This window comes from Microbacterium sp. ANT_H45B, from assembly GCF_008369345.1.
Lineage (GTDB): Bacteria > Actinomycetota > Actinomycetes > Actinomycetales > Microbacteriaceae > Microbacterium.
Map to the genome: position 1 here is coordinate 965670 of NZ_VOBK01000001.1, position 55249 is coordinate 1020918.

General features: G+C 69.9%; 54 protein-coding genes (2 of these 54 only partly in view). 25 read left to right on the forward strand and 29 right to left on the reverse strand.

Annotated features, from left to right (window positions below; genetic code table 11):
- The 3 genes in view from FQ142_RS04615 to FQ142_RS04625 are tightly spaced (at most 1 nt apart) and all read right to left on the reverse strand, a layout consistent with a single transcriptional unit that may run on beyond the window.
- Positions 1 to 964, reverse strand: the 5' portion of a protein-coding gene (locus FQ142_RS04615; protein ID WP_149422417.1) for a kynureninase. Its footprint begins 290 nt before the window's first position; 964 of the gene's 1254 nt are visible here — the first part of the coding sequence; its start codon is at positions 962 to 964; the stop codon falls past the left edge of the window.
- Position 965: 1 nt separating this feature from the next.
- On the reverse strand, positions 966 to 2021 hold the full coding sequence (locus FQ142_RS04620) for an amidohydrolase family protein (protein ID WP_149422418.1): 1056 nt from the start codon (positions 2019 to 2021) through the stop codon (positions 966 to 968).
- Entirely contained in the window at positions 2021 to 2875 is an 855-nt protein-coding gene (locus FQ142_RS04625; RefSeq protein WP_149422419.1) for a tryptophan 2,3-dioxygenase, read from the reverse strand. The genes FQ142_RS04620 and FQ142_RS04625 overlap by 1 nt, the downstream gene beginning before the upstream one ends.
- 118 nt (positions 2876 to 2993) lie before the next feature.
- Here FQ142_RS04625 and FQ142_RS04630 point away from each other — a divergent pair, with 118 nt between their 5' ends.
- Complete coding sequence (locus FQ142_RS04630; RefSeq protein WP_149422420.1) at positions 2994 to 4499, forward strand: glutamate-cysteine ligase family protein; 1506 nt, start codon at positions 2994 to 2996, stop codon at positions 4497 to 4499.
- A gap of 58 nt (positions 4500 to 4557) precedes the next feature.
- Here the strand turns inward: FQ142_RS04630 and FQ142_RS04635 are convergent, their stop codons facing one another.
- The 3 genes from FQ142_RS04635 to FQ142_RS04645 are packed head-to-tail and all read right to left on the reverse strand — an operon-like array spanning position 4558 to position 7532.
- On the reverse strand, positions 4558 to 4749 hold the full coding sequence (locus FQ142_RS04635) for a hypothetical protein (RefSeq protein ID WP_149422421.1): 192 nt from the start codon (positions 4747 to 4749) through the stop codon (positions 4558 to 4560).
- A 30-nt stretch (positions 4750 to 4779) separates the two neighbouring features.
- Complete coding sequence (locus FQ142_RS04640; RefSeq protein WP_149422422.1) at positions 4780 to 6495, reverse strand: amidase; 1716 nt, start codon at positions 6493 to 6495, stop codon at positions 4780 to 4782.
- A complete protein-coding gene (locus tag FQ142_RS04645; RefSeq protein ID WP_056415791.1) occupies positions 6492 to 7532 on the reverse strand; it encodes an agmatine/peptidylarginine deiminase in 1041 nt (346 codons plus the stop codon). Before FQ142_RS04645 ends, FQ142_RS04640 begins: the two co-directional genes overlap by 4 nt.
- A gap of 93 nt (positions 7533 to 7625) precedes the next feature.
- Between FQ142_RS04645 and FQ142_RS04650 the strand changes: the two genes are divergently transcribed.
- Complete coding sequence (locus tag FQ142_RS04650) at positions 7626 to 8315, forward strand: TetR/AcrR family transcriptional regulator (RefSeq protein WP_149422423.1); 690 nt, start codon at positions 7626 to 7628, stop codon at positions 8313 to 8315.
- A gap of 9 nt (positions 8316 to 8324) precedes the next feature.
- A complete protein-coding gene (locus FQ142_RS04655; protein ID WP_149422424.1) occupies positions 8325 to 9698 on the forward strand; it encodes a pyridoxal phosphate-dependent decarboxylase family protein in 1374 nt (457 codons plus the stop codon).
- A gap of 27 nt (positions 9699 to 9725) precedes the next feature.
- On the opposite strand, the gene FQ142_RS04660 is transcribed toward FQ142_RS04655, so the two are convergent.
- Together FQ142_RS04660 and FQ142_RS04665 are read right to left on the reverse strand one after the other, a co-directional pair.
- A complete protein-coding gene (locus FQ142_RS04660; protein ID WP_188042307.1) occupies positions 9726 to 10781 on the reverse strand; it encodes an alpha/beta hydrolase in 1056 nt (351 codons plus the stop codon).
- Between the two features lie 97 nt (positions 10782 to 10878).
- Complete coding sequence (locus tag FQ142_RS04665; RefSeq protein ID WP_149422425.1) at positions 10879 to 11418, reverse strand: TetR/AcrR family transcriptional regulator; 540 nt, start codon at positions 11416 to 11418, stop codon at positions 10879 to 10881.
- 80 nt (positions 11419 to 11498) lie between these two features.
- Between FQ142_RS04665 and FQ142_RS04670 the strand changes: the two genes are divergently transcribed.
- Positions 11499 to 12209: an MBL fold metallo-hydrolase gene (locus FQ142_RS04670; protein ID WP_149422426.1), complete on the forward strand. Its 711-nt coding sequence runs from the start codon at positions 11499 to 11501 to the stop codon at positions 12207 to 12209.
- Between the two features lie 35 nt (positions 12210 to 12244).
- Here FQ142_RS04670 and FQ142_RS04675 read toward each other — a convergent pair whose 3' ends face one another.
- The 3 genes from FQ142_RS04675 to FQ142_RS04685 are packed head-to-tail and all read right to left on the reverse strand — an operon-like array spanning position 12245 to position 15584.
- Positions 12245 to 12820 (reverse strand): cysteine hydrolase family protein, encoded by a 576-nt coding sequence (locus FQ142_RS04675; protein WP_149422427.1) that lies wholly within the window; start codon positions 12818 to 12820, stop codon positions 12245 to 12247.
- Entirely contained in the window at positions 12817 to 14262 is a 1446-nt protein-coding gene (locus FQ142_RS04680; protein WP_149422428.1) for a purine-cytosine permease family protein, read from the reverse strand. The genes FQ142_RS04675 and FQ142_RS04680 overlap by 4 nt, the downstream gene beginning before the upstream one ends.
- Before the next feature lie 35 nt (positions 14263 to 14297).
- Positions 14298 to 15584, reverse strand: coding sequence for a M18 family aminopeptidase (locus tag FQ142_RS04685; RefSeq protein WP_149422429.1), 1287 nt, complete (start codon positions 15582 to 15584; stop codon positions 14298 to 14300).
- Between the two features lie 290 nt (positions 15585 to 15874).
- On the opposite strand from FQ142_RS04685, the gene FQ142_RS04690 reads away from it, so the two are divergent.
- From FQ142_RS04690 to FQ142_RS04700, 3 genes are all read left to right on the forward strand, one after another.
- Complete coding sequence (locus FQ142_RS04690; protein ID WP_149422430.1) at positions 15875 to 16741, forward strand: EamA family transporter; 867 nt, start codon at positions 15875 to 15877, stop codon at positions 16739 to 16741.
- Positions 16742 to 16873: 132 nt separating this feature from the next.
- Positions 16874 to 17269: a GNAT family N-acetyltransferase gene (locus FQ142_RS04695; protein ID WP_262492056.1), complete on the forward strand. Its 396-nt coding sequence runs from the start codon at positions 16874 to 16876 to the stop codon at positions 17267 to 17269.
- 458 nt (positions 17270 to 17727) lie between these two features.
- Positions 17728 to 19410, forward strand: coding sequence for an HNH endonuclease signature motif containing protein (locus FQ142_RS04700; RefSeq protein ID WP_149422431.1), 1683 nt, complete (start codon positions 17728 to 17730; stop codon positions 19408 to 19410).
- Here FQ142_RS04700 and FQ142_RS04705 read toward each other — a convergent pair.
- Positions 19331 to 19984, reverse strand: coding sequence for a response regulator (locus FQ142_RS04705; protein ID WP_045254095.1), 654 nt, complete (start codon positions 19982 to 19984; stop codon positions 19331 to 19333). The two genes, FQ142_RS04700 and FQ142_RS04705, sit on opposite strands and share 80 nt — an antisense overlap.
- A 226-nt stretch (positions 19985 to 20210) precedes the next feature.
- On the opposite strand from FQ142_RS04705, the gene FQ142_RS04710 reads away from it, so the two are divergent.
- The gene (locus FQ142_RS04710; protein WP_149422432.1) at positions 20211 to 21371 is read left to right on the forward strand and encodes a sensor histidine kinase; all 1161 of its coding nucleotides are present in this window, start codon (positions 20211 to 20213) and stop codon (positions 21369 to 21371) included.
- Positions 21372 to 21690: 319 nt separating this feature from the next.
- On the opposite strand, the gene FQ142_RS04715 is transcribed toward FQ142_RS04710, so the two are convergent.
- The gene (locus tag FQ142_RS04715) at positions 21691 to 22434 is read right to left on the reverse strand and encodes a GntR family transcriptional regulator (RefSeq protein ID WP_149422433.1); all 744 of its coding nucleotides are present in this window, start codon (positions 22432 to 22434) and stop codon (positions 21691 to 21693) included.
- A gap of 167 nt (positions 22435 to 22601) precedes the next feature.
- Between FQ142_RS04715 and FQ142_RS04720 the strand changes: the two genes are divergently transcribed.
- The 6 genes from FQ142_RS04720 (at position 22602) to FQ142_RS04745 (ending at position 29518) form a co-directional block, all read left to right on the forward strand.
- Positions 22602 to 23531: a phosphate/phosphite/phosphonate ABC transporter substrate-binding protein gene (locus FQ142_RS04720; RefSeq protein WP_149422434.1), complete on the forward strand. Its 930-nt coding sequence runs from the start codon at positions 22602 to 22604 to the stop codon at positions 23529 to 23531.
- Between the two features lie 399 nt (positions 23532 to 23930).
- On the forward strand, positions 23931 to 24779 hold the full coding sequence (phnC, locus tag FQ142_RS04725) for a phosphonate ABC transporter ATP-binding protein (RefSeq protein ID WP_149422435.1): 849 nt from the start codon (positions 23931 to 23933) through the stop codon (positions 24777 to 24779).
- The gene (gene phnE, locus FQ142_RS04730; RefSeq protein ID WP_149422436.1) at positions 24776 to 26512 is read left to right on the forward strand and encodes a phosphonate ABC transporter, permease protein PhnE; all 1737 of its coding nucleotides are present in this window, start codon (positions 24776 to 24778) and stop codon (positions 26510 to 26512) included. Before phnC ends, phnE begins: the two co-directional genes overlap by 4 nt.
- A complete protein-coding gene (locus tag FQ142_RS04735) occupies positions 26509 to 27654 on the forward strand; it encodes a TIGR03364 family FAD-dependent oxidoreductase (RefSeq protein WP_149422437.1) in 1146 nt (381 codons plus the stop codon). Before phnE ends, FQ142_RS04735 begins: the two co-directional genes overlap by 4 nt.
- The gene (locus FQ142_RS04740; RefSeq protein WP_149422438.1) at positions 27651 to 28418 is read left to right on the forward strand and encodes an HAD family hydrolase; all 768 of its coding nucleotides are present in this window, start codon (positions 27651 to 27653) and stop codon (positions 28416 to 28418) included. The genes FQ142_RS04735 and FQ142_RS04740 overlap by 4 nt, the downstream gene beginning before the upstream one ends.
- 11 nt (positions 28419 to 28429) lie before the next feature.
- Positions 28430 to 29518 carry an alcohol dehydrogenase catalytic domain-containing protein gene (locus FQ142_RS04745; RefSeq protein ID WP_149422439.1) on the forward strand — a complete coding sequence of 363 codons (1089 nt, stop codon included), beginning with the start codon at positions 28430 to 28432 and terminating at the stop codon, positions 29516 to 29518.
- A gap of 145 nt (positions 29519 to 29663) precedes the next feature.
- Here the strand turns inward: FQ142_RS04745 and FQ142_RS04750 are convergent, their stop codons facing one another.
- Complete coding sequence (locus FQ142_RS04750) at positions 29664 to 30218, reverse strand: CinA family protein (RefSeq protein ID WP_149422440.1); 555 nt, start codon at positions 30216 to 30218, stop codon at positions 29664 to 29666.
- Positions 30215 to 30736: an FHA domain-containing protein gene (locus FQ142_RS04755; protein ID WP_056419746.1), complete on the reverse strand. Its 522-nt coding sequence runs from the start codon at positions 30734 to 30736 to the stop codon at positions 30215 to 30217. The genes FQ142_RS04750 and FQ142_RS04755 overlap by 4 nt, the downstream gene beginning before the upstream one ends.
- A gap of 124 nt (positions 30737 to 30860) precedes the next feature.
- Here FQ142_RS04755 and FQ142_RS04760 point away from each other — a divergent pair, with 124 nt between their 5' ends.
- From FQ142_RS04760 to FQ142_RS04770, 3 genes are all read left to right on the forward strand, one after another.
- Entirely contained in the window at positions 30861 to 31208 is a 348-nt protein-coding gene (locus tag FQ142_RS04760; protein WP_149422441.1) for an ATP-dependent DNA ligase, read from the forward strand.
- 118 nt (positions 31209 to 31326) lie between these two features.
- On the forward strand, positions 31327 to 32211 hold the full coding sequence (locus FQ142_RS04765; RefSeq protein WP_149422442.1) for an SDR family oxidoreductase: 885 nt from the start codon (positions 31327 to 31329) through the stop codon (positions 32209 to 32211).
- 28 nt (positions 32212 to 32239) lie between these two features.
- Complete coding sequence (locus FQ142_RS04770) at positions 32240 to 33226, forward strand: EamA family transporter (protein ID WP_149422443.1); 987 nt, start codon at positions 32240 to 32242, stop codon at positions 33224 to 33226.
- Positions 33227 to 33238: 12 nt separating this feature from the next.
- Here the strand turns inward: FQ142_RS04770 and FQ142_RS04775 are convergent, their stop codons facing one another.
- Entirely contained in the window at positions 33239 to 34000 is a 762-nt protein-coding gene (locus FQ142_RS04775; protein ID WP_149422444.1) for a YidC/Oxa1 family membrane protein insertase, read from the reverse strand.
- Positions 34001 to 34063: 63 nt separating this feature from the next.
- On the reverse strand, positions 34064 to 34336 hold the full coding sequence (locus tag FQ142_RS04780) for a DUF6412 domain-containing protein (protein ID WP_149422445.1): 273 nt from the start codon (positions 34334 to 34336) through the stop codon (positions 34064 to 34066).
- Positions 34337 to 34384: 48 nt separating this feature from the next.
- Here FQ142_RS04780 and FQ142_RS04785 point away from each other — a divergent pair, with 48 nt between their 5' ends.
- Entirely contained in the window at positions 34385 to 35431 is a 1047-nt protein-coding gene (locus tag FQ142_RS04785; protein WP_149422446.1) for an NAD(P)H-dependent flavin oxidoreductase, read from the forward strand.
- A 57-nt stretch (positions 35432 to 35488) separates the two neighbouring features.
- Here FQ142_RS04785 and purU read toward each other — a convergent pair whose 3' ends face one another.
- Positions 35489 to 36340, reverse strand: a complete 852-nt coding sequence (purU, locus tag FQ142_RS04790; RefSeq protein WP_056419764.1) for a formyltetrahydrofolate deformylase — start codon at positions 36338 to 36340, stop codon at positions 35489 to 35491.
- Positions 36341 to 36417: 77 nt separating this feature from the next.
- On the opposite strand from purU, the gene FQ142_RS04795 reads away from it, so the two are divergent.
- Positions 36418 to 36888, forward strand: coding sequence for a glutaminase (locus tag FQ142_RS04795; RefSeq protein ID WP_149422447.1), 471 nt, complete (start codon positions 36418 to 36420; stop codon positions 36886 to 36888).
- Positions 36889 to 36891: 3 nt separating this feature from the next.
- On the opposite strand, the gene FQ142_RS04800 is transcribed toward FQ142_RS04795, so the two are convergent.
- From FQ142_RS04800 to FQ142_RS04825, 6 genes are all read right to left on the reverse strand, one after another.
- Positions 36892 to 37608 (reverse strand): glutamine amidotransferase-related protein, encoded by a 717-nt coding sequence (locus tag FQ142_RS04800; protein WP_149422448.1) that lies wholly within the window; start codon positions 37606 to 37608, stop codon positions 36892 to 36894.
- A 69-nt stretch (positions 37609 to 37677) separates the two neighbouring features.
- The gene (locus FQ142_RS04805; protein WP_188042309.1) at positions 37678 to 38418 is read right to left on the reverse strand and encodes a LysR substrate-binding domain-containing protein; all 741 of its coding nucleotides are present in this window, start codon (positions 38416 to 38418) and stop codon (positions 37678 to 37680) included.
- A gap of 43 nt (positions 38419 to 38461) precedes the next feature.
- Positions 38462 to 38869: a DapH/DapD/GlmU-related protein gene (locus tag FQ142_RS04810; protein ID WP_045253907.1), complete on the reverse strand. Its 408-nt coding sequence runs from the start codon at positions 38867 to 38869 to the stop codon at positions 38462 to 38464.
- 82 nt (positions 38870 to 38951) lie between these two features.
- Complete coding sequence (locus tag FQ142_RS04815; protein ID WP_149422449.1) at positions 38952 to 39725, reverse strand: DNA-formamidopyrimidine glycosylase family protein; 774 nt, start codon at positions 39723 to 39725, stop codon at positions 38952 to 38954.
- Entirely contained in the window at positions 39725 to 40477 is a 753-nt protein-coding gene (locus FQ142_RS04820) for an EI24 domain-containing protein (RefSeq protein WP_149422450.1), read from the reverse strand. Before FQ142_RS04820 ends, FQ142_RS04815 begins: the two co-directional genes overlap by 1 nt.
- A gap of 34 nt (positions 40478 to 40511) precedes the next feature.
- Complete coding sequence (locus FQ142_RS04825) at positions 40512 to 45164, reverse strand: ATP-dependent helicase (RefSeq protein ID WP_149422451.1); 4653 nt, start codon at positions 45162 to 45164, stop codon at positions 40512 to 40514.
- A 69-nt stretch (positions 45165 to 45233) separates the two neighbouring features.
- Between FQ142_RS04825 and FQ142_RS04830 the strand changes: the two genes are divergently transcribed.
- Positions 45234 to 45644: a DUF6157 family protein gene (locus FQ142_RS04830; RefSeq protein ID WP_056419790.1), complete on the forward strand. Its 411-nt coding sequence runs from the start codon at positions 45234 to 45236 to the stop codon at positions 45642 to 45644.
- Positions 45645 to 45646: 2 nt separating this feature from the next.
- Here the strand turns inward: FQ142_RS04830 and FQ142_RS04835 are convergent, their stop codons facing one another.
- Together FQ142_RS04835 and FQ142_RS04840 are read right to left on the reverse strand one after the other, a co-directional pair.
- The gene (locus FQ142_RS04835) at positions 45647 to 47359 is read right to left on the reverse strand and encodes an ABC-F family ATP-binding cassette domain-containing protein (RefSeq protein WP_149422452.1); all 1713 of its coding nucleotides are present in this window, start codon (positions 47357 to 47359) and stop codon (positions 45647 to 45649) included.
- 305 nt (positions 47360 to 47664) lie between these two features.
- Positions 47665 to 48321, reverse strand: a complete 657-nt coding sequence (locus FQ142_RS04840) for an alpha/beta hydrolase (protein WP_262492057.1) — start codon at positions 48319 to 48321, stop codon at positions 47665 to 47667.
- 113 nt (positions 48322 to 48434) lie between these two features.
- Between FQ142_RS04840 and FQ142_RS04845 the strand changes: the two genes are divergently transcribed.
- Positions 48435 to 49037 (forward strand): DUF4916 domain-containing protein, encoded by a 603-nt coding sequence (locus FQ142_RS04845; protein ID WP_045253901.1) that lies wholly within the window; start codon positions 48435 to 48437, stop codon positions 49035 to 49037.
- Positions 49038 to 49094: 57 nt separating this feature from the next.
- On the opposite strand, the gene FQ142_RS04850 is transcribed toward FQ142_RS04845, so the two are convergent.
- Positions 49095 to 50162, reverse strand: a complete 1068-nt coding sequence (locus tag FQ142_RS04850) for a threonine aldolase family protein (protein ID WP_149422453.1) — start codon at positions 50160 to 50162, stop codon at positions 49095 to 49097.
- Positions 50163 to 50245: 83 nt separating this feature from the next.
- Between FQ142_RS04850 and FQ142_RS04855 the strand changes: the two genes are divergently transcribed.
- A complete protein-coding gene (locus tag FQ142_RS04855) occupies positions 50246 to 51661 on the forward strand; it encodes an MFS transporter (protein ID WP_149422454.1) in 1416 nt (471 codons plus the stop codon).
- Positions 51662 to 51679: 18 nt separating this feature from the next.
- Here the strand turns inward: FQ142_RS04855 and FQ142_RS04860 are convergent, their stop codons facing one another.
- Both FQ142_RS04860 and FQ142_RS04865 read right to left on the reverse strand, forming a co-directional pair.
- Positions 51680 to 52321, reverse strand: a complete 642-nt coding sequence (locus FQ142_RS04860) for an SDR family NAD(P)-dependent oxidoreductase (protein ID WP_149422455.1) — start codon at positions 52319 to 52321, stop codon at positions 51680 to 51682.
- Between the two features lie 129 nt (positions 52322 to 52450).
- Positions 52451 to 53890, reverse strand: a complete 1440-nt coding sequence (locus tag FQ142_RS04865) for a DUF6421 family protein (RefSeq protein ID WP_149422456.1) — start codon at positions 53888 to 53890, stop codon at positions 52451 to 52453.
- A 72-nt stretch (positions 53891 to 53962) separates the two neighbouring features.
- Between FQ142_RS04865 and FQ142_RS04870 the strand changes: the two genes are divergently transcribed.
- From FQ142_RS04870 to FQ142_RS04880, 3 genes are all read left to right on the forward strand, one after another.
- On the forward strand, positions 53963 to 54427 hold the full coding sequence (locus FQ142_RS04870) for an Lrp/AsnC family transcriptional regulator (RefSeq protein ID WP_056419812.1): 465 nt from the start codon (positions 53963 to 53965) through the stop codon (positions 54425 to 54427).
- A 66-nt stretch (positions 54428 to 54493) separates the two neighbouring features.
- Positions 54494 to 55183, forward strand: coding sequence for a hypothetical protein (locus tag FQ142_RS04875; RefSeq protein ID WP_149422457.1), 690 nt, complete (start codon positions 54494 to 54496; stop codon positions 55181 to 55183).
- 35 nt (positions 55184 to 55218) lie between these two features.
- Positions 55219 to 55249, forward strand: the start of a protein-coding gene (locus tag FQ142_RS04880; RefSeq protein ID WP_262492072.1) for a TetR/AcrR family transcriptional regulator. The gene runs 587 nt beyond the window's last position; only the first 31 of its 618 coding nucleotides appear in the window; its start codon is at positions 55219 to 55221; the stop codon falls past the right edge of the window.

Here is a 55249-nt window from a genome sequence, read left to right on the forward strand (position 1 = left end):
TCTCGCGGACGCCCTCGATCGTCGACAGCTCGAGGAGGTCGAGCATCCCCTGCATCGCGAGCATCGAGGTGATCGGGGGTGTGCCGCTGAGCAGCTGGCGGATGTCGCCGGCCGGCACATACTCAGGGCCCATCGCGAAGATGTCCGCCGCGCTCCACCAGCCCTGGATCGGCTGGCGCAGCACGCCCTGATGGTCGTGACGCAGGTAGGCGAACGCCGGGGAGCCGGGCCCGCCGTTCAGGTACTTGTACGTGCATCCGACCGCCATGTCGACGCCCCAGGCGTCGAGCTGCATCGGGATGACGCCGGCCGAGTGGCAGAGGTCCCACATCATCAGCGCGCCCGCCTCGTGCACAGCGGCGGTGATGCCGGGCATGTCGGCGAGCGCCCCGGAGCGATAGTCGACGTGGCTGAGCGATACGAGCGCCGTGCGCTCGGAGATCGTGTCGAGCACATCGGCGAGCTGCACTCCGTGCACGGGGTCGGGTTCGATCCACCGCACGGTCATCCCCGTCTCGGCTGCGACACCGGCGGCCAGGAAGCGGTCGGTGGGGAAGTTCCCGGCCTCGATCACCAGTTCGGTGCGGGTGGCGTCGGCGGTCGCGGCGGCCCGCATCAGTTTGTAGATCAGCACGCTGGTCGAGTCGGCGACGACCGTCTGACCGGCTGCGGCGCCGAGTGTCAGGGCGCCGATCCGGTCGCCGAGCTCCATCGGCAGCGCCATCCACTGCTCATCCCAGGAGCGGATCAACCGCGTGCCCCAGTCGTCGCGCACGAACGCGGCGAGCTTCTCGGGGATGTCGCGCAACGGGCGACCGAGAGAGTTCCCGTCGAGGTATGCGTCGACGCCCGGTGCGTCGGCGAACGCGTCGAGGTGCCTGCGCAGGGGGTCTGCGGCGTCGAGGGCGCGGGCTTCCTCGAGGAGTGCGGTCTCGAGACGGGCGGAATCGCGGGGGTCGGTCATGTCACACCTTCAGATCGGCGGGGGTGAGCGGGCGGGCGGAAGACGGGGTCGCGGTGACGTCGGCAAGGTGCAGCAGCACGGATGCGGGGTCGCGGGGGTCCTGTGGGGCGAGGGAGCGCAGCAGGTCGTCGCCGTCGATGCCCGCGTCACGGAGGGCGTCGAGCTCGGCGGGGTTCAGCCCGACCGGCGTCGGGCCGTTGCCCATATCGGTGCCGTAGAGCACGGTGCCGCCGGCGGCATGGAAGCGGCGGACGTTGTCGACCGCGACGGCTCGGGCGCTGTGCTCCATGCTGTGAATCGAGAGCGTCGAGACCCAGACGACGGATGCGGCCTGCGCCGCGATCTCGGAGTCGTCGAGTCGCTCGGTGAACGGGGCGTGGGCCAGATGGGTGGCGCCGAGGCGCGCGACGCGCTGGGCCTCTCCGGCGCCCTGGGCGTGGGCGACGACGGGGAGTCCGCGGGCCGAGGCGGCGTCGACGATCGCGCGGAACAGGTCGTCGGTGAAGACGGGTCCGGCGTCGGCGTTGCTCGCGACCTTGATGACGGATGCTCCGGCATCCGCCATCTCGGTGACCGCCGCGTGCGCCGTCTCGGCGTCCGCGATCTCGCGGAATGACCCTGCAGGCGCCCAGTCGCGGTCGCTCGGATACCCGCCGACCGGCGTGAGGAACGCGCCCGCGAAGTCGATCGCGACGCGGTGGGGGGCGCGTTTCGTCTCGCTCCGCTCGCTCAACGAGCGGGCGTCCGTGTCGTCAACACCCCGCTCGTTGAGCGAGGGAGCGCCAGCGACCGAGACGAAACGCGCTGCGGCCAGTGCGGCGATGACGGCCGGGTTCGCGCCCAGATCGACCACGCGTCCGAGCGTCGAGCGGCCGAGAAGGGTGTGGTCGACGAGCTGCAGGTGCACGTGGTGGTCGGTGAAGCCGCCGATGATCACGCCGTCGAGACGAGGCGTGCCGGGCGCGGGACGCTCGTCGTGCAGCAGCATCCGCCCGTCGATCAGCTCGACGATGCCCTCGCGCCATCCTTCGCCGTCGAAGAAGGTCGCGGCGTGCATCAGCTGCCGATCTCGGTGCGGACGGTGTAGAGCTCGGGGAAGAACGTCAGATCGAGGGCGCGCTGCAGGAACCCCACTCCGCTCGACCCCCCGGTGCCGACCTTCATGCCGATCGTGCGGGCGACGGTCTTGAGGTGGCGGAAGCGCCAGAACTGGAAGTTGTCCTCGAGGTCGACGAGGTCTTCGCAGGCCTCGTAGAGGTCCCAGTGCTGCTGGTGGTTCTTGTAGATCTCGCGGATCGCAGGCACGAGTTCGGGCGTCTCGCGGTAGGGGAGGCGCACGTCGCGATCGAGGATCTCGGATGGGATCGGCAGCCCGCGGCGTGAGGCGTAGCGCAGAAACTCGTCGTAGAGCGTGGGCTTGTTCCACTCGGCGGTGAGCAGCGCGAGGTTGGCGGGATGGTCGCTGAAGACGCTCAGCATCTTCTCGTTCTTGTTGCCGAGCGCGAACTCGACGGCGCGATACTGCACCGACTGGAAGCCCGAGGAGTTGCCGAGCGCGCCGCGGAACTGCGCGTACTCGGTGGGCGTGAGCGTCGCGAGGATCGCCCACTGCTGGGTCATCACGTCCTGGATGCGCTTGACGCGCGCGACGCGCTTCAGGGCCTCGCGCAGATCGTCGCTGGCGAGGAGCTCGCGGGCGGACGACAGCTCGTGCAGCAGCTGCTTGAGCCACAGCTCGGTGGTCTGATGCTGGATGATGAACAGCAGCTCGTCGTGGTGCTCGGGCACGCTGACCGGGTTCTGCGCGGTGAGCAGCTGGTCGAGCGACAGGTACGACCCGTAGGTCATCCGGCCGGACAGATCGGTGACGATGCCGGCCTCGAGCTCGCGCTCGTTGTTCTCGGTGCTCATGGGTCGCTTCCTGTCGTGACGGACAGGACGAACATATAACAATCATGGCGAGCGTCACAATAATGAAATATGGAGAGCCTTCCTCGACGGGGCGGCGCACGGTGGATACCGTCGGCGTATGGGCGACAGCATCGAGGCACGGACGTTCACACGCCAGGACCGCACGCAGTTCCGCGCCAAGGCCGAGCGGTGTCTCGAGGCCCTGGCATCCATGCTGGCGGACGGCCGATTCTCCGCCGTCGACGCCCCGGATTCGCAGCTCGGTCTGGAGATCGAGCTGAATCTGGTCGACGAGCAGGGCGCACCCGCCCGGGGGAACGACGCGGTGCTCGAGGCGATCTCCTCGCCGGCGTTCCAGACCGAGCTCGCGCGCTTCAACGTCGAGATCAATGTTGCCCCGCGGCCGATCGGAGACGGGCATCTGCAGGAGCTCGAGACCGTGCTGCGCGGCTCGCTCGATGTCGCCGATCGCCGGGCGCGGTCGGCCGGCAGCGGTCTGGTGATGATCGGGATGCTCCCGACGCTCGACGAGACGCACTTCACCGAGCGCTGGTTCTCGGCAGACCCTCGATACAGCCTGCTGGGTCAGCAGATCCTCTCGGCGCGGGGCGAGGACATCGAGCTGCAGCTCGACGGCGTCGCCCTGAACGATGACCGACCCGTCGAGCGGCTCGCGATGGTCTGCGACACGATCCTGCCCGAGGCCGCATGCACCTCCGTGCAGCTGCATCTGCAGGTCGCACCGGAGTCGTTCGCCGCGTACTGGAACGCGGCGCAGGCGATCGCCGGCGTGCAGGTGGCGCTCGCGGCGAACTCCCCGTTCTTCGCGGGCAAGGCGCTGTGGCACGAGACGCGGATCCCGATGTTCGAGCAGGCGACCGACACCAGGCCGCAGGAGCTGAAGAATCAGGGCGTGCGTCCGCGCGTCTGGTTCGGCGAGCGATGGGTGACGTCGATCTTCGACCTCTTCGAGGAGAATTCGCGGTACTTCCCTGCGCTGCTGCCGGTGTGCGCGGAGGAGGATCCCTTCGAGGCGCTGGCCGAGGGGCGTGCGCCGGAGCTCGCCGAGCTGCGCATGCACAACGGCACCGTCTATCGCTGGAACCGCCCGGTCTACGACGTCGAGGGCGGGACCGCACATCTGCGTCTCGAGAACAGGGTGCTGCCGGGGGGACCGAGCGTCGTCGACGTGGTGGCGGACGCCGCGTTCTACTACGGCCTCGTGCGCAGCATGGCCGAGGCGGATCGTCCGATCTGGACGCAGATGACCTTCGACGCCGCGGCCGAGAACCTTCAGGCCGCGGCCCGCGGCGGCATCGACTCGCGGCTGTATTGGCCGGAGGTCGGCGGGATCAGCCCGAGAGAGCTGGTGCTGCGACGACTGCTGCCCGCGGCGGCCGAGGGATTGGACGCGTACGGCGTCGACCCCGAGGTGCGTGATCGGTATCTGGGCATCATCGAGCAGCGATGCCTCACGGGACGCAACGGCGCCGTCTGGCAGCGGGAGAACGTCGCGGCTCGCGAGCGCGCCGGCGCGTCACGGCCCGAGGCGCTGCACGGCATGCTCGCGGACTACCTGGAGCGGATGCAGGCCGGCGAGCCCGTGCACACCTGGACGCACTGACACCCGCCCAGAACGGAAAGACGAACAGCACGAAAGGGATCGCTCCGTTGTCCCTGGGTCAGAGCAGACCGTGGGGCAGGGTGTCGCGCTGGTGCTTGCGCACATAGGTTCGCGCGCTGCGGCCCGTGTGGATAGCGGTCAGGCGGTCGACCATGACGCGGATCAGCAGGTTGATACCCGCCACGATGAACCAGGCGAGCGCGAACAGCGCGGGACCGAACAGGATGTAGAAGATCAGCCCGCTGTCCATGCGCTCAGAGTAGACCCACGCCCGAGCACGTCACAGCCTCGGCGTCCGCGGTGGCGGCGTGCGCCGCGCGCCGGGAGCGCCGATCGTCTCGAACGCCGCAGCGAGACGCAGCAACGCGGAGTCGTCGTAGGCGCGGCCGGCGAACGTCAGACCGATCGGCATGCCGATGTCGGACATGAGGCCCATGGGCACCGTGACGGTCGGGATGCCGAGGTGGCGCACGGTGAGGTTGCCGTTGGCGATCCACGTGCCGTTGCGCCAGCCGAGGTCGGCTGAGGCCTCGTTCACGTCCATGTCGGCGGGGCCCACGTCGGCGACGGCCGGGAAGACCACGGCCTCGAGCTCGTGCTCGTCCATCCACTCCTCGAGGTCGACGCGACGGGTCTCTTCGAGTCCGCGCAGTCCGTCAGGGAGCTCGGCCATGTCCTCGAATCCGACGCCCGGATTCGCACGCACCCAGCCCGGGTACTCGGCGATGTCGTCATCGAACCCGGTGTAGCGGTCGGGGAGTGCTCCGTCGGGATGCGGGAAGATCGATGCGCCGTCGACCTGCGCGAGCGTGCGCAGCCGCGGGTCGCCGTTCGCCTGCAGGAAGTCCTCCCAGCCCCACGCCGACAGGTCGACGATCTCGCGCTGCAGGTATGCCGGCGACACGAGTCCGCGCGTCGCGATGGTGGGGGCACCCGGACGGTCGCCCTCGTAGTTCGACACCACGGGGAAGTCGACTTCGACCACCGTCGCTCCGGCGGCCTCGAGGTCGCGGCGGGCCGCCTCCCAGCGCTCGATCACCGAGGCGCGGGTCTCGATGCGCTGCCCGGTGGGGCCGCCGATGCCGGGCGCGTCGGCGGTGCCGGCCTCCGGATCCGCGTTGATGTACATGCGCGGGATGCCGATGCGCACGCCGCGGAGAGCCGCCGTCGCATCGGCCGTCAGCGCCGGATACGACTCGGGCCGCACCTCGGAAGACACGGGCAGCGTCACCCACGGCTGGGCGCGCCAGAAGTCGCCGCGCACCTCGGCATCGTCGGCGACAATCACATCGAGGACCTCGAGCAGATCGGCCATGGTGCGGGCATGCGGCACGACGACGTCCATGGTCGGCACGAGAGGCCAGTTGCCGCGGGTCGAGATCACCCCGCGGGAGGGCGTATAGGCGCAGAGGGCGTTGTTCGTGGCGGGACCGCGGCCGCTCGACCAGGTCTCCTCGCCCAGGCCGAAGGCCCCGAAGCTCGCCGCCGTCGCCGTGCCCGACCCGTTCGACGACCCCGATGCGAAAGGTGCGGTGAGGAAGTCGGGGTTGTACGGACTCTCGGCGCGGCCGTAGACACCGCGCTGCATTCCGCCGTTCGCCATCGGGGGCATGTTGGTCAGCCCCAGGCAGATCGCCCCGCCCGCACGCAGCCGCTCGATCGTGAACGCGTCGCGCTGGGCGACCAGCTCGGCGAAGGCGGGGCTGCCGGCGGCGGCGGTGAGTCCGCGCACCAGGTAGCTGTTCTTCGCGGTGTAGGGGATGCCGTCGAGCGGTCCGCGCACGGCGCCGCGCGCACGCCGTGCATCCGACGCCTCGGCCTCGGCGCGCGCGTCGGGATTCGCGACGACCACCGCGTTCAGCGCCGTCGCGGTCTCGGGCCCGTCGTAGGCGGCGATGCGGGCGAGATACGCGTCGACGAGGTCGACGGCGGTGGCCGCACCTGTCTCGAGCGCTCGCCGCAGTTCGGCGATGGAGGCCTCGACGACGTCGATCATGAGACACCGCCGATGCGCGGCTGCTGCTGGGTGATGCAGTGGATGCCGCCGCCGCGGTCGAACAGAGGGCGCGCGTCGACGGTGACGACACGTCGTCCGGGGTAGGCGTCGGCGAGGATCTCCCTGGCAGCCGCATCGGCCGTCGCGTCGCCGAAGCCGCAGGCGACCACGCCGTCGTTCGTCACCAGGTGGTTGACGTAGCTCCAGTCGACCGGACCTTCGTCGTCGCGCAGGGTCGACGGCGCGGGGAGGTCGATGATCTCGAACGCGCGGCCCGCGGCATCCGTCTGCTGTGCGAGGTGCGCGCGCAGCTCGCGGGACACGGCGTGGTCGGGGTGGTCGGGGTTCTGCTGGTCGTGCAGCAGCAGTCGGCCGGGAGAGGCGATCGTGGCGACGATGTCGACGTGCCCGTTCGTGCCGAAGTCGTCGTAGTCGCGGGTGAGTCCGCGGGGCAGCCACACGGCCGTCGTCGCGCCGATCGTGCGGGCCATCTCGGCCTCGACGCGCTGCCGGTCGGCGAAGGGGTTGCGCCGCGGGTCGAGCTGCACCGTCTCGGTGAGCAGCACGGTGCCCTCGCCGTCGACATGGATGCCACCGCCCTCGTTGACCAGGGTCGAGCTCACCCGCTCGGCACCGACTGCCCCCGCGATGATGCGCGCGTGCTGCGCCGCCTTCTGCCAGCGCGCCCACGCGGGGGCGCCCCAGCCGTTGAAGATCCAGTCGACCGCGCCGAGCACGCCGGGGCGTTCGTCGTCGACCACGAAGGTGGGGCCGGAATCTCGCATCCAGAACTCGTCGACCGGCGCCTCGACGATGTCGATGGCGCGGCTCAGCATGCGCCGGGCGCGGGAGACCTCGGCCGGATCGACGATCATCGTGACCGGTTCGAACTCGGCGACCGCGTGCGCGACCTCGGTCCAGGTCGCGTAGCCCTCGTCGCGCTCTGACGCCGTCTCGCCCAGGGTCGGCCCCTCGGCGGGGAACGCCATCCAGGTGCGGTCGTGCGGTGCCGTCTCTGCGGGCATGTGCCAGGCCATGATTCGTCTCCCTCGCTGTCGATCCCTCTGTCGAGGCTGCGGAGCCGTGATCGCTATTGAACACGTGATCAACGAGTGATACGGTAGCCCGTGATGAAGACCACGTCAAGAGCCGCCGCGCCTCGCCGGCTGCCGCCCGAGGAGCGCGAACGCTCGATCCTCGACGGCGCCGTATCGCTCGCCGGCGAGAGCGGACTCGAGGCGCTCACGGTGCGCGCCGTCGCCGCCAGGGTCGGGGTCACGCCTGCGCTCGTGGCCCATTACCGCCCGGTCATGGAATCGTTCGTCGCCGAGGTCTTCACGACGATCGTCTCCGCCGAACGCGACGAAGTCATCGCCTCGTACGACGACGGGGTCGACCTGCGCACCAACCTGCTGCGGCTCATCGAGACGCTGCTCGACGACTCCCGCGACGACGTCGCCATGGTGTGGGTGCAGTCCTGGGCGCTCGGCGCCCGCAACGAAGCGCTCGGTGCGCGGGTGCGCGCCGAGATGGACCTCTGGCACAGTGCGCTCGAAGACCTCATCGCCCGTGCCGCCGCCGAGGCCGCCGACATCAGGGTCGACCCCGCGTCCTCCGCATGGATGTTGCTGGCCATGGTCGACGGCATGAGCGCGCACTCGCTCGTGCACTGGGCACCCCGCGACCGCACCGATCTCGCCCGCCGCACTCTCGCGGCCGTGCTCGACGCTCCGTCCACGGCCACGACCCCCACGACCTCGGCATCCACACCCACATCCACGACCTCCGCACCGACATCGCCCGCACGAACCCACAGTTAGGGACAGCTCATGGGAGCAGAACGCATGCACGCGGCCTCGGCCGAATCGACGGCGATCGTCGACGCCGTGCTCGACTACTCGCGACGACGGATGCTCGCGGCCGACGTGCCGCTCGACAAGCCGCAGTCCCCGGCCGAGCTCGACCGGCTCGTCGGCACCACCATCACCGACGGCGGTCTCGGATCGCAGCGGGCCCTCAGTGTGTTCGAGCACATCCTCGCGCCCGCGTGTCTGACGACGAGCCACCCGTCGTACCTGTCGTTCATCCCGACCGCGCCGACGATCGCCTCCATCGCCTTCGACCTCGTGGTCTCGGCATCCGGTCTCTACGGCGGGAGCTGGCTCGAGGGAGCCGGCGCCGTCCACGCCGAGAACGAGGTGCTGTCGTTCCTCGCCTCCGAGTTCGGGCTCCCCGACACGGCCGGCGGCGTCTTCGTGCAGGGCGGCACGATCGGCAACCTGTCGGCGCTGGTCGCGGCCCGCGAGGCCGCGAAGGTCGCACTGCTCGAGGCGGGCAGAGAGCTGCCGCGTCGGTGGAAGATCGTGTGCAGCGTCGAGGCGCACTCCTCGAACAAGTCGGCTGCGAAGGTCATGGACGCCGATGTGGTGCTCGTGCCCGCCGGCCCCGACGGCGTGCTGCGAGCGGATGCCGTGCGCGAGGCCCTGCGCGAGCACGGCGACGAGATCTGCGCGGTGGTGGCGACCGGCGGATCGACCAACTTCGGCATCGTCGACGACATCGCCGGCATCGCCGCACTCAAGGACGAGTTCGACTTCTGGCTGCACATCGATGGGGCCTACGGGCTCACCGCGATGCTGGCTCCCGAGGCTCGGGGCGTCTTCGCCGGTGTCGAGCGCGCCGACTCGGTGATCGTCGATCCGCACAAGTGGCTGTTCGCGCCGTTCGACTGCTGTGCGCTGATCTACCGCGATCCCGACGCCGGGCGCCGCGCGCACACGCAGCATGCCGAATACCTCGACACCCTCACGGATGCGGGGGACTTCAGCCCGTCCGACTACTCGATCCAGCTGACGCGCCGCCCGCGCGGACTGCCGCTCTGGTTCTCTCTCGCGACCTACGGCGTCACCGCCTACCGCGAGGCCGTGAGCGCGACGCTCGCTCTCACCCAGCGCATCGCCGCCGAGATCGCCGCGCGTCCCGAACTGCGTCTCGTGCGCGATCCGCAGCTGTCGGTCGTCGTGTTCGAGCGTGAGGGATGGGAGCGCGCCGACTACGACCGCTGGTCCGACGAGCTGCTCGACTCGCAGCGCGCGTTCGTGGTGCCGAGTTCGCACGGCGGACGTCCGAACACCCGCTTCGCGATCCTCAATCCGCTCACGACGTTCGACGACCTGGTGGGCATCCTCGACACGATGAAGTAGGCAGGGCGCTCCCGATCCGCCCAGACCTCAGCGGGTGGTGTGCGCGTTCAGGAAGTCGATGGTCTTCTGCAGGGCGGTCTGCGCATCCGGCAGGTCGAGATGGAACTGGTATTCGTGGGGCAGCTTCGGCTCGTGCGGGGCCGGCCAGAACAGGGTCGTCACGTCCACCCCGAGTTCCTCCAGGCGCTTCGCCATCGGGATCGACTGCAGCCAGGTGAGTCCGTCTCCGTTTCCTCCCGAGATATACGTCGTCGGGAAGTCGGCCGTGACCCAATCGACGGTCGACATGGTGGACCCCGTCGAATCTTCGGCCCAGGTCTTCGTGCCCGAGTACGCCCACATCGACGTCTTGAGCCCCCAGCCGGCGATGCCGTCGAGCTGGGCGAGCGCGGCGAGGTCGTAGACGCCGCAGTTCAGCACGGTCGCCACGACCTGATCGGGCTTCAGCGAGGGCGTGATGTCCAGGATCTCGGCGTAGTCGGTGCTGGTGATCAGCGTCGCCATCTGACTGGCGAGCTGTGCGCCCGCCGAATCGCCCGCGAGCACGATCCGGGTCGGGTCGACGCCCAGCTCCTCGGCGTTCTCGTCGATGTATGCGAGGGCATCGTTGAGCTGGTGGACGGCGAGCGGATACACGCCCTCCGGGCCGATCGTGTAGTTGACGGCGATGGTCGTGTACCCCTCGGCGGCGAGGATGCGCAGGTACGGATCGACGTTCTCCTTCGACCCGGAGATCCAGGCGCCGCCGTGGATCCATACGACGGTGGGCAGCGGGCCGCTGGCGGATGTCGGAGCGAAGACGTCCATCGTCGTGTCGGCACCCGCGTCGCCGTAGGCGACGTCGAGCTGCTCGGTGAGCTTCGTGTCGGGCACATGCCGGTCCATCTCGGCGGCGGTGTCGTCTCCGCCCTTCGTGAACACCGCGCGGATCAGCATGGCGGAGGGCCAGGGGGTGATCGCGCCGACGGTGGCGATCACCGCGGTGACGGCCACCACGAGTCCCACGGCGATCTTCGCCCGGTGCCACGGGCGCCGGGCCTTCTTCGGGTGCTCGGACTCTTCGGCGTGCGCGCTGCTGTTCACGGAAACCCCTCTCCGCGCAACATCCTGGCAGCACCGCGGTCGAGTTCGCCGGAGGCGGGCATCCGAGTGGCCGAGGAAGCGGTGGCCAGGCGCCGGATCAGTCGGGGGTCGGCCCGGCGCTGAGCCCGGCGATGAGTCGCCGCAGGCCGTAGTCGAACGCCCGGTCGACGTCGCCGCCGAGACGGAAGGCGCCCGACAGTTCCATCTGCAGGAATCCCGTCGCCCACGCGGTGACGAGGCGGGCTGCATCGAGCGCGTCGTCCTCGCCGACGAGTGTCGTGGTCGCGCGGATGAGCGGTGCGGCTGAGCGCTGCAGGGCGTCGTGCGGCGCGGCCGTGCTGAACATGAGGCGGAAGGCCTCCGGATGCTGCCGGGCGAAGCCGCGGTAGGCCTGCGCGATCTCGGCGATGTCGGCGTCGGTCGCGTCGAGGCGTGCGGTGAGCTCGTCGATCGCGGACGCGGCGATGGCGGAGAGGAGGGCCTCGCGGTCGCGCACCCGCTTGTAGAGCGATGGGGCGCGAACGCCCACCTTCGTGGCGACGGCCTGCATCGTCACGCTCGTGGGGCCGGTGGCGTCGAGGATCTCGCGGCCCGCGGCGATGATCGCCTCGAGCGAGGTCCGGTCGGGTGTCGGCATGGCATCTCCTTGATGGCTATTGACAATAGCCATCATAGCTACGTAACGTAGCCATCGCAATCATCCCGAAAGGATCCGCCATGAAGCTCGCACCGCACCTGCACCGACTCGGCAACGACATCGTCGCCTCCTACCTCATAGATCTGCCCGAGGGGATCACCCTCATCGACGCCGGTCTCCCCGGCCACTGGAAAGACCTGCAGCGTGAACTCGCCGAGCTGGGGCGCCCGATGTCCGACATCCGCGGACTCGTGCTGACCCACGGCGACGGCGACCACATCGGATTCGCCGAGCGCCTGCGCCGCGAGGCCGGGGTGCCGGTGTTCATCCACGCCGCCGACGCCCACCGGGTGCGCACCGGCGAGAAGCCGAAGACGCCGATGGGACCGGCTCGGATCGGGCCGATGCTCGGCTTCCTCGCCTACGGGCTCCGCAAGAACGCGATGCGCACCCCGCACGTCGCCGAGGTCACCGAGGTCGCGGACGGGGACGTCCTCGACCTCCCCGGCTCCCCGGTCGTGATCGGCATGCCAGGACACTCGCCCGGCAGCATCGCCGTGCACGTGCCGGCCGCGGATGCCGTGTTCGTCGGCGATGCGCTGACGACCCGTCACGTGCTCACCGGGCGCACCGGCGCACAACCGGCGCCGTTCACCGACGAGCCTGCCGCCGCGCTCGCATCGCTCGACCGCTTGGCCGCCGTCTCGGCATCCTGGGTGCTGCCGGGCCATGGCGCGCCGTGGCAGGGGTCGCCCGCCGACATCGCCGCGGACGTCCGCGCGGCGGGCTGAGCCGTGTCGGCGATCGGGACAGGCGTGTCGGCGGCTCACCGCCCGGCGAGCACCGCGGCGGTGTCGCTGACCGTGATCTGCGGCGGATACAAGCCCATGACCTGCAGTGCTGCGGCCTGATTCTCGGCGGTCGATCCCGCGCACGCGTCGGCGACGACGGTGATGTGGGCTCCGGCATCCGCGGCGGCCAGCGCCGTCGAGATCACGCAGCAGTCCGTCGCGACACCGGTCAGCACGATGTGTGCGCCGCGCCCCACGATCGTCTCGATCTCGTGGCCCCACTTGCCGAACGTCGGCAGATCGAGAGTCGCATGCGGCGAGAGGCCGACCGCATCGGGAACGAGGGCGAACAGCGGATCGTCCGGCGACTGATCGGCGAACGGCCAGGCGGCGAAGTACGCGCCCCACGAGGTGGTGCGATCCGCCGTCGGCATCCACCGCGTCACGATCACGCGGTCGCCGAAGTGGTCGGCGAGCGCGCGGATGCGGGGCATCGCGTCGGCGAAGAACGGCGACCCCCAGGCGGAGTCGGCAGACGCGAAGATCGCTTGCGGATCGATCACGACGAGCCAGGGGCCGTCGGCCGGGCGTCGCTCCGCGGCATCCCTCACGCGGTGTGCTCCTGACGGCGGATCTTCGCCGCCCGCGCGAAGTACGTGACGACGAACGACAGGACGAGGGCGAAGAACACGCCCAGATTGGCGTAGGCCCAGTCCCCATCGACACCGCCGACGAGGAAGAGCAGGTACCCCTGCCAGTTGTTCCAGGGCGCCGCGTCCGCGAAACCGTTGAGCACGAGGCCCCAGCCGATCACGCTGGTGACGACCATGGTGCCGATCGAGGTCCAGTCCCAGGCGCCATATCGTCCCCGGCTGTCGAACAGCGCGGACTCGTCGTAGTCCTTCTTACGGCGCAGGATGTCGGCGATCAGGATGCCGGCCCAGGAGGCCAGCGGAACGCCGAGGGTGATGAGGAAGCTCTGGAACGGTCCGAGGAAGCCTTCGGGACCGAACACGACGTAGATCGTGCCGATCGTGAGGATCACCCCGTCGATGGCCGCGGCCGACGGGCGGGGGATGCGGATGCCGAGGCTCAACAGCGTGAGGCCCGACGAGTAGATGCCGAGCACGGCGCCCGAGACGAGCGCGAGCACGGCGGTGAGCAGGAACGGCACGAGCACCCAGACCGGCAGGATCGTCGCGAGCGCGCCGATCGGGTCGGCCGCGATCGCGCTCATGAGCTCATCGTTCGACCCCGCGAGCAGCAGCCCGAAGATCACGAGGATCACGGGTGCGACCGAGCCGCCGATCGTGTTCCAGGCGACGATCGCTCCATCGGATGCGGTGCGCTTCTGATACCGCGACCAGTCGGCGGCGATGTTGATCCAGCCGAGGCCGAACCCGGTCATCACCATGACGAGGGCTCCGATCACCTGGCCGATGCCGCCATCCGGCCGGGACAGCACCGTCGCGATGTCGATCGTCGGCGCGGCGAGCACGATGTAGAGCACCGTCACGGCGCCGGTGACCCAGGTGAGCACCGACTGCATCCGCATGATCGTGTGATAGCCGAGCACGGACGCGGCGACGATCAGTGCCGCGACGATGAGGGCGGCCGTGATCTTCAGGGCGATGCTCTCGCCGTCGCCGCCGAGCTGCGTGATGATCGTCGCGGTCGCCAGCACGGCCGTGATCGCGAGGAACGTCTCCCAGCCGATCGAGGTCAGCCACGAGACGATGCCCGGCACCTTCTGACCCTGCACGCCGAAGGCGGCGCGCGAGAGGACCATGGTGGGGGCGGAGCCGCGTTTGCCGGCGATGGCGATGAGCCCGCACAGCAGGAACGACACGACGATGCCGATGACCGACACGAGCGTGGCCTGCCAGAACGAGATGCCGAAGCCGAGCACGAACGATCCGTACGACATCCCGAACACCGACACGTTGGCCGCGAACCACGGCCAGAACAGGTCGCGCGGCGTCGCCGTGCGCTCGGTCTCGGGGATGATCTCGATGCCCGCGCGCTCGATGAGAGCAGGCTTGATGTCCGTCATTCCCTCATCCTGGCACCGACGGGGCGGCAGAGGGCTCAGCCGGCGAAGAACGCCCCCGCGACGCGCATGAGGTCATGGAGGTCAGAGACGCCGGCGAGCTCGCGCGCGGAGTGCATCGAGAGGATCGGGATGCCCACATCGACGGTGCGGATGCCGAGACGCGTCGCCGTGATCGGGCCGATGGTCGACCCGCACGGCACGTTGTTGTTCGACACGAACTCCTGCGTGACGACATCGGCCGTGTCGCACCACTCGCGCCAGGCGGCGGAGCCGAGAGCATCCGTGGCGTAGCGCTGGTTGGCGTTGAGCTTGAGGATCGGGCCGGACCCGAGCACGGGCTGCACCACGGGGTCGTGCTTCTGCGCGTAGTTCGGGTGCACCGAGTGCCCGACATCGCTCGACAGGCACCACGACGAGGCCAGAGCTCGGCGGCGCTGCGACGAGTCGGCGCCGAGCGCGTCGTAGACACGGCCCAGCACGTCCTCGAGGAACGGCCCGGCGGCTCCGGAGCGCGAGTTCGAGCCGAGCTCCTCGTGGTCGAAGGCCGCGAGCACCGCGATCGGGCCGGACTCGGCCGACCCCGCGCGCTCGAGGGCGACGACACCGGCGTGCACCGAGGCGAGATCGTCGAGGCGCCCCGAGGCGAAGAACGCGTCGTCCCGACCGAACACCGTGCCGCGTGCGGCGTCGGCGATCATGACGTCGTATCCGCGGATGTCCGCTGCCGACACATCGGCCGACGCGGCGAGCTCGGCCAATACGTCGGCATCGGACGCGTCGCCCAGCCCCCAGACCGGCTGCGTCTCGGCCTGCTTGTCGAGGGCGAGGCCGTTGTTGTTCACGCCGCGGTCGAGATGCACGGCGAGCTGCGGCAGGCGCAGCAGCGCGCCCGTGTCGGCGAGCACGACGCGGCCGTCGGCGAGGGCGAGGCGTCCGGCGAGGCGCAGCTCGCGGTCGAGCCAGGAGTTCAGCAGCGGACCGCCGTACACCTCGACCGCGGCCTGCAGCCAGCCTCTCGATCCGGTGGTGGGCTGCGGCTTGAGCTTGAACCCGGGGGAGTCGGTGTGTGCGCCGAAGATGTGAGCGGGGGTGGTCGCGACCGCATCCGCCGGCAGGGTCCAGGCGATGGTCGCCCCGTCGCGCACGACGAGGTAGCGCCCGCCGGGCGTCACCTCCCATGCGTCCTCCTCGCGCAGACGCTCGAAGCCGGCGTCCTCCAAGCGTCGGGCCGTCTCCGCGGCGGCGTGGTAGCTCGAGGGCGAGGCGGCGACGAAGTCGGCGAGATCCTCGGCGTGGATGACGGCGTCAGGGGTGACGGGCATGGTGCGGCCTTCCTGCAGGGGGCGGTGATTCGATCGTAATCGGGCCTGACGGTGCTCTGCTCACGCGCTGCGCGCCTCTGCTCACGCGCTGCGCGCCTCTGCGCGCGCTGTTCACCTGCCGGTCACCATCACCGCGTACCGTGAGTTCCGATAGCGCCTAGGGTTCCGGGGTTCGTCCCGTCTGGTCCGAGCGGCGCCACGGCGTCCCTCCGCAGGGTCGCCGTCATCTGACAGGACAAAAGCCCGGAGGACCCTGTTCGTCGTGCCCGCGACGTACGGAAGGGTCTCGCATGTCCGCTCTCGCCTTCGCCCTCGTGTTCGCCGCGGCGATCTCCCACGCCGCGTGGAACGTCATCGCCCACGGCGTGAGCAAGGCGGGCATGCCCTTCCTCTGGTGGGGCGCCGTCGGGGGCACGGTCGTGTGGATCGGCGTCATCCCTTTCACCGGCGGGCTTGGCACCGATGACCTGCGGGCATTCCTGTGGGGCGTCGGGGTGTCCGCCGTGCTCCATGTGATCTACATGGCGGTCCTGCAGCGCGGGTACCGCGAGGGAAACCTGTCGACCGTCTACGCGACCGCCAGGGGCACAGGCCCGTTCCTGTCGGTGATCGTCGCCGTCCTGCTGCTGGGGGAGCGCCCGTCCGCCCTCGCGCTCGTCGGCGTCGCCGCGATCATCCTCGGAGTGGTCGCGATCGGTCTCGTCGACCGTGGACGCGCGTCCCGCTCGCGGCGATCCCTCGACCCCGGGCTCGTGTTCGGACTCCTCACGGGCGTCGCGATCGCGGTCTACACGATCTGGGATGCGAACGCGGTGCGCACCTGGAACCTGTCGCCCGTCGCGTTCATGGTCGGCACCATGCTGCTCGAGATCCCCTTCTATTCGATCGGCGTCCGCGGGCGATGGGCCGCCGTGCGCACACTCGGCCGCACGCAGTGGCGGCGCATCGTGGCATTCAGTATCCTGTCGCCGCTGTCGTACATCCTCGTGCTCACCGCCATCCAGCTCGCGCCGGTCGCGCTGGTCGCCCCGCTGCGTGAGGTCAGCGTCGTGCTGGTCTCTCTGTTCGGCGTCTTCGCGCTGAAGGAGAGCAGACCGGGGTGGCGGATCGCCGCATCCGTCGTCGTCCTCGCCGGGATCGTCCTGCTCGCGCTGTAGGGAGGCGGGCCGCGCGGGCCGCGCGGGCCGCACGGGGTGCCGGGGAACGTGGTCGATGAGACGGGTGATTGGATGGATGCTGTGTCGATCGGGTGGAGTCTTCGAGCCAGTGGTCCCTCGGATGCTCGGTGGATGGCGGAGCTGAGGGCGATCGTCATGCGCCCCGATCTGGAAAGGCTCGGCCGCTACGACCCCGTGCGTGTGCGGCAGCGGTTCCTCGATGCGTATGCGCCGGAGAACACGCGCGTGATCGTCGTCGACGGAGACGACGTCGGGCTCATCGCGGTACGGGTCGAGCCCGACGCGGTCTGGATCGAGCACTTCTATCTCGACCCGGCGGTGCAGGGGCGGGGGCTGGGATCTGCCGTCCTCGCGCATCTTCTCGCCGATGAGAGTCCCTCGGTTCCGTTCCGCCTGAACGTGCTGCAGGGAAGCCCCGCTCGCCGTCTGTACGAGAGGCATGGATTCGTGCTCGAGAGCGAAGACGACGTCGATGTCTTCATGAAGGCGGAATCGGCGCGGGTCTGACCGCTCGGCCCTCGATCTGTTTCGCGGGATGGTCCTCTCGCTCTGTCTCCGAGAAGCTCTCTCCCGTCCTCGCGGGGCCGGGTTCCCCCTCATTGGGGCTGTGCCCCCTCGGGGGGCGGTTCCTCCCATCGGGGCCGGTTGCCCCGACCCCCCAACGTGACCGGTTTCCCCCCGCGCCCCCCGCGGGGCCGGCCCCCAACGGGGCCGGCTCCCCCTTCCATCGGGGCCGGTTCCCCCGATCAGGGTCGGTCCCCCCAAGCGGGCCGGTTCCCCCATCTGTCTCGCCGGATCGCTCGGACCGTGACATCTGCCTCACCCTGTTCGTCCAGCCCCTCCGCAGTCGACCCGAGAGTGCTCTCGCCGTGTCATTCCGGGAGATTGGAATACGCCTCTGGTCTGGGGTATTTGTGGGTGGTTCGGGGTCTCGAATGTCGGTGGTTGCGGGTTGACTTGCGGGTATGGACAGCACGATGGAGCTTTTGGATCGGGTCATCGCCGACCTTGACATGGTGTTGTCTGAGGGTGTGCTGGCGGGGTTGGGTGATGCGGATCGGATTCGGGTGTTGTTGGGGGCGGGGGCGGTGTTCCGGCGGGCGGAGGCGGTGATCGTCGAGGCTGTCGCGAGCGATGACGGGGGTGAGTTCGCGCATGCGGTGGGGTGTCGGGGTGTGAATGAGGTGGTGCAGCGGGCGGTGCGGGTGGATGTGCGGGGTGCGAGTCGGGTCGACAGGGTCGTCGATCTGGTGCGGCGTCCGCTGAGTCTGTCGGGGGAGCGGATGCCGGCGCGGTGGTCGGAGCTGCGGCTCGCGTTGCTGGAGGGGGTGGTGGGGGTGGCGGGGTTTCTCGCGGCGACGGGTCCGATAGAGAAGGTGTGGGACCGGCTGAGCGTGGATCAACGCTTAGCGGCGGATGTCGCGTTGGCCGGGTGCGCCCGCGGGCACGGTGTCGTGGTCGACGACGGCGGTGACGCTGATGCCGATCCGGACCTTGACCCGGAGGGTGTGGATGATGGTTCGGGGCCTGCGCCGACGGTGCAGGATCTGGCGATGCTCGCGGAGGATCTCGCGTCGATGTTCGACCCCGACGGGGAAGAGCCCAGGGATGAGGTGGCGTGTCGTCGTCGGGGTGTCACGATCGGCCGGTTGACGGACGGGGTGCATGCGATCCGGGGGTTTCTGACCCCGGATGTCGCCGGGCAGTTCCAGGTGATCCTGGACGCGATCCTCAATCCCAAAGGCGACGGACCGCCGATGCCGGGCGTGCACTTCGTGCCGAGCGACGGCTTTGCTGCCAGTGCGGAAGCCGATGCCGATGCCGATGCCGATGCCGATGCCGACGCCGGCACTGGCATGGGCGGTGTGGGTGTCGATGTCGATGTCGAGGGGGAGGATCCGTTTAACTCGGATCCGCGGTGCGTGCTCGATGATCGCACTTCGGCGCAGAAACGTCACGATGCTCTCGCGATGGTTCTCACGATCGCTGCCCGCCACAACGACATGCCTTCTCTCGGTGGTGCGGCACCGGTCCTCGTCGTGAACGTCGACGCGGCAGATCTCGCCGCCCACAGCGATCCTGGCGCCGGCGGAACCGCGTTCGGAAACGCCGTGCAGGGGACCGCCTTCGGCAACACCGCGGAGTCCGGCGGCGGGAATGGTGGGTGGGCGACGATCACCGGTTCCGGTGCCCACGTGCCCGTCTTCGTCGCCGCGCAGATCGCATGCACCGGAGCGATTCAGCGGGTGGTGTTCGATGAGGGGCGGATCATCGCGATCACGACCACCGATCGGGTCTTCACGGTGCATCAACGGCGGGCGATCATCGCTCGCGACAAGGAATGTCTGATCCCGGGGTGTCATGTTCCGGCGTCATGGTGTGAGATCCATCACGTCACCGAGCACGCGAGGGGCGGGCCCACTCATACGGACAACGGTGTGCCGTTGTGCTGGTGGCATCACCGATCGCTCGGGAAGTCCGGGTGGGAGATCCGCATGAACGACGGCATCCCCCAGGTGCGAGGGCCGGCGTGGTGGGACCCCGACCAACGATGGCGCACCCCGCGACTCAGCGGAAGTCGACGAGTCCGGCGTGCGCCGCGGTCACGAGGATCTGCACGCGATCGCGTACGTGCCATTTCGACATGATGCGTCCCAGGTGCGCCTTGACCGTTCCCTCGGAGACGATCAGAGTGCGAGCGATCTCCGCGTTAGACATCCCCTGCGCCAACCGCTGCAGCACCTCCTGCTCGCGATCGGTGAGGACCTCGAGTGTGCCGTCGCTGCTCATCGGCTCGGTGTCGCGCACATGCTTGATCAGCAGTGACGCGATGCGCGGCGACAGGGAACTCGCTCCGCTGTACACCTCACGCACGCCTTCGAGGATGCTGGCCGCGCTGGAGTCCTTCAGAAGATAGCCCGACGCCCCCGCACTCAGCATGGGCAGCACTGTGTCGCTGCCGTCGAGAGTGGTCACGGCGAGGATCTTGACCTCAGGCCAGCGCTCGCTGATCACACCGGTCGCCTCAATGCCATCCATCTCCGGCATCTGTACGTCCATCATGACGACGTCAGGGTGCTCACGCTCGACTGCCTCGATGCCTTCCAGGCCCGTCTCTGCCTCGGCCACGACGTTGATCTCGGGGTCGCGAGAGACGAAGTGCGAGAGTGCTGAACGCACCAGTGGGTCGTCATCGACGATGAGAACGCGGATTTCCGGCATGTGGGAAGCCTAACGGGGGTCGCTGCGCGGTGCTCAGACCTAGACCTTTGGCTAGTGATGTCTGGACTTGTGACAGATGTGAAGCGCTCGGATCACCGAGAAGATGAACTTATTACTTCACAAAAGTCCAACAACGGAGGTGAATCACTATGACTTTCTGGCAGGCATTCAACCAGTTCTTTGGCTTCACTCGCTAATCTACCTGGCTATTAGGAGATACTGAAGCATGGCTTTTGGTCCTCCCCGCACTGGCGACTCTGTCGTTTCACGGCTCGGGAAGGGTGAGAAGCTCAGCACGATCGAACGCATCGCCATCCTCGCGACTGTCATCACGATGGTCGTCTTCGGGATAGTCGGACTGTTCCTCCCTCCGGGAGTGGACCCGTTCGTCGCCGCGGTCAGCATCGCATCGACCGCCGTGCTCGTCCTGTATCTCTGGTGGCCTCTCATCGCGACGTGCGCACTCGCCGTCGTGTTCGCACTCTCGTTCTTCACGGGAAGCCAGACGGACGTACTGACAGTCGCCGCACTCGCTGCAGCACTGATCATGCGACTCGGCTGGAACGCGCTCATCCTCTCTTACGCGGGAGTCTTCCTCCTCGCGACGGCGCTCGTCGCCTTCGGGGAGACGAGCACCCCGATCAACCTCGGCATCTACCTGATCTCCGCGACTGTCGCCGGAGCTGTGGGCTTCGCGCTGCGCGTGGCGTTCGCCCGAGGGCGAACCCTCGAAGTCCAGCTGGCCGAGAAGGCCGAGCAGGAGCGCCAAGCAGTGCTCGCCGAACGGCGGTGGATCGCCGGCGAGCTGCATGACAGCATCGCGCACCACCTCACCGTGGTGTCCCTGCACGTGCAGATGCTCGACGATCAACGAACGAGCTCCCATTCTCAAGAGGCGATCCGGATCGCCGCCCGCAAGGCGATGACCGACCTCCGCTTCGTGATCGACCTCGCCGACGACGGCCCCCGCTCCGAGGGCATGCCGACCGGCGACCTCGCCGCATCCGTCGATGAGGCGACGCAGGAATTCGAATCCGCCGGGCACACGGTGCTGCTCGACGGAGACCCCGCCGACGAGCGTGTCCCTCGCGCCGCCGAGATCGTCCTCGCCCGCATCATGCGCGAGTCCGCCACGAACATCCTCAAGTACGCCGGTGCGGGAGAGATCGAGATCCGTTTCGACATCGACGATGATCTCGCGCAGATGGCCGTGAGCAGCCCTCTGTCGGTGACTCCGCGCCGCGAACTCTCCTCCAGTCGCACCGGCGTCGGCCGAATGGCGGAGCGCGTGCTCGGCGCGAGCGGAGAGTTCAGTGCCGGAGAAGTCGATGGTCGGTGGGTCGTGACCGCACGTCTACCGATCGCCCGATCTGTCGCGAAGCCCTGACGGACGGTCGCTCGCGCGCATCCCCCTCTCGAGAGAAATACCGGAACGCGTTCTGAAAACCCGCGGAAATCCGGACCTCGATCAGGAAACACTAGACGAAGGTCTATGCGATGTCTCGACATTAGGCCGTATTCGATGGTGTAGCTGCCCGCTTACATTGGGTATACCCCAGAAATAGCGCATCCCCAGCGCTGTGATCGCGAGCGCGGTCTTGGTATCTGATCCCCATCGCGCTCGCGATCGGCTTCTCTCCTCACGGAGATCGAGGCCATCGCCCGGGTTCTCAGGAATCGCCCGGTTCTCGGTAATCGTCCGGTTCTCAGCCGCCGACCGCCCGCATGTAGTGCCCGTCCGTCGAGATTCCGGATGCGGCCACCGTGAACCGCACGACCTCGCTCAGATAGCGATCCTCGGAGGCCTCGAAGATCCGACCCTGCGCGTCTCTCGAGATGCGGCTCAATCGCAGGATCGGCGTCCCCTGCGCAACGCGCAGCAGTGCCGCATCCTGTTCGTCAGCCGCGACGGCATCGATCTGGTGCTCCAGGCCCACGATCGGGTGGCCCACCGATCCGAGGTACTCGGTGATCGAGACCTCGTCCGTGTCGATGTCGAACAGACGCCGCCCGACCGCCTCCGTGTAGAAGAGGCGCTCCAGCATGGTGGGCCGTCCGTCGAGCGACCTCAGGCGCACGACGCCCACGATCGTGTCGTCGGGCGACACTCCGAGCGCCTCGGCGCGATCGCCCGCGCGACGCAGGCTCAGCTCCTGCGTCTGCGCACCCGGAGTGACCCCGAGGTCGCGCGCCCAGCGCGTGAAGGGGACCGACACGTCGACGGCCTGATTCGCCTTGCGGGCGACCACCCGCGCGGGGCGACCGCGACCGGTCTCGATGAGTCCCTCGCCGCGCAGTGCCGCCAGCGCGTTGCGGATCGGGCCGCGGGAGGTGTGCCAGCGCTCGGCCAGATCGGCCTCGGTGGGCACGTCGTCTCCCGGCCGCAACACCCCCGAGGCGATCTGCGCCCGGAGGTCGTCGGCGATCTGGGTGTATACAGCTTCAGCCACATAGGCATACTACTTGGCATGCTCGATGATCTCTGTGGCGTTCCATGCGTGTTCACCCGCGGGAATGAAGGGTGAACGGCCGCTGAACTCTTCCGAGTTAGGTATATATGTGACCCTGACGGCTGTCAGAGTGGCTTTCGGATCACCCCCCACTCCGAAAGGTCCTCATGAAGCTCCGTGTCCTCCCCGTCCTCGCCGGTGCCGCGATCCTCGCGCTCGGCCTCGCCGCCTGCTCCGGTCCCGCCGAGGCCACTGGCACGCCCGGCGCCGAGGGGTCGTCCTCGTCCGGCGGGTTCGCCGTCGACGAGAACACGCTCGTGTTCGGCGTCGTCCCCGACTCGGTCGACACCGAGACGAACTACCAGCCGCTCATGGACTACATCGCCGAGATCACCGGCAAGACGGTCGAGTACCACGAGTCCACCGACTACGCGGCGCTCATCGAGGCCGCCGTCGCCGGCAAGGTCGACGTGGCGTCCTTCTCGGGCTTCACCTATGTCACCGCCACGAACAACGGGGCGAAGCTGACGCCGATCTCGTCGATCGTGACGGAGGAGGGCCAGGAGCCCGGCTACTTCTCGCAGGCGATCGTCCCCGTGGACAGCGACATCTCGAGCATCGAGGAATTCAAGGGCAAGAAGGTCTGCTTCGTCGACCCGTCGTCGACGTCGGGCTACCTCTTCCCGTCGTACAACCTCATCGAAGCGGGCATCGACCCGAAGACGGACATCACCCCGGTCTTCGCGGGCAAGCACGACGTCAGCGTGCAGAAGGTCGGAGAGGGCGTCGAGTGCGAGGTCGGCTTCGCCGAGGACTCCGAGGTCGAGAAGTCGGATGCCGTGAAGGTCATCGACGAGACCATGGTGCCCGGTGCGCCGCTCGTCTACTCGTCGACTCTTCCCGACGACGTCTCGAAGAAGCTGATCGACGGACTCTCCGAGATCACGATCGACGACATCATCGCCGCAGGCATCGACAGCGCCGACACCGACTCGTTCCGCAGCGTCTTCTACGCCACGAAGCCCGTCGACGACGCGTACTACGACCTGATCCGCGACATCTGCAAGGAGACCGAAGCGGAGCAGTGCAAGGCCTGACCGGCCCGCACTGACGCCCTTCGTCTCGTCGCTTCGCTCCTCGCTCAGGGAGCGGGGGCGTGCTCGGGTCCGGGTGGGGGTTCGCTCGGACGCCCTTCGTCTCGTCGCTTCGCTCCTCGCTCAGGGGGCGGGGGCGGGTGGGAGTCCGGGGGCGGGTTCGCATGGACGCCCTTCGTCTCGTCGCTTCGCTCCTCGCTCAGGGGGCGGGGGCGTGCTCGTGTCCGGGTGGGGGTTCGCATGGACACCCTTCGTCTCGTCGCTTCGCTCCTCGCTCAGGGGGCGGGGGCGGGTGGGAGTCCGGGCGGGTTCTCGCTCGGGTCCGGGTGGGAGTCCGGTTCCTGAGCGAGCGAAGCGAGACGAAGGGCCCGCATCATCCACGACGACACAGAAAGCCACGACATGACTGCCTCCGCATCCGATGCCCTGATCCGCCTGGACGGCGTGACGAAGACCTTCGGCTCCACCACGGCGCTGAAGAACGCGTCGCTGCAGGTCTCCCGTGGCGAGATCGTCGTCCTGCTCGGCCTCTCCGGCTCGGGCAAGTCGACGCTGCTCCGCCACCTCGACGGACTCGAGCTCCCGACATCGGGCGACATCGAGGTCCTCGGTGCGAACGTGCCGACCCTCCGGGGCAAGGCGCTGCGCAGGCTCCGCAGCCGCGTCGGCTTCATCTTCCAGCAGTTCGAACTCGTGCCCTCCCTCACCGTCCTCGAGAACGTCCTCACCGGGTCGCTCTCCGAGGTCAGCGGGCCGCGTCTCGGGCTGTGGGGCTATTCGAAGGCCGCGAAGCTCCGTGCGCTCGGGCACCTCGACCGCGTCGGCCTGCTCGACCGCGCCTACCAGCGCAGTGACACCCTCTCGGGCGGTCAGCAGCAGCGCGTCGCGATCGCGCGAGCTCTCATGCAGAAGCCCGACATCCTGCTCGCCGACGAGCCTGTCGCATCACTCGACCCCGAGTCCAGCGACCAGGTGATGGCGCTGATCCGCGAGATCGCTGCCGACGAGGGCCTCACCGTCGTCTGCAGCCTGCATCAGGTCGATCTCGCGATCTCCTGGGCCGATCGCATCATCGGCCTGCGTCACGGTGAGATCGTGCTCGATACCCCCACCACCGATCTCACCAAGGCGGAGGTCATGGAGATCTACGGCCGCGTCGCCACGACGACCGCCGAGATCACGGCCGTGCAGGCTGAGCTCATCGAGATCGCCGCAGACGTGACGGACCATGACAGGGCCCCGGTCTCATGACTCTGATCTCCGACGCTCCCCGGGCCCGCGCGGCCTCCACCTCCGAGACGGTCGCCGATCGCGCCCCGCGGCGTCCGATCTCGCCCGAGCGCATCGCTGCAGGGCTGACTCTTCTCGCTCTCGTCGTCCTCGGCATCCTCGCCGTGAACGAGGTGGGCATCTCGATCCCCGCGATGGTACAGAGCTGGGGCAACGCCGAGAACTTCATGGCCCGTGTCGGCGGGCTCACCTTCCCGGAGCCGGGCGATCTCGCCTGGCTGATCGCCCTCACCGTCGGACTCGTGCTGGTGGGAACCCTGCTCGCCGCGGTGCTGTCCGTGCCGATCGCGTATCTCGCCGCATCGAACACGACCCCCGGCAACGGATGGCGCGCGGCAGCGCGATTCGTGGGAGTCCTCACCCGTGCGCTTCCCGACGTCGTGCTCGCCATGGCGTTCGTGCTCATGTTCTCGCTCGGCACGCTCCCCGGCATCCTGGCGATCGGCATCCACTCGATCGGCATGATCTCGAAGATGTTCGCCGACGCGATCGAGCAGGTCGACGAGGGCCCCCGGCTCGCGATCCGTGCCGCGGGCGGATCGAAGATGCAGGAGTTCTCCGCCGGTATCCTGCCGCAGGTGCTCCCGAGCTGGGTCGCGACCGTGCTGCACCGCAACGACATCAACCTCCGCGGGAGCGTCGTCCTCGGATACGTCGGCGTCGCGGGGCTCGGGCTCGAGATGTCGTACGCGTTCAAGGCGCTCAACTACGGCAAGGGCCTCGGCATCGCCCTGGTGATCTTCATACTCTGCGTCGTGATGGAGATCGTCTCGAGCATGGTGCGCGGCGCGATGCTCGGGCAGCAGAAGCACACCCGCTCGTGGATCGACCGACTGATCCACCCCCGCCTCGGCGACCGGGCGAGCGACTCCACGACCACCGGTCCGGCGTGGGCGGTCTCCCCTCAGACCGCGGTGCGTCGGCCGTGGACGGCGGAGCGCGTGCGCAACACGGCGGGAGTCGCGATCGCCGTGCTCGTGGTGATCGGCAGCGTCGTCGTCAGCCAGATCAACTGGATGGACTTCCTCACGTTCTGGGGCAGGCTCCCCGAGGTCGCCGCCAAGTTCTGGCCGCCGTCGTTCGGCAGCTACGACGCCTCCGCGATGTTCAGCGCCATGCGCGACACCGTCGCGATCGCTCTCGCGGCCACCGTGCTCACCCTGCTGCCCTCGCTGATCCTCGGATCGCTGGCCGCGAGCAACGTGGCGCCGAGCGCGGGTGCGCGAGGCGCGGCGCGATTCCTGCTGGTCGGCATCCGCGGCATCCCCGAGCTCATCCTCGCGATCGTGCTCGTGGTGATCACCGGTCTCGGCGCCCAGGCCGGCGTCATCGCCCTCGCGATCGGCGGCATCGGACTGCTCGGTAAGCTGATCGCCGACTCGTTCGAAGAGGTCGACCGAGGCCCCGAGCGTGCTCTCCGCGCCGTCGGCGCCACCCGACTGCAGACCTACGCCTCGGCGACCGTGCCGCAGGGCATGCAGGCGCTGATCGGACACAGCTTCTACATGCTCGACACGAACATCCGTGCGGCGACCATCCTCGGCATCGTCGGCGGTGGCGGGGTCGGCTACTACCTGCTCAACGCCAGCCAAGGATCGCGCTACGAGACGGTGACCGCGATCGTGCTCATGATCCTCGTGACGGTGCTGGTCGTCGAGGGACTCGCGATGTGGATGCGCAAGGTGTTCCGATGACCCGCGCCGCACTCACCGACACGGCGGATGTCGTCGTCGTCGGCTCCGGCATCGTCGGTCTCGGCGCAGCCTATGCGGCCGCGCGACGAGGGCTGAGCGTCATCGTCGTCGACAGAGCGGATGCTCCGGCCGGGGCGACGATCCGCAACTTCGGCCACCTCTGCATCGGCGCGCAGGCGGGGGAGGCGCGGCGCTACGCGGACGCGTCCCGCGAGCTGTGGTTGCGCCTGTCGCGCGATGCCGGCTTCTGGCTGCGCGAATCCGGCACCCTGGTCGCAGCCCGTCACGCCGACGAGATCGCGGTGCTCGAACGGGCGGCGGCAGACGGCGGCATCCGCATGCTCGAGACCGACGAGCTGCGGCGACTCGCGCCGCTGCGCGCAGAGCATCTCGTCGGCGGCGCGCACATCGAACCCGACCTGCAGACCGATCCGCGTGCCGCGGCCGCGGCCATCGTCCGCCATCTGGCGACGCTCGGCGTCGACGTCCGGTTCCGCACCGCGGTGACCTCCGTGGCGGGCGGACGCGTCGAGACCAGCAGAGGGTCGCTCACCGCCGGCGCGGTGGTGGTGGCGGTGAACCACGACATCGACCAGCTGATGCCCGAGATCGCGGAGACGGCCGGCGTGATCCGCTGCGCGCTCGACATGATGCGCGCGGCCGTCTCGATGCCGCGTCCGCTCTCGGCCCCGGTGCTCACGGGCTGGTCGCTCGTGCGGTACGGGCGCTTCGCCGACGGTGACGCGGCGACCGCCCTGCGGGAGCGCCTGCACGGTGAGCGCCCCGACCTCGCCGCTCTCGACCTGAATCAGATGTACACGCAGCTGCCGGACGGCACGCTCATCATCGGCGACTCGCACAGCTCGGCCGTCTCGCCGTCACCGTTCCAGCCCGAGGCCGCCTTCGCCGCGTTCCTCGCCGAGGCGGAGGCGCTGTTCGAGATGCCGACGCCGCGGGTGCTCGAGCGGTGGCAGGGCGTCTACGCCACGGCGGCGCAGGACTTCCTGATCCGGACACCGGACGAGCGGACGCTGGTGCTCGCCGCGACCACCGGCATCGGAATGACCACGGGGCTGGGGCTCGCCGAAGAGAATCTCGCCGCCGCCTTCGGGTGGGCACCCGCACTGGAAGGAACACCATGACCATCTCGTCCGACTCCTCGCTGCACCCGGCGGCTCCGCCCACCGCGTCCCGCCTGACCGCCGAGCCCATAGAACTCGTGGTCCTCGACATGGCCGGCACCACGGTCGTCGACGACGGCGTGGTCGAGACCGCGTTCCGGCGTGCGGCCGAGCGCACGGGTGTCGCCGACCGGATACCGTGGGACGACGCTCTCGCCCATGTGCGCGCGACGATGGGCCAGTCCAAGATCGATGTCTTCACGCATCTCGCCGGCGGCGACCGCACGGCCGCCGAGCGCGCCACCGCGGCGTTCGAGGCGGCGTACGCCGAGATCGTCGCCGAGCAGGGGGTCTCGGAGATACCCGGGGCGGCGGAGGCGATCCAGGATCTGAAGGATGCCGGTCTGACCGTGGTGCTGACCACGGGGTTCGCGCCGGTGACCAGAGACGCCCTGATCGAGGGCCTGGGATGGCGCGACCTCGTCGACCTGGCGCTGTCGCCGATCGACGCGGGGCGCGGTCGCCCCGCTCCGGACCTCGTGCTCACGGCGGCGATCCGCTCGCAGGCCTCATCGATGTCGGCCGTCGCCGTGGCGGGTGACACCGTGAGCGACGTCGAGTCCGGGCGTCGGGCCGGTGCGGGATTCGTCGCCGGAGTGCTCACCGGAGCGCACGACCTGCGCACCCTCGCCGCCGCCGGGGCCGATGCCGTGCTCGCCGATGTCACCGGACTCCGCGGCGCGCTCGCCGAGCGAGGGCTGCTCGCTCTCGCCCGCACCGCCTGAGTCGCGTGCACATGGGCACTCTGCTGACCCGACCGCCCGGCAATCGTCGAGATGTCACGCTGCGCCCCGCGGCCACCGCCATGGTGTGGATCGGCGAGGGGCATCCGCACGAGATGATCGCGGTGCCGGGGGTGGCGCTCGGTGAGAAGGACGTGCTGGTCGCGGTCGAGATGTCGACGATCTGCGGTTCCGACGTGCACACCGTGCAGGGCCACCGCTCCGCCCCGACGCCGCTGGTGCTCGGCCACGAGAGCGTCGGGCGGATCATCGCGATCGGTGACGCCGGCGCGACCGCGGTCGACGGCACGGCGCTGCGCATCGGCGACCGCGTGGTCTGGTCGGTGACGGTCTCGTGCGGCGCCTGCGACCGGTGCGTGCGGGGTCTGCCGCAGAAGTGCCGCACGCTGGGCAAGTACGGCCATGACCGCATCGGGGTGCACGGCGATCTCTCCGGTGGCTTCGGCACGCACGTGCAGGTGCGCGAGGGCTCGGCGATCGTCCGCGTGCCCGAGTCTCTGCCGGCTGCCGTGCTCGCTCCGGCGTCGTGTGCGACCGCCACCGCCTGGGCCGCCGTGGCACGGGCCGCGCGCGACCACGATCTCGAGGGCGCCGCCGTGCGGATCCACGGAGCAGGGCTCGTCGGCCTCTCGGCCGCCGCGATCGCCGCCGACCGAGGCGCGATCGTCGAGGTCCTCGACCCCGCGCCCTCGCGCCTCGCGCTCGCCTCACGCTTCGGGGCGGAGACGCTCGATCGGGATCCGGATGTCGTGATCGAGGCCTCGGGGCACGCGGTCGCGGAGGCTCTCGCCGGCGTCGCCACCGGCGGGACGGTGGTGCTGGTCGGCAGCGTGTTCCCCGCGGACCCGGTGGCGCTGGATGCCGAGAGCATCGTCCGCCGGCTGGTGACGGTCACCGGGGTGCACAACTACACCGGGACGGAGCTCGCCGAGGCCGTCGTGTTCCTGGCCGGTCGCGGTCGCGCATACCCGTTCGCCGACGCGGTCGGCGACGTGCGGCAGCTGGCCGCGATCGACGAGGCCATCGCGGCGGCATCCGCGCCGGGCGCGCCCCTGCGCGTCGGTCTGGTGCCACGGCTCTGAGATCGCGGCGCCGCGGGAGATCTCAGAGCCTCAGGAGATCTCAGAGCCTCAGGAGATCTCAGAGCTTCAGGAGATCGCGGAGCTGCGGAGTCAGCCCGTCGCCCGTGGGCAGCTCAGCCTGTGGGGAGCTCAGCCCGTGGGCAGCTCAGTCTGTGGGCAGCGCAGCCGATCCGCTGCGCCGCGGGCCTGCCGGGTGCAGACCCTCGGCGTGGAACGCGAGCAGCCGTGCCGCCGTGTCGACGGTCGCGTCGAGGATCTCGGCCGGGTCGCCGGTGAGCGCGAGCATCCGATGCCCCACGCCGTGGTCGGTGGCCCACCCGAGGAACACCGTTCCCGGATCGTGACCGCCCTCGGCATCGGGTCCGCCGACACCCGTCGTCGACACGCAGAGGTCGGCGTCGAACAGCTGCCGCCCGTTCGCCGCGAGCTGCTCCGCGCACTCCGCCGAGCAGGGATCCGTTCCCGGGGTGACCCCGAGCATGCGCTCCTTGACGTCGGTGAGGTAGGCGACGAGGCCGCCGGCGAACCAGTCGCCGGCATCGGCACCCGCCCCGACCGTGCTCGACAGGCGCCCCGATGTCAGCGATTCGACCACGCAGATCCGCAGCCCGCGTTCCGCGGCGACCTGGCTGAGTCGGTCGAGCGAGCTGAGTCGGTCGAGCGAGCTGAGTCGGTCGAGGGGAGAGTTCTCCGTCGTCACTGCTCTTCGGCGGAGTCCGCGTGCGTGGGAGCGTCGGACTCGACCGTGGCCTCGTCGGAGTAGTCCGGGCGCTCGGGCTGCAGGGGCTGGTCGGAGTACTCGCCACCCAGGCGTCCGCCGTAGGGGCGGCCGTGGTCGGCGAACTCGTCTCGCGCGTACACGAGCTCCCAGTCGCCGACCGTGAAGCGGGCGCCGGTGCGCAGGGTCTGCATGCGCTCGCCGGGGTGCGTCGCGTCGGCGGCGGGGTTGGTGTTCATCTCGCCGTCGCCGTGCATCTCGAGAACATACTCGTCGCGGTCGTCATGCGTGATCGTCGCGTGCACCGCGTCGGATCCGTCGAGAGTGAGCTCATTGTCGGGCGAGGAGCCGATCCGCACCACGTCGACGTCGAGCGCGAACTCCGAACGGAGATCGTCGCGCGATACGCGAAGGCGTGGGTTGCCCTCACCGAACTCGGCGTGAGTGGTCGTGGGGGTGTATCCCTCGTCGGGCCGGTCGTCGATGTGTCGAGCGTTCATGGTTCCGCCTCCTCGCATTTCTCCCCAGGGTAGACGCCGGAGGCACCCCTTCGCAGGGGGTTGACTTCGCTCACGGATCCTCACATATGCTCGACGCGACGCCAGGAACAGCGAGGAGAGTCGCATGGGCAAGTTCATCTACGAGGGCAGCGTGAAGACCGAGATCGAGGATCGCGCCCTCACGCACCTGCAACTCGTCATCACCGCGAAGCTGCGCCGCGCCGAGCCGTTCTCCTTCAGCTGGAGAGAGGACGCCAGCGTCGGCGGCGGACGCACGACCGTGTGGATCCATCCGGCGAGCTCGCTCGTGTTCAAGTACTTCGGCAGCCGTCAGCCCTCCATCAACCGGGCGTGGATCGAAGCCCTGGCCTTCACCGCCAACGCCCCGGGCGGCCTGCACATGGTCCCCGAGCCTCAGGACGCCACGGGGGTTCCGGCCGGCGCCGATCCGGCGGATCATCCGCACCTCTGACCGCGTCCGTTCTCGCGACCGGCCGGGGGTTGTCAACCCCCTGCCGAGTCTCCGTCCGTGCGGCGAAGGTCGATGGATCATCCCATCAGCAGACGCGCAGCGCAGACGAGGAGACACCATGGCAGACACCGCGCCCGACCCCCGCACCCAGCATCGCCAGGAGGGCTTCCCCGCCCAGCAGCAGGACCAGCCGGGACTGACAGACGAGACGCGCCCCGGACCGGACCACGGCGAACAGTCGTACGTCGGCCACGGACGCCTCGAAGGACGCCGTGCGCTGATCACCGGAGGCGACTCGGGCATCGGACGAGCGGTCGCCATCGCCTACGCCCGGGAGGGCGCCGACGTCGCGATCGTCCACATGCCCGAGGAGCAGGAGGATGCCGACGACACGGTGGCGCTCATCCGTGCAGAGGGCCGGAGGGCGCTGAGCATCGCGGGCGATCTGCGCGACGAGGCGTTCGCGACGGACGTCGTCTCCGAGACGAGGAGCGCGTTCGACGGCCTGGACATCCTCGTGCTGCACGCCGCCTACCAGCACGACATCGACGGGTTCGAGAACCTGCAGACGGATCGACTCCGCCGGGTGTTCGAGACGAACCTGTTCGGTCTGCTCTACTCGGCACGCGCCGCGTACCCGCATCTGGCTCCGGGGTCGAGCATCATCGTGACTTCGTCCGTGCAGGCGTTCGAGCCGTCTCCCGGCCTGATCGACTACGCGATGACGAAGGCCGCGCAGGTGGCGTTCGTGAAGGCATTGGCCGAGGAGGCGGGGGAGCGCGGCATCCGCGTCAACGCCGTCGCCCCCGGTCCGATCTGGACACCGCTGATCCCCGCGACCGGATGGGGCGCGGAGCGCCTGAACACCTTCGGAGACGACACCCCGCTCGGCCGCGCAGGGCAGCCGGCGGAGCTGGCGGGCGCCTACGTCTACCTCGCGTCCGCGGAGTCGTCGTACACCTCCGGTGCGGTGATCGCGGTCACCGGCGGCAAGCATCTGTGAGAGCGTGACGGCACCCTAGGCTGGACGGGTGCAGCAGTCCGCGTCGTCCCGTCCGCTCGTGGGCGTGGTGCTCGTCGTCTGCTCGTGTCTCTCCCTCCCGTTCGGGGCGGCGGTCGCCGCACAGCTGTTCCCCGTGCTCGGCCCCTGGGGCGTCACCTCGTTGCGCGTCGCTATCGCGGCGGTGCTGCTGCTGGTCATCGCGCGACCTCGACCCGTGCGGTGGAACCGTACCCAGTGGACCGCGGCCGCCCTGTTCGGGCTGTCGCTGGCGGGCATGAACGGCTTCTTCTACGCCGCGATTGATCTCATCCCCCTCGGCCCGGCGGTCGCGATCGAGTTCCTCGGGCCTCTGGTGCTCGCAGCCGTGCTGACCCGGCGTCTCGGCGACGCCGCGTGGGTCGCGCTCGCGCTCCTCGGGATCGTGCTGCTGGGCATCGACGGCCTGGTGGGGTCCGAACCGCTGGATCCGCTCGGGCTCCTCTTCATCCTGATCGCCGCCGCGTTCTGGGCGATGTACATCCGCATGAGCGCCCGCGTCGGCACCCTCATCCCCGGAAGCGGCGGCCTCGCGGTGGGTCTCGCCGTCGCGGCGGTGCTGCTGATCCCGGTCGGCGTGCCCGCCGCGGTCACGGTCGCCGGCGACATGCAGCTGCTGCTGCTCGCCGCGATCACCGCCGTGCTGTCGTCGGTCGTCCCGTACAGCTTCGAGCTCGCGGCGCTGCGACGTCTGCCGCAGCGGGTGTTCGGAGTGCTGCTGAGCCTCGAGCCCGCCTTCGCGACGCTGGCGGGGTGGCTGATCCTCGGGCAGAACGCCACCCCGCTTCGGATGCTGGCGATCGCGCTCGTCATCGTCGCCAGCGTCGGCACCACGTTGGGCGTGCACAGCGGACGGCGCCGAGCGGATGCCGACGCGCGCCGTGACGGCGCGGATCCCGACGGCGGCCCGGCCCCCGACGTCGGTCCGGATTCCGACGAGACGGGGCCGTTCACCGCGCCGATCCCTCTTCCCGGCTGAGGGCGCCGCGCATCAGGCGGCGACCGATGCCGGCAGGGGCAGCGGGTATCGGCGTCGCAGCAGCACCCGCTGCACGAGGGTCCAGATGACGGTGACCGTGAGGTACAGCGCGGCCGCGAGGGGCACGAACGCCGCGAACACGGCGGTCAGATAGTGCAGCGCCCCGGTGACGCGCATCATCGTCGGGGAGTTCAGCGGCGAATCGCCCTCCATCGGGGTGGGGCGGAAGACACGGCGCGAGATCTCGGCCACACCGATCATCACGACGATCAGGGCTCCGAAGACCAGCAGAGTGCTCGGTGACGCGCTGCCGCTGAAGACCGCCGAGACGAGACTGGTGCCCAACGGCGCGCCGAACAGGTCGTGCGTGAGCAGGTCGTTCGGGTGCCCGGCGATCTCGGGGCGGAGGAACAGGGTGTACAGGATGCCGACGACGGGCGCCTGCGCGAGCACCGGCAGCATGCCCGCGAAGGGCGACGTGTTCTCGGAGCGGTACAGCTCGAGCATCTCCTTCTGCAGGCGTTCCGGGTTCTTCTTGTGGCGGCGCTGGAGCTCGCGCAGTCGGGGCGCGAGGCGCGCCCTCGTCTGCTCGGCTCTGGCCTGGGAGAACCCCACGGGAATCAGCAGGGCGCGCACGAGGAGGGTGACGAGCACCACGGCCAGGGCGGCGGCGGATGCTCCGGCAACGGGCTCGACGGCGGAGGAGAGTCCGGCGAGGGCGCCGTATGCGGCGTCGAGGAGGAGGGTCAGTGGAGGGAAGGCGAAGATGTCCATGCAGGTGTCCGTTCGTGTGGCGGGAGGGTCGGCGACGGCCGCGCAGTCCCGCACGAGGGCGGACTACACGGCGGCGGCGACTCCCGGCGCACGGGGGCGCGGATGACCGGCGGCATCAGGATCGCTCTGGGCGAGCAACGCGGACACGTCGATCGCCCTGAGCGGATGCGGTGCGCTGTTCGCGGACGGCGGCGCCAGGCTCAGCGCGACGACGATCGTCAGCGTCGCGAGGGCGACCAGGGCGATGGCGAGACCGAGGGCGGCCGCATCCGGCACGGCGACGATCCCGAGGGTGGCCGCGACGACGCCGAGCATCTGCCCGAACCACTCGCTCATGCGCGCCTCCTGAAGGCGAGCGTAGCACCGCGGGGATACCCTCGAGGCATGGCTGATCTTCGTGAGCTGCTCGGCATCGAGCATCCGATCCTCCTCGGTCCGTTCGGCGGACTCTCGTCGGTGGCGCTGACCGCGGCGGTGAGCGAGGCCGGCGGACTCGGCGGCTTCGGCCTCTACGGCTACGGTGCGGACCGCATCCGCTCGACCGTCGACGACCTGCGCGCGGCGACATCTCGGCCGTTCGCGCTGAACGTCTGGCTGCCCACCGGCGACGAGGTCGCACCCGGCCCGCAGCACACCGTCTTCGCGCAGGCGCTCGAGCCCTTCTACGAGGCCGTCGGACTCGAGGTGCCTGCGCGGCCGCAGGCCTACCTGCCCGCTCTCGAGGAGCAGCTCGACGCGATCTGGGAGGCCGCGCCCGCCGTGCTCAGCGTGGTGTTCGGAGTGCCGTCGCACGACGTGGTCGCCGAGGCGCACCGCCGCGGCATCCGCGTCGTGGGAGCGGCGACGACCGTCGCCGAGGCCGTCGCGCTCGCCGGTGCCGGAGTCGACGCCGTCGTCGCGACCGGACTCGAGGCGGGCGGCCATCGCGTGTCGTTCCTGCGCCGGGCCGAGGACTCCCTCGTCGGCGTGCTGGCGCTGGTGCCCCAGGTGGTCGATGCCGTGGACGTGCCGGTGATCGCCGCGGGCGGCATCTCCGACCGGCGAGGTGTGGCCGCGGCGTTCGCCCTCGGCGCGTCCGCGGTGCAGGTGGGGACGGCGTTCCTCACGACCGCGGAATCGGCGGTGAACGACGCGCATCGGGAGGCCATCCGCTCCACCTCCGCGGAGGAGACCGTGCTCACCCGTGCCATGAGCGGCCGTCTGGCCAGGGGCGCCCGCAACCGCGTCGTCCGTGCCATCGAGGCGAGCGGGACGATCGCTCCGTTCCCGATGCAGAACTGGCTCACCGGGCGGTTCCGCACCGCAGCGGGAGAGCAGGGCCTGGGCGAGCTGCAGTCGCTGTGGATGGGACAGGGTGCCCCGCTCGCGGACTATCCGACCGCCGCCGAGGCCTTCGCGGAGCTCGTCGCCGGAGTGCCGCCGAGGACGTGAATCGCAGGTCCTCCGACGAGGCTGAGCCTGACCGGCCGCTCAGGCTCAGGCTCTGACTCAGAGGATGACGGTGGAGCGGCCGTGCACGATCACGCGGTCCTCCGCATGCCACTGCACCGCGCGGGCGAGGACCTGCCGCTCGACGTCCGCGCCGCGGCTCTGCAGCTGCGCAGCCGACTCGGCGTGAGTCACGCGGGTCACGTCCTGCTCGATGATGGGGCCCTCGTCGAGGTCTGCCGTGGCGTAGTGCGCCGTCGCACCGATCAGCTTGACGCCGCGGTCCTTGGCCCTGGCGTACGGGTTCGCGCCGATGAACGCGGGCAGGAACGAGTGGTGGATGTTGATCACGGGAGCGCCGAGGCCCGTGATGAAGTCGTCGGTGAGGATCTGCATGTACCGCGCGAGCACCACCAGGTCGACGTTGCCGCGCAGCAGGTCGAGCTGGCGCTGCTCCATCGACTCCTTGTCGCCCGAGGGGATGTGCACGAAGGGCACGCCGAACGAGCGCACCGACTCGGCCAGGTCCGGGTGATTCGACACGACCATGGTGATGTCGATGTCGAGCTGGCCGCGCTGCGTGCGCCACAGCAGCTCGAGCAGGCAGTGGTCGTACTTCGAGACGAAGATCGCGACGCGCTTACGTCGGGCGGTGTCGTGCAGGGACCACTCCATGCCGAAACGCTCGGCGACCTGAGCGATGTCGGCCTCGAGCGCGGGGCGCGCCGCCGACAGGCCCGGGAGATGGATGACCGTGCGCTGGAAGAACCGACCGCCCTCGGAATCGGTCGAGTGCTGGTCGAGCGAGATGATGTTGGCGCCGTGGGTCGAGAGCACGCCGGCGACGGCGGCGACGATGCCTGGCTGGTCGTCGCAGGCGATGAGCAGGCGGGCGGTGTCGGGCTGAGACATGGGGGCTCCTCGAGGGGTGTGCATCGATTCTGCCGTGGATGCGACCACCGGGCGAATCGCGCCCCTACCCTGGAGGGATGCACGAGTCACGGGCGTCGGCGTCGCAGCTCCTCTCGCAGGCGCGGGATGCGCTCGTCGGAGCGCCGAAGGAGGGGCTGGGCGAGGAGCGCGACTCCCGCTGGCGCGGCCGGCGCATCGTCCGGGTCGGCGACGCCTGGCACCTCGGAGTGCTGCTGGTCACCGACACCCACGCCCTCGCGACGGCGGAGGTGCTGCGTGCGGCCGACCCCGGACGCCGCGGATACACTGCAGAGTCGGCACGGGATCGTGCGGAACGGCGGGCACTGGCGCTGCGGGGCGGATTCGATGAAGGAGCCGTCGCGCATGTCGGCTGGACGGTGGTCGACGTGGACGCGGTGGATGCCGGGGGGTCATCCGGTCCGCTCTCGACGATCGACGGGGTGGCCTCGGTGCGGTGGAGCACCGCCGGCGGATGGATGCCGTTGGAGGCATATCTGCGTGAGCGGATCGCTCTGCTGCAGGGCTGAGTCTCAGCCGAAGGTCTCCGCGAAGCGGCGCAGCAGGGCCGCGCCCTCCGTCACCGAGGCAGACAGAACCTGCCTCTGCACGATGTCGAATTCCTCGGGAGCGAAGTAGCCCGTGGTGCGATAGAACGTCATGCGGTCGGCGAAGTCCCGCGGTGTGGGTTCGGGGTGGAACTGCGCCGCGTAGAGATGCGAGCCGACCCGGTAGGCCTGCACCGGGCAGGTGTCGTTCGTCGCGAGGAGCACGGCGCCGTCGGGCAGGCGCACCGCGCTCTCCTTATGCGCGGTGAACACCGTCAGCGAGGGAGCGCTCGGGCCGAACACCGGGTCGGCGGCGCCTTCGTCTGTCGTCGAGATCACCGCGGCGCTGGCCGACTCGGGAGTGTCCGAGGTGACTTCGCCGCCGAGCATCCGGGTGACGACCCCGATGCTGAAGCAGGTGAAGAACGCGGCGATCTCCCGATCGATGGCCCGGCGGGCGATCTGCGCGAGATCGGCCTCGACCCGCAGCTGCACGGCGGACTTCTCGGTGTCGCTCACGTTGAAGGGCGAGCCGCCCACCACGACGCCGCTGTACCGGGCGAGGCGCGCGGGATCGAGACGCTCGGTGAGCAGGTCGAGCCGGTCGACGACGTCGACGTCGAGCGCCCGACGGAACGAGGCGTGCTCGGCGTCGGCCGCCCCGAGCTCGGGGCGCACACAGACGTAGAGAAGCGAGGCCACCACGAGAGTCTAACGACGAGGCGGAGGGCTCGACGTCGCGAGCCGACCGTGCACGGGGTGGGCCGGGTCTCAGCGCGAGGAGTTGGAGGTGCGTCCGCGCACGATCCCGACGAACGTGTCGACATCGGCGGTGGTGTGCTCGCGTCGCCAGGCGAGCGCTACCGTCGAGAGAGGCCCGTCGGTCAGCGGGCGGTGGTCGGCGTCCTTGCGCTTGTGCAGTCGCGCCAGCGAGAGCGGCACGATCAGGATGCCGGTTCCGGCGGCGGCGGTCGCCACGGCGTCGGACACCGGCATCGGGGCGAAACGGGGCGCCAGCGCCCCGGGGATATCCAGGGGCCCGAGCGGATCGTCGGACGGGACCATCACGATCTCACCGGCGAGGTCGGCGATGGTGAGCTCGTCGGCGGCGAGCAGGTGCGATTCGCGGGAGGCGATCACGACGGGGGTCTCGTCATAGAGGGCGATCACGTGCAGCTCGTCGCCGGCCAGCGGCAGGCGGACGAGAGCCGCATCGACGTCATCGAGAGCCGAGCGCTGATCGGCGACCTCGATCGTCACGAGCTCGAGCGGCACATGCGGCATCCGCTGCTTCCAGGCGTCGATCCACTTGCCGGGCGTCGCGCCGGGGACCATGCCGAGACGGAAGGTACGCGGCTCCTCGGGAGCGTCGACCGGCTCGTCGAACACGACCTTCGCGGTCTTCTTCGGGGGCTTGGGCGGCGGGAACCGCTGGGCGGGTGCCGCTCTGTTGCGGCGCACCGGAGAGCCCTTCCCGGCGCGTCCCGCCGGTCGTCGTCCCTGAGTCGCCATGTGATTCAGGGTACCCGCCCGATCGGCGGGCGGCGGGCCGGGCTCAGGCCGCGAGCCACAGGCCCTTCGGGTCGGTCGCCACGGTGAGACCCGCCGCGACCGTCTCGTCGTCGCCGATGCGCGCGCCGCGTACGATCCGCGCACCCGCCCCGACCTCGGTGCGGACGCCGATGTGCGCGCCGTCTCCGACGGCGGCACCCTGGCCGATGTGTGCGTGCGCGTCGACGTGCGCACCCTCGCCGATCACGGCATCCGGTTCGATCCAGGCGCCACGGGCGACGGTGGCACCGGCGCCGATGCGTGCGCCGGGCTCGATGTACGCGCCTGCCTCGATGTGCGCCTTCGGATGGACCTTCGCGCCGTGTGCGACGAGACCTCGACCGTTCGCGTGCTTGCGGTAGCGCAGCGTGGCTCCCTGGTCGTTCTCGATGTCGACGTAGTTCTTTCCCACGATTCCTCCCCGTGTTCCGGAGTTCTCCGGATATATCAATAACCACGGGTGGGCCCGGTTCATTCCCGAGAATGGATGCGGGTCATCTCTGACAGTTCGGACACCAGAAGGTGATGCGCTCACGAGTGGGATCGGCACCCTGTTCACCGCGTCTGATGAGTGTTCCGCAGCGACGACAGGGGCGTCCGGACCGCCCGTAGACCCAGGTGCCCTGACCGGGTCGGTCGACACCTGTGAACGTCCGGTGCCGTCGATCCCGGTTCACGCGGATCGTCCGCACGCCGAGCTCGATCAGGGCGGCGACATCGACCTCCGGTGCCGGGGTGGTGGGCAGGATTCCGCGCAGGAACAGGAGTTCTGCCGCATACTCGTTGCCGAAGCCCGCGACGTTGCGCTGGTCGAGCAGGGCCACGTGGATGCTGCGGGTGTCGGCGGCGACCCGTCGAACGGCCTCCGCGGCATCCCAGTCCGGGCCGAGCGGATCGGGGCCGAGGTGTCCGACCAGCTCCTCCTCGTCGCGCGTGGGCACCAGCTCGATCTCCGCGAGGTCGATGCCGACGGCCTCCTGCTGTGCCGTCCCGACGATGGCGCGCACCTTGAAGGCGGGGTGCCGCCATCTCTCGCCCGCGCTGTACACGAGCCAGGCGCCGTCCATGCGCAGATGGGAATGCAGCGTGCTGTCACCGATGCGCAGCAGCAGATGCTTGCCGCGCGCCACGGAGGAGACGATGGGCTGGCCGGTCAGATCAGCGGTCGCGAAGCGGGGGACGCGCAGATCGAAGCGCGTCACCTCGCCGCCGACCAGGGCCTCCTCGAGGCGTCTGGCGGCGCGGAAGACGGTATCGCCCTCGGGCATCAGCCGGTGACCGTGGGGAGCGGAGTGCGCTGCAGCATCGTGCGCGCCAGCGTCGTGGCTCCGGCGACCGCGGCGGGCATGACGGCGACGGCACCGCCGGGGATCAGGAAGCACAGCTGCGTCGCGACGCCGAACCCGAGGACCCGCGCTCTGCTTCCGCGGAACAGGGCGGCACGGTCGGCCGGGCTGAGATCGCGCGCGTCGAAGGCGCGACCGGTGAGCTCGCGTGCGAGCATGCGCCCCGACAGCACGACTCCGGAGACCGGACCCAGGAACCCGCCGAGCAGCGGGACGAGCCCGAGCAGCAGCACCAGGATCGCGATCAGGATGCCGAGCAGGACGAGGCGGATGCCCTCGCCGACCGCCGTCCAGAAACCGCCGCCGTCGGCGGGCGGCGGATCACCGAGGTCGATCTCGACCGCACGCCAGATCCGCTGATAGAACGGGTCGCCGATCGCCAGGGCGAGAGCGCTGAACACGGCGCTCGCGAGCGCGAGCGCCGCCGCGAAGACGACGACGCCGACCGCGAGGCGCAGCACCGTGCGCCACTCCGGGGCCCAGCCGTCGGCGAAAGGGGTCAGGGCGTCGGAGACGACAGGGAGCGAGAGGGCGAGCGGCACGAGCCCCGCCAGCAGCACGATCGCGGCGATCACGCCGGGCACGAGGCCGAGCGCCATGAGGCCGGGTCGGCGACGCCACGTGCCGAAGCCGCGCAGGAGCAGGCGGACGCCTTCGGCGAATTCGCGGATCATGGACCCAGCCTAGGAGCACTCGACACGGCAGCCGTCAGATCGCCTTGCGCAGTGTGTAGCCGCGGGGAGTCGCCACGAAACCCGCCTCCTGGAGGGCCACCGCGAGGTCGGTGCCGTAGACGCCGTCGCCGTTGACCTTCTCGACCGTGAGCGTGTCGAGGCGGCGTGCCCTGGCGGTCGCGGACAGATCCGAGGCCGCGGCCCGCAGCACGTCGGTGTCGTCGGAGAAGCACAGCACGGTGCGCCCGCCCCGTTCCAGGTAGAGCACGAGCGAGCCGTCGACGAGCACGACCAGGCCGCCGGCCTTGCGACCCGGCCGATGCGACACCTCATCGCGCTTGGGCCACCCGAGCGCGGCGCCGTAGGGGTTCGCCGGGTCGGTGGCCGCCAGGGTCACCGCGGCGCGCGGAGGCGGGTCGGCGAGACCGGCGAAGGTGCGCAGACGGTCGACGGTCGCCGAGGCGGCGAACTGCGCGGCACCCAGCTTCTCGATCACGTACCCGCGACGGCAGTGCCCCGCCTCCTCGAACCCGGCGAGCACGCGATAGGTCTGAGCGAATCCCCCGGGCACGCCCTCGGCCTGCACGGCACCGCGGGTGACGACGCCGTAACGGTCCAGCAGCAGCCCGGCGGTCACGGTCGCCCTCCGCGCCGCATCCGTCTCGACCGCGGGCAGCAGCGACCACCGCCCGCCGACGGAGCTGGGGCGGGGCGTCGTGGTGCGCGTCAGCGACATCCCCCGGTAGGTGCGGGTGCGCGGCGCGCGCCGAGTGACGCGGTGGGCCTGCGAGCCGCCGGCCAGCAGCGAGCGGATCGGGGCGAAGGTGTCGTTGGTGACCCGGCCAGACCAGGTCAGGTTCCACAGCGCCTCGAGCACCGACTGCTCGTTGTCGGCGGCGACCATGTCTCTGAGCTGACCCGCGAAGTACGCGCCGCCGGCGCCGAGGGCGTCGAGCACCCGCGCCTCGAGGGAGTCGGCGGCGAGCTCGTCGTCGGGTTCGGGCAGAGTGAAAGGGGCCAGGTCGGCAGGATGCAGCGACACCCACCCGTCGCGACCGGGAAGCGTACCGTGTCCCGACCAGATGACCTCGCCCGCCGCAGTGAGCTCGTCGAGCAGAGCGGGGGAGTAGTCCCGCACCCGGGAGGGGAGCACGAGCGATTCCCACGCGCTCGCCGGGATCGGCACCCCCGCGAACTGCTCGATCACGGCGAGGACCCCGTCGATCCCCTCGAGAGGGCGGCCGAGGTGCTGCCAGTCGGGCAGGAACCGCGCGAACGCCTCCGGAGACACGGGTTCGACGCTTCCGCGGATGGCGGCGAGCGAGCGCATCCGCAGGCGGCGCAGCACCTCGCTGTCGCACCATTCGGTCTCGTCCCCCGAAGCGGTCCCTGAGCCCGGCGAAGGGTCGGGCAGGAAGAAGCCGCTCGTGAGCCTGCCTGCGTGCTCGAGGCGCTGCAGCGTGTGCCGGGCGACAGCCGCGCCCAGACCGAACCTCGTCGCGACCGCGGTCGTCGTGAACGGACCGTGGGTGCGTGCGTAGCGGGCGATGAGGTCGCCGAGCGGATCGGCGAGCGGCTCGAGGAAGGCGACGGGGATCCCCGTCGGCAGGGCGGCGCCGAGCGCGTCGCGCAGCCGCCCCGCGTCTTCGATCGCGGCGACCCTCGTGGTGCCGGCGACGGTGACCGGGATCGCCCGTCGTGCCGAGACCAGCGCGTCGAGATGCTCCGTCGCCGAGCCGGTCTCGGGGTCGAGGCGCGCGTCGATCTCTGCGGCATCCATCGGGCCGAGCATGCGCAGCAGATCGGCCACCCCCTCGAGTCCGCGCGCCCGACGCTCGGGATCGAGGCGCTGGGCCTCTCGCTCGAACTGCGCGATCACCTCGGGGTCGAGCAGCTCGCGGAGCTCGACCGTGCCGAGCAGTTCGCCCAGCAGCGCCGGGTCGACCGAGAGGGCCGCAGCCCGGCGCTCGGCGAGCGGGGAGTCGCCCTCGTACATGAACGCGCCGACGTAGCCGAACAGCAGATCACGGGCGTACGGCGACGGCTGCGCGGGCTGCGTCTCGACGAGCCGGATGCGCCGATCGGCGATCGAGACCGCGAGTCGGCGCAGCGACGGCAGGTCGTAGACGTCCTGCAGCACCTCGCGCAGCGTCTCGAGGATCACCGGGAACGTCGGGTGGCGCCTGGCGACCTCCAGCAGCTGCGCGGAGCGCTGACGCTGCTGCCACAGCGGTGTGCGCTTGTTCGGGTTCATGCGCGGCATCAGCAGGGCTCGGGCGGCGCACTCGCGGAATCTCGACGCGAACAGCGCGGATCCGCCGACCTCCTGGGTGACCAGCTGTTCGAGCTCGTCGGGGTCGAACACGAAGAGCTCGGCTCCTGGGGGCTCCGCCTCGGCATCCGGGATGCGCACGATGATGCCGTCATCGCTCGCCACGGCGGATCCCTCGACGCCGAGGCGCTCGCGGATGCGCGCGTTGATCGCCAGAGCCCACGGCGCATGCACCTTCATGCCGTAGGGGGAATGGAGGATGACCCGCCAATCCCCGACCTCGTCGCGACCGCGCTCGACCGTGAGCGTGCGGTCGGTGGGCAGCGTGCCCGTCGCCTCCCGCTGCTCGGTGAGATGGGCCATCAGGTTCATCCTCGCCTGCTCGTCGAGCCCGGCCTCGATGAGTCGCTGGGCGGCCTTCTCGGGCGTCGCCGCCGACACCTCCCGTGAGAACCGGCCCAGTGCCTCGCCCAGCTCGAACGGCCGGCCGATGCCGTCGCCGTGCCAGAAGGGCACCTTGCCCGGCTGCCCGTACGCGGGGATCACGTTGACCCGGTCGTGGGTGATCTCGGCGATGCGCCAGCTCGTCGTGCCCAGGGTGAACACGTCGCCGACGCGCGACTCGTAGACCATCTCCTCATCGAGCTCGCCCACACGGGCGCCCGTCGATTCGCCCGCGACGAACACGCCGAACAGCCCGCGGTCGGGGATCGTGCCGCCGCTCGTCACGGCGATGCGCTGCGCGCCGGGGCGACCGGTCAGGGTGCCCGCGTCGCGATCCCAGACGAGGCGCGGTCGCAGCTCGGCGAACTCGTCGGAGGGGAAACGCCCGGCGAGCAGGTCGAGGGTCGCCTCGTAGGCCGAGCGGGGCAGCGACTGGAACGGCGCCGAGCGGCGAACGGTCTCGAACCACTCCTCGACGCTGATCTCGCCGAGCGCGCAGGCCGCCACGGTCTGCTGCGCGAGGATGTCGAGCGGATTGCGGGGCACCTGGATCGCTTCGATCTTGCCGGCCAGCATGCGCTCGGTGACGATCGCGGTGTGCAGCACGTCGCCGCGATGCTTGGGGAAGAGCGCCGCACGGCTGATCTCGCCGACCTGGTGGCCCGCGCGTCCGACGCGCTGCAGTCCCGAGGCCGCCGACGGCGGAGCCTCGACCTGGATCACCAGATCGACCGCGCCCATGTCGATGCCGAGCTCGAGGCTGCTCGTCGCGACCACGCAGCGGAGGATGCCGGACTTCAGCTCCTCCTCGACCTGCGCGCGCTGCTCCTTCGACACCGAACCGTGGTGCGCCTTGGCCAGCACGGGGTCGGCGCCGGCCGTGGCGCCCGCCTGCGCCATCATCGCGGCGGGCACGCTCGCGTCGGGCAGCGCGACGCCGATGCGCTCCGAGTAGATCTCGTTCAGTCGGCCCGTCAGGCGCTCGGCCAGCCGTCGGGAGTTGGAGAAGACGATGGTCGACTTGTTCTCGAGGATGCGGTCGACGATCGCCTCCTCGACGTGCGGCCACACCGAGCCCGTGACCTCCGTGTACTCCGCGTCGGCGCCGTCTCCGGCATCCTTCGGCGCACCGGGGGGAGGAGGGGGGTTGGTCATGTCGTCCATCGGGACGACGACGCCCAGCTCGAACGTCTTCGACGCCGGTGGCGCGACGATCTCGACGGGGGCGGCCCCGCCGAGGAAGCGCGCGACCTCGTCGATCGGGCGCACCGTCGCCGACAGGCCGATGCGCTGCGCCGGCTCGTCGTGGCCGTGCGAGCGGCGGAGCGCGTCGAGGCGCTCGAGGCTGACGGCGAGGTGGGCGCCGCGCTTCGTCGCGGCGACCGCGTGCACCTCGTCGATGATCACGGTGTGCACGTCGCGCAGCGTCTCGCCCGCCCGGCTCGTGAGCATCAGGTAGAGCGACTCGGGAGTCGTGATGAGGATGTCGGGAGGGTCGGAGACCAGCTTGCGCCGATCGCTCGAGGTCGTGTCGCCCGAGCGCACACCGACCGTGACCGCGGGGGCGGCGAGACCCAGTCGACGAGCCGACTGCCCGATCCCGATGAGGGGCGAGCGCAGGTTGCGCTCGACGTCGACGCCCAGCGCCTTCAAGGGCGAGATGTAGAGGATGCGCGTGCGCGACGTGCCGTCCTTCGAGGACGCGTCCTTCGTGATCGCGGCCTTCGAAGTCGCGGCCTTCGAGGTCGTGACCGCCGCCGGGGCGCCCGCGCCGCGTTCGCGGAACACGCTGTCGATCGCCCACAGGAACGCCGAGAGGGTCTTACCCGACCCGGTCGGAGCGACCACGAGCGCGTGCTTGCGCGCCGAGATGGCCGTCCACGCGCCGGCCTGCGCGGGAGTGGGTGCGGGAAAAGCCCCCCGGAACCAGTCCTGCGTGGCGGGGGTGAAACGGTCGAGCACGTCGCTCATCCCTCCATCATCACCCCGGCCACCGACATCGGGCTCGCCATTGTCCGTGGCCTGGCGCATCCTGTATGCATGGCGTCGCACACCACGAACTACCTGAGCACCTTCATCGAGGTCGCCGAGGACTGCCCGGTCGATCATGCCGAAGAGCCGCCCGTGGGCGATACGCCGACGATCGCCGCGCTGCACTACCGGCTGATCGCCGAAGAGCCCTACGGTCGCACCTCCGATGACGTCCTCTTCGCGACGCACGCACTGCGTCGTGGCATCGCTCTCGACGACACCGCGGCGCGCGACGCGTTCTTCTCGACGGGGCAGCCGTGTCTGCGCTCCTCACCGCTCGGCAAACGCTACGGCTGGGGGATCGATCACGACGCCGAGGGCCGTGTGGCCCTGGTGCCGCGCGAATCCGACGACTATGCGCTGCGCGCGGCCGACCCCGCGATCGCCCATACCAGGGCGATGCGGAGTCGGCGCGCATGAGGTCACCGCTCGGCGAGTGAGCCGTCGGGCAGGATCTCGAGAGTGAGATCGAGCCCGAGATGGCGCAGGAACGCGTCGTCGTGGCTCACGACGAGCACGGCGCCGCGATACGCGCGCAGAGCGTCGACCAGTTGATCGACGGTGTCGATGTCGAGGTTGTTCGTCGGTTCGTCGAGGACCACGAGGTGCGGCGGGGGATCGGCGAGCAGCAGCGATGCCAACGCCACGCGGAAGCGCTCGCCGCCGGACAGCGCGGCGACCGGTCTCTCGGCGGTCGCCCCTCGGATCAGGAACCTCGCGAGTCGGTTGCGCAGCTCCTTCTCGGGCACCTGCGGAGCGGCGTCCGCGATGTTCGCGAACACCGACCGGCCCTCGTCGAGCCCGTCGACCCGCTGCGGCAGATAGCCGACGCGATCGGTGAGCGCGGTCGCCGTCAACGCCGGTCGTTCCGCATTCAGCAGGGAATCGTCGAGAGCATCCGCCGCGCCGTGAGTCGGACGGATCGGCGGCATCTGTGCTGAATTCCGAACACGCACACCAGCACCAACACCGCCACCAACGCCACCGGCATCCGCTACCAGCCGCTCGAGCAGCGTCGTCTTGCCTGCGCCGTTTCGCCCCACCAGCGCGACGCGGTCGGGGCCCTGGATGATCCACGACCGCTCCCCGTCGCCGAGCGCGGCGATCCGTCGGCTGCGGGAGACATCGGGGTCGGGAAGCTCGATCTTCATCGATGCGTCCGCGCGCAGCCGCCGCCCCGCCTCGTCGAGTGCCGCGCGGGCGGCATCCTCCTTCGCGCCGACCTCGGTGCGCAGTCTCCCCGCCGAGACCTCGGCGGACATCCTGCGTCCGTGGGCGACGATCTTCGGCACCCGTTTCTCGATCTCGGCCCTCTTCGCGGTGCGGGCGCGGTGCGCGAGCTTCACCTCCGCCTCGATGCGCTGGCGCTTCTCCTTGCGGAACTCCTGCTTGGCCGTGACCTCGGCCTGTCGCGCGGCCTCCTGCTCGGCATCCAACCAGGCGCGCCACTGGGAGTACGGACCGCCGAACACGCTCAGCGTGCGGCCGTAGAGCTCGGCGGTGTCGTCCATGAGCTCGAGCAGCGACAGGTCGTGGCTCACCACGATCAGTGTGCCCTTCCATGAGGCGATCATGGCCGCGAGCCTCGATCTGGCCTCACGGTCGAGGTTGTTGGTGGGCTCGTCGAGCAGCGTGATCGGCGCACGCCGCAGTCGGATGCCGGCGATCGCGACCAGCACGGCCTCGCCGCCCGAGAGCTCCCCGACCGTGCGGTCGAGGACGTCGGGCGAGAGGCCGGCCTCGGCGAGCGACACCTCGGCGCGCGCTTCGATGTCCCAGTCGTCGGCCACCGTGTCGAAGTGCGACGGGTCGACGTCACCGGAACCGATCGCGCGCACCGCATCGAGCGCGTCGGCGACGCCGAGGAGCTCGGCGACCCTGCGGCCGGTGTCCAGCGTGAGCTGCTGCGGGAGATAGGCGACGTCGCCCGACGTCGTGAGCGACCCGGAGGTCGGGCTCAGCTCGCCGGCGATCAGGCGCAGCAGGGTGGACTTCCCTGCGCCGTTGCGGCCGACGAGGCCGGTGCGCCCTGCGCCGAAGGATCCGGAGACGGCGTCGAGAGCGACCGTGCCGTCGGGCCAGGCGAAAGAGAGCCGGTCGAGGGTGACCGACGAATGAAGAGCGGAGAATGACATGGTGTCTCCTGTCGAGTGCGAGGGTGCACTGACACCGGGCGCCCGCAGGGTCCCGCCGGAGCGGGATGCCGTCGCGAAGACGGTGGGCGTGGTCTGCCGTGGAGTCGGCGATCGTCGGGTCAGCGCGCGGAAGAAGAGGCGCGGAAACGACGGATCAGATCAAAGGACTTCCAGACACGGCGGACAGGACTCCACGACGATACCCGGGCGTGTCGCGGCGGCGCAACCCCGGGCGTGTCGGATTCGGGGATCTCGCTCCGAGGAGTCCCGGGTCTCGCTCGGATCGCTCCGGGGTCGCTCCGCGGTCACGCCTGAGCGGCTCGCTCCAGCCACTTCGAGAGGAAGGCGTGGACGTCGCGCAGCTCGTCGTCGGAGATGCTGTGCGTGAGGCCGGTGTACACGCGGCCCGACAGCTCGGAGTGCGCGGGGAGCCACTGCGCCGTGTGGGCGACACGCGCCTCGGGGATCACCTGGTCGTTGGTGCCGCGGCCCCAGAAGACGTGGGGCTTGCGCCGGGTCAGCGCCTCGTCGTGCGGCAGGTCTCCCGCGGCGACGTAGCCGCTGAGCGCCACGACCGTGTCGACGCGGTCGGGGTCGAGGCGCATGGCCTGCAACGCCACGGCGGCTCCCTGCGAGAACCCGAGCAGGGCGACGCCGGAGGCATCGGCCGCGGTCTCGTCGAGCCAGCGCAGGAACGCCTCCGCAGCGGTGGTGACGGATTCCGGACTGCGGCCGTCGAGACCCTCGATGGCGTACCACGAGCGTCCGGGCATCGGCCACGGGGGAGCGAGCGGGGCGGCGACGGATGCCAGGGCGATGCCCTCGGGCAGATACGGCGCGAGGCCGAACAGGTCGTTCTCGTCGGCGCCGTAGCCGTGCAGCAGCACCAGCAGCGGCATCCCCGCCCGGTCGGGCACGGACCAGCGCGTGAGGGTGTCGTCGATCGTCAGTGCTTCGCTCACGACCCCATCCTGCCAGGGGGTCCGGACACCCGCTCGGGCGTCGGGTGGATCGTATGCCGATCCGCCGGGTGAAGTCCGTGTCGCCCCGAGGGCGCTGCTGGTAGAAAGGACACATGGCTGTCCGCACACCTGACCCCGAACCCGAACCCGACGACGGGATGGACGACTTCGGAGATGCGAAGCCGCCGGCGCGCGACACGAACCCCGGGTGGCTGAGCGAGTTCGAGCTGGCGGAGGCGCGACGCCACCTGCCCATGATCTACGTCGAGGCGATCCCGGTGCGCACCGACGGGTCGGGGCAGGTCACGGAGATCGGGATCCTGCTGCGCTCGACCCCGATGGGCGAGATGACGCGCACGATCGTGTCGGGGCGCGTGCGGTTCGGTGAGACGATCCGCGATGCGCTCTTCCGCCACGTCGAGAACGATCTCGGGCCCATGGCCTTCCCGCTGCTCCCCCCGCAGCCGCTGCCGTTCACGGTCGCCGAGTACTTCCCCATGCCGGGGGTGAGCGCGTATCACGACGACCGGCAGCACGCCGTCTCGCTGGCGTTCGTCGTTCCGGTGACGGGCACCTGCGAACCCCGCCAGGACGCTCTCGAGGTCACCTGGTTCTCGCCGGAGGCCGCGGGCTCCGATGCCGTCGCCGCCGAGATGGAGGGTGGTCGGGGGACCCTCATCCGTCAGGCTCTGGCCAACCTCGGTCTGCTGCGCTGACGAGGGCTGCTGCGCTGCCAAAGGCCGCTGCGCTGACGAGGGCTGCCGCTCCGAAAATTAGCGGGCGGTGAGGCGCGCGAGCTCGGCGACGAACTCGTCGACGTCGGACTCCTCGGTGTCGAAGCCGCACATCCAGCGGACCTCGTTGCGTGCGGCATCCCAGTCGTAGAAGCGGAACTTCTCGCGCAGCAGATCGGCGACGCCGTCGGGGAGCTGTGCGAACACGCCGTTCGCGTGGGTCGGCTGGGTGAACGAGACCCCGTCGATCGTGCCGTCGGCGATGCCCGCCTCGATCGCGCCGCGCAGTCGCTGCGCCATCGCGTTCGCATGCCGGGCGTTGCGCAGCCACAGGTCGCCCTCGAGAAGCGCGATGAGCTGGGCCGAGACGAAGCGCATCTTCGACGACAGCTGCATGTTGAACTTGCGCGAGTACTGCAGCCCGTCCGATGCCTCGGGGTTCAGCACCACGATGGCCTCGCCGAGCATCGCGCCGTTCTTCGTGCCTCCGAAGCTGAGCACGTCGACGCCGGCGTCGCGGGTGAACGCGCGCAGCGGCAGATCGAGGGCGGCCGCGGCGTTGGAGATGCGGGCGCCGTCGAGGTGCAGCCGCATCCCCCGCTCGTGCGCGTGGTCGGCGAGCGCGCGGATCTCGTCGACCGAGTAGACGGTGCCGAGCTCGGTCGACTGCGTGATCGAGACGACGAGCGGCTGCGCGCGGTGCTCGTCGCCCCATCCCCACGCCTCCCGGTCGACGATCTCGGGCGTGAGCTTGCCGTCGTCGGTGGGCACCGCGAGGATCTTGAACCCGCCGATCTTCTCGGGTGCCCCGCCCTCGTCGACGTTGATGTGCGCGCTGGCCGCGGCGATCACGGCACCCCATCGCGGCAGCATCGACTGCAGTCCGGTGACGTTCGCCCCCGTGCCGTTGAACACGGGGAAGGCCTGGACGCCCTCGCCGAAGTGCGTGTGGAAGACCTCCTGCAGGCGCGCGGTGTAGGCGTCCTCGCCGTATGCCACCTGATGGCCGCCGTTCGCCGCCGCGATGGCCGCGAGGACCTCGGGGTGGACGCCGGAGTAGTTGTCGCTGGCGAAGCCGCGGACCGCGGGGTCATGCTGAATAGTCACCCCCCAAGCCTACGGGGGCATTCCGGCTCCGCGGATCGTGCAGGGACTACCGGATGTCGGAGGTCGGGCCTACCCTCGGCATCATGGCTCGCACCGCAGCGAAGACGGCCTTCGCGAACGTCCTCGTCAACACGCTGGTCGCCAACGTGACGACGAGCTTCCTGTGGTTCGCGCTCACGTTCTGGGTCTACATCGAGACGCAGTCGGTGCTGGCGACCGGCATCATCGGCGGCGCCTACATGCTCTTCATCGCCTTCTTCGCCATGATCTTCGGCACCATCGTCGACCGCCACCGCAAGCACACGGTCATGGTGCTCTCGAGCGTCGTCTCAGCTCTCGCGTTCCTGGTCGCCGGCGCGCTCTACGTCTGGCAGTCCGAGGCGGTGCTGCTCGACCTCGGGGGCCCGTGGTTCTGGATCTTCTCGGTGATCATCCTCTTCGGCGGGGTCATCGAGCAGCTGCGCAACATCGCGCTCTCGACGACGGTGACGCTGCTGGTCCCCGAAGAGCGGCGCGCCAACGCCAACGGGCTCGTCGGCACGGTGCAGGGGCTCGCCTTCCTGGTCACCAGCGTGTTCTCGGGTCTGTCCATCGGCTTCCTCGGCATGGGGTGGACGCTCGGGATCGCGATCGCCGCGATGGTGCTGACCGTGGTGCACCTGCTGTTCATCCGCATCCCCGAGCAGGCTCCCACTCCCGACCCCGAGGCGAAGAGCGCGCTGGACTTCCGCGGCAGCGTCGCCGCGATCCGGCTCGCCCCCGGGCTCTTCGCGCTGATCATCTTCTCGACGTTCAACAACCTCATAGGCGGCGTCTACATGGCGCTGATGGACCCGTACGGCCTGACGCTCTTCGACGCCCAGACGTGGGGGTTCGCGCTCGCGTTCGCCTCGACCGGATTCATCATCGGCGGCGGACTCGTGGCGAAGTTCGGCCTGGGGCCGAAGCCGATGCGCACCCTGCTGTTCGTCGTGATCGCGATGGGCCTGCTCGGGTCGGTGTTCATGCTGCGGGAATGGTGGCCGCTGTACGTGATCGGCATGTGGGTGTACATGGCGCTCGTGCCCCCGGTCGAGGCCGCGGAGCAGACCGTCATCCAGAAGGTGGTGCGCTACGACCGACAGGGACGCGTGTTCGGCGTCGCTGCGGCGATGGAGGCCGCCGCCGCCCCGATCACCGCGTTCCTGATCGCGCCGATCGCCGAGTTCCTGATCATCCCCTACATGAAGACGGCCGACGGCCAGCGCCGGTGGGAGTGGCTGCTCGGCGAGGGAGATGCGCGCGGGATCGCCCTGATCTGCCTGTTCGCCGGCCTCGTGATGGTGGTCGTCGGGGTTCTCGCGTTCTTCACGAGGTCGTACCGCACGCTCACGGAGCTCTACGCGAATGCGCCGGTGCAGGATCCCGGCGGCGAGGATGGTGCGAGCGACGAGAGTCCTCCCGATGCTCCCGCCCCGGTGCGGGGTTCGCCGCCGGAGATGCCTGAATTCCGGCGCTAGCGGCGACCGGGAGCGCGGTCAGTCGAGGGGGAGGATCTGGTCGTTGAGGTCGGCGGCATCGGCGTCCCAGAGAGACAGCACCCGCGGGACGAGCGCGTCGGGATCCAGCGCCTTCGCGCGGAACACCAGGGATGCCGCGCGAAGCGGCTCTCCGGCATCGCGGGCCGCCTTGGCGAAGCCCTGCGCCACCGCGCGTGCCCAGGCCTCGCTCGCGGCCTTCACCGCGGCGTAGTTCGCACCGCCCGCGAGCGGGCGTCCCACTGCGGTCGACGACACGATCGCGAAGCGACCGGCATCCGATGTCCGCAGCGCCGCGTCGAACGCCCGGCTGGTGGCCCGTACCGCGTCGAGAGCGGGAAGAAGGGCCCGGAAGTCGTCGTCGGACTGCCCGGCGAGACCACCGCCTCCGCGCCAGCCGCCCACGAGAGGGATCACCGCGTCGACCGCACCGAGACGCGTCGAGAGGGCGGTCATCGACTCCAGCGAGGTCGCGTCCGACGTCTCGACCTCCGCGCCGGCCTCCCGCAGCGGGGCGAGTCGGTCCGCCGAGCGGCCGGTCGCGATGACGCGGGCGCCGGCATTTGCGAGGGCGCGGGCGAGGGCGAGGCCGGAGGCGCTGGTCGCTCCGGCGAGGACGATCGTGCGATCGGTGACGCTCATGTGCTCAACTCTCGTGAAGGAACGGATTCTCCGGAAGGAACAGTTCTGCGGCCACCCCCGAGAGGAATGGCCGCAGACACTGCGTCCGGTCGCACCACACGACCGGACCCCAGAAATGCGCTGTTCGAGTCAGGCGTCGCTGCCCCGGATGCCGACGGTCGACTCGATGACCGGCTTCATCTTCTTGTCGAGGGCTTCGAAGAACATGGACAGGGGGAACTCGTCGTCCAGGACCGCGTCGGTGAACCCCTTCGGGGCTCCCGCGAGGATCTCGTCGGGCAGGCCGCGCGCCCACTGCGAGGCGGGGTGCGGGGTGAGGACGCCGCGCACGAGGTCGTACGCGGCGAGCCAGTGCGACGTCTTGGGGCGGTCGATCGAGCGCCAGTAGAGCTCGTCGATCGCATCGCCCAGTGCGACCACGGCGTCGGGCACGGCGGCCCAGTCGAACGCGAGAGCGGTGTCGGTCCAGTGCAGCACCCCGCGCTGGTGCAGCCACGCGAACAGCAGCTGGCCTCCGAGACCGTCGTAGTTGCGCACGCGCGAGCCGGTGATGGCGAAGCGGAAGATGCGGTCGAAGATCACCGCGTACTGCACGAGCCCCGCGTGCTCGCGCATCTCCTGCTCGGAGAGCGAGAGATCCTCGCCGGCCTCGGAACGGGCGTCGAGCGTGCGCTCGATCCGCACGGACTCGCGGAACGCGGTCAGATCGCAGCGCAGCTCCTCGAGGGAATACAGGAAGAACGGCATCCGCTGCTTGATCATGAACGGGTCGAACGGAAGATCGCCCCGCATGTGCGTGCGGTCGTGGATGATGTCCCACATCACGAACGCGCGCTCGGTCAGCGCCTGGTCGTCGAGCATCGCCGCGGCGCGCTCGGGAAGATCGAGCTTGGTGATCTCCGCGGCGGCCCGCGTGACGCGGCGGTAGCGTGCGGCCTCGCGATCCTGGAAGATCGCGCCCCAGGTGAACGACGGGATCTCGCGCATCGCGACGGTCTCGGGGAACAGCACGGCCGAGTTCGTGTCGTAGCCGGGCGTGAAGTCGACCAGGCGCAGCGAGACGAACAGCTTGTTGCCGTAGTCGCCCGCTTCGAGGGCGGCGATGAACTCGGGCCAGATCGTCTCGACGATGAGCGCCTCGACGAGGCGATCGCTCGATCCGTTCTGCGTGTACATCGGGAAGACGACGAGGTGGCGGATGCCGTCGATGCGATGCTGCTGCGGCTGGAAGGCCATCAGCGAGTCGAGGAAGTCCGGCACGGCGAAGTCCGTCGCCACCCAGCGCTCGAAGTCGGCCACGGAGGCGGCGAGGTACTCGGCGTCATGCGGGAAGGCGGGGGTCAGAGCGCGGATGCCCGCGGTGATCGCGCCGACCAGGTCGCGGGCCGCGGCGTGGTGCGCGGCATCCGGGATCGAGCCGTCCTTGATCTGCATCTCGCGGAGGGCGATGGCCGCGTCCTTGAGCTGGGCCCAGGCGGCGCTCTGCTCGGCGACCCGAGCGTCTTCGACGACCTCGGGTTCGCCGACGATGGCCTGTGCAGCGGAGCTGTTGGCGGAAATGATGGACATCGGGACCTCCGATCGGAGAGTTTGACGGAAAGATTCCGGTCATTACGGAATCCTGACGATAATCTTACATACATGGATGATTCTGTCGACCGCGCGATCCTCGCCGAGATCTCCCGTGACGGCCGGGCGACGCTCGCCCACCTGTCGGATGCCGTCGGACTCTCGGTCTCCGCCGTGCAGTCACGACTGCGGCGGCTGGAGACCCGCGGTGTGATCAGCGGATATCGCGCCATCCTCGATCCCGAGCTGGTCGGGACCCCGCTGTCGGCCTTCATCGAGATCACTCCGCTCGACCCGGCGCAGCCCGACAACGCCCCCGAGCTGCTCGAGCACCTCGTCGCGATCGAGGCCTGCCATTCCATCGCGGGTGACGCGAGCTACATGCTGTTCGTGCGTGTCGCCTCACCGCGGGCACTGGAGGAACTGGTCCGTGACATCCGGCTCGCGGCGAACGTCAGCACCCGCACCACGGTCGTGCTGCAGACGTACTACGAGCATCGGCCGATCATCGCGGTCGCCCCTGACGTCTCCGCGTAGCCGACGGGCGTCCTGGGCGACGATCGTCATCTTGCCACTATGTCACATAGTGTCTAAAGTCACTATGTGACTAATTCCGATCGATCGACGACTCCCACGACCGCTCGCCCCGGTGTGCGTGCAGCGACGGGAGCGATGAGGCGCCTGGCCCGCGACATCGTCGCCATCATCCAAGAGCACCGACGCGCCTTCCTTGTCCTGAATCTCGCGTACGTCGGCATGTTCGGCATCGGGATCCTCGCCACCGCGCTGGTCCCCGAGCTGCGACCGGGTGGCCTGGGTGCGCTGCAGGCGGAGCCCGGCACGGGCGGACTCGGAACGGTGATCGGCGACGCGTACCGCAGTGGCAGCATCGCGATCGCTGCCGTGGTGACCTTCGCCGTCAACCTCGTGTCCGCATCGCTGCTGCAGACAACGGTTCCGTCCCTCGTGATCCCGTTCCTGGGAGTCGCGGCGACGCTGGCTCGGGGCCTCTCCTGGGGTGTGCTCTTCACTCCCTTCGGCGCCGAGGATCCGACGTTCCTGGTCCACTGGGTGACCCTCGCGATCGAGGGCGCGGCCTACGTCGTCGTCGGTTTCGCCGCGTGGGTGCATGGACGCAGGTTTCTGCAGCCGCAGCGCCACGGCTTCGAGACGCGAAGGGCCGGATATGTGGGCGGCCTCGTGGCGACGCTGAAGCTCTACGTGCTCGTGATCGTGCTGCTCATCCTCGGCGCGCTGTACGAGGCCGTCACCGTGATCCACCTCATCGCGTGAATCGCGATGCCTGGTACCGTCGCGGAGTGACAGAGATGCGGATGCCGATCGATCTGCGTCGCAACC

Coding starts and splice junctions, on each gene's coding strand:
- FQ142_RS04620 (WP_149422418.1), bottom strand. CDS start 2,021: ATGCACGCCGCGACCTTCTTCGACGGCGAAGGATGGCGCGAGGGCATC.
- FQ142_RS04625 (WP_149422419.1), bottom strand. CDS start 2,875: ATGAGCACCGAGAACAACGAGCGCGAGCTCGAGGCCGGCATCGTCACC.
- FQ142_RS04630 (WP_149422420.1), top strand. CDS start 2,994: ATGGGCGACAGCATCGAGGCACGGACGTTCACACGCCAGGACCGCACG.
- FQ142_RS04635 (WP_149422421.1), bottom strand. CDS start 4,749: ATGGACAGCGGGCTGATCTTCTACATCCTGTTCGGTCCCGCGCTGTTC.
- FQ142_RS04640 (WP_149422422.1), bottom strand. CDS start 6,495: ATGATCGACGTCGTCGAGGCCTCCATCGCCGAACTGCGGCGAGCGCTC.
- FQ142_RS04645 (WP_056415791.1), bottom strand. CDS start 7,532: ATGGCCTGGCACATGCCCGCAGAGACGGCACCGCACGACCGCACCTGG.
- FQ142_RS04650 (WP_149422423.1), top strand. CDS start 7,626: ATGAAGACCACGTCAAGAGCCGCCGCGCCTCGCCGGCTGCCGCCCGAG.
- FQ142_RS04655 (WP_149422424.1), top strand. CDS start 8,325: ATGGGAGCAGAACGCATGCACGCGGCCTCGGCCGAATCGACGGCGATC.
- FQ142_RS04665 (WP_149422425.1), bottom strand. CDS start 11,418: ATGCCGACACCCGACCGGACCTCGCTCGAGGCGATCATCGCCGCGGGC.
- FQ142_RS04670 (WP_149422426.1), top strand. CDS start 11,499: ATGAAGCTCGCACCGCACCTGCACCGACTCGGCAACGACATCGTCGCC.
- FQ142_RS04680 (WP_149422428.1), bottom strand. CDS start 14,262: ATGACGGACATCAAGCCTGCTCTCATCGAGCGCGCGGGCATCGAGATC.
- FQ142_RS04685 (WP_149422429.1), bottom strand. CDS start 15,584: ATGCCCGTCACCCCTGACGCCGTCATCCACGCCGAGGATCTCGCCGAC.
- FQ142_RS04690 (WP_149422430.1), top strand. CDS start 15,875: ATGTCCGCTCTCGCCTTCGCCCTCGTGTTCGCCGCGGCGATCTCCCAC.
- FQ142_RS04695 (WP_262492056.1), top strand. CDS start 16,874: ATGGCGGAGCTGAGGGCGATCGTCATGCGCCCCGATCTGGAAAGGCTC.
- FQ142_RS04700 (WP_149422431.1), top strand. CDS start 17,728: ATGGACAGCACGATGGAGCTTTTGGATCGGGTCATCGCCGACCTTGAC.
- FQ142_RS04705 (WP_045254095.1), bottom strand. CDS start 19,984: ATGCCGGAAATCCGCGTTCTCATCGTCGATGACGACCCACTGGTGCGT.
- FQ142_RS04710 (WP_149422432.1), top strand. CDS start 20,211: ATGGCTTTTGGTCCTCCCCGCACTGGCGACTCTGTCGTTTCACGGCTC.
- FQ142_RS04720 (WP_149422434.1), top strand. CDS start 22,602: ATGAAGCTCCGTGTCCTCCCCGTCCTCGCCGGTGCCGCGATCCTCGCG.
- phnC (WP_149422435.1), top strand. CDS start 23,931: ATGACTGCCTCCGCATCCGATGCCCTGATCCGCCTGGACGGCGTGACG.
- phnE (WP_149422436.1), top strand. CDS start 24,776: ATGACTCTGATCTCCGACGCTCCCCGGGCCCGCGCGGCCTCCACCTCC.
- FQ142_RS04735 (WP_149422437.1), top strand. CDS start 26,509: ATGACCCGCGCCGCACTCACCGACACGGCGGATGTCGTCGTCGTCGGC.
- FQ142_RS04740 (WP_149422438.1), top strand. CDS start 27,651: ATGACCATCTCGTCCGACTCCTCGCTGCACCCGGCGGCTCCGCCCACC.
- FQ142_RS04745 (WP_149422439.1), top strand. CDS start 28,430: ATGGGCACTCTGCTGACCCGACCGCCCGGCAATCGTCGAGATGTCACG.
- FQ142_RS04755 (WP_056419746.1), bottom strand. CDS start 30,736: ATGAACGCTCGACACATCGACGACCGGCCCGACGAGGGATACACCCCC.
- FQ142_RS04760 (WP_149422441.1), top strand. CDS start 30,861: ATGGGCAAGTTCATCTACGAGGGCAGCGTGAAGACCGAGATCGAGGAT.
- FQ142_RS04765 (WP_149422442.1), top strand. CDS start 31,327: ATGGCAGACACCGCGCCCGACCCCCGCACCCAGCATCGCCAGGAGGGC.
- FQ142_RS04775 (WP_149422444.1), bottom strand. CDS start 34,000: ATGGACATCTTCGCCTTCCCTCCACTGACCCTCCTCCTCGACGCCGCA.
- FQ142_RS04780 (WP_149422445.1), bottom strand. CDS start 34,336: ATGAGCGAGTGGTTCGGGCAGATGCTCGGCGTCGTCGCGGCCACCCTC.
- FQ142_RS04785 (WP_149422446.1), top strand. CDS start 34,385: ATGGCTGATCTTCGTGAGCTGCTCGGCATCGAGCATCCGATCCTCCTC.
- purU (WP_056419764.1), bottom strand. CDS start 36,340: ATGTCTCAGCCCGACACCGCCCGCCTGCTCATCGCCTGCGACGACCAG.
- FQ142_RS04795 (WP_149422447.1), top strand. CDS start 36,418: ATGCACGAGTCACGGGCGTCGGCGTCGCAGCTCCTCTCGCAGGCGCGG.
- FQ142_RS04805 (WP_188042309.1), bottom strand. CDS start 38,418: ATGGCGACTCAGGGACGACGACCGGCGGGACGCGCCGGGAAGGGCTCT.
- FQ142_RS04815 (WP_149422449.1), bottom strand. CDS start 39,725: ATGCCCGAGGGCGATACCGTCTTCCGCGCCGCCAGACGCCTCGAGGAG.
- FQ142_RS04820 (WP_149422450.1), bottom strand. CDS start 40,477: ATGATCCGCGAATTCGCCGAAGGCGTCCGCCTGCTCCTGCGCGGCTTC.
- FQ142_RS04825 (WP_149422451.1), bottom strand. CDS start 45,164: ATGAGCGACGTGCTCGACCGTTTCACCCCCGCCACGCAGGACTGGTTC.
- FQ142_RS04830 (WP_056419790.1), top strand. CDS start 45,234: ATGGCGTCGCACACCACGAACTACCTGAGCACCTTCATCGAGGTCGCC.
- FQ142_RS04835 (WP_149422452.1), bottom strand. CDS start 47,359: ATGTCATTCTCCGCTCTTCATTCGTCGGTCACCCTCGACCGGCTCTCT.
- FQ142_RS04845 (WP_045253901.1), top strand. CDS start 48,435: ATGGCTGTCCGCACACCTGACCCCGAACCCGAACCCGACGACGGGATG.
- FQ142_RS04855 (WP_149422454.1), top strand. CDS start 50,246: ATGGCTCGCACCGCAGCGAAGACGGCCTTCGCGAACGTCCTCGTCAAC.
- FQ142_RS04860 (WP_149422455.1), bottom strand. CDS start 52,321: ATGAGCGTCACCGATCGCACGATCGTCCTCGCCGGAGCGACCAGCGCC.
- FQ142_RS04865 (WP_149422456.1), bottom strand. CDS start 53,890: ATGTCCATCATTTCCGCCAACAGCTCCGCTGCACAGGCCATCGTCGGC.
- FQ142_RS04870 (WP_056419812.1), top strand. CDS start 53,963: ATGGATGATTCTGTCGACCGCGCGATCCTCGCCGAGATCTCCCGTGAC.